Below are 56,452 nucleotides of genomic sequence, written 5' to 3' on the forward strand. Positions count from 1 at the left end.
CGGCGCATGACCAAGCCCGTCGGGTACTGGTGCCTCTTCTTCGGCGAGACCAACCTGACGCTGCAACCGGCCTCCCGGATCGTCGCCACCCGGGTCTTCGCCCGGGCCGCGGTCACCGCCAAGGCCTCGCGCCGGGCGGTGGACGCCGGGACGAACGTGGCGGTGAGCGGCCGGGCGATCGGGGCCTCGACGGTGCGCCTGCAGCGCCGCACGGGCCGGACGTGGGTCACCGTCGGCAGCACCGGCACGGGCGGCAGCAACACCGCGGGCAGCTACACCTACCTGCTGCGCGCCACCCCGCCGCGCCCCGGCACCTGGTCCTACCGCGTCGTGGGCACGGGGCCGGGCGTCGTGATGACGGGCACCTCCCCCGTGGTGACGATCACGGCCCGCTGACCTGCAGGAGAGGGGCGCCCGCTCCGGGCGCCCCTTCCTGCGACAGCTGCTGTCAGGGAACGACGACGTCCACGGTCTCGCCCTTGGCCGCACTGGCGATCACGGCCTCGGCGACCGCGACGGTCGCCAGCCCCTGGCGCATCGTCACGATGCCGGCCGCCTCCGCGCTGCCGGCGCGCACGGCCTGCAGGAAGGCGGTGTGCTCGGTCATGAGCGGCTCGGGCTTCGGGATCGCGAAGCGCACGACGTCGCCCTCGCTGACGCCACGGAACTTGGCGATCGCGTCCCACGTCGTGGGCACCGACCCGTTGCTGTAGAAGGTCAGGTCGGCGGTGAGCGTGTCGGCGACGAACGTCCCGTTCTCCCCGGTGACCGTGGTGACCCGCTCCTTCATCGGCGAGAGCCAGTTCACCAGGTGGTTCGTCACGGTGCCGTCCTCGAGCGCGCCCACCGCGGCCACGAGGTCCTCGTGCTCGCGCCCGGACTTGTAGGCCGTGCGCGCGGCCACCGAACGGAACGCCTTGCCGGTCACCCACGCGGTGAGGTCGATGTCGTGCGTCGCGAGGTCCTTGACCACGCCGACATCGGCGATCCGGTTCGGGAACGGCCCCTGCCGGCGGGTCGCCACCTGGTAGATCGCTCCCAGCTCGCCCTGCTCGAGACGCGTCCGCAGGCTCTGCAGCGCGGGGTTGAAGCGCTCTATGTGACCGACCGCGCCGACGAGGCCGGCGTCCTCGAACGCCTGCACGATGCGGCGGGCGCCCTCGACGTCCGGCGCGAGCGGCTTCTCGACGAGGGTGTGCACGCCGCCGGCCGCCAGGGTGAGGGCGACCTCCTCGTGGAAGCGCGTCGGCACCGCGACGACCGCGAGGTCGATCTGCGCGGCGACGAGCTCCTGCGCCGACCTGAGCACCGCGAGCTCGCCGGCGACCGAGTGCGGGTCTCCTCCCGGGTCCGCCACGGCCACGAGCTCGACGCCCTCGAGGGAGCGCAGCACGCGGGCGTGGTGGCGCCCCATCATGCCCAGGCCGATCAACCCGGCACGCAGGATCGCCATCTCAGGAACCCGCCTTCGCGCAAGCGTTCACGGCCGTCACGATCTGCTCGAGGTCCGCCTGCGTCAGCGACGGGTGCACCGGCAGCGAGAGCACCTCGCGCGCGGCCCGCTCCGTCTCGGGCAGGTCGAGCGTGAGGTCGAACGACGGAAGCCGGTGGTTGGGGATCGGGTAGTAGACGCCGCTGCCCACGCCGTGCTCGTCGGCCAGGGCCTGCTGGAACCGGTCGCGGTCCCCGGTCACCCGGATCGTGTACTGGTGGTAGACGTGCACCGCGCCCTCGGCGACCGGCGGCGTGGTCACCCCCTCGAGGTTGGCGTCGAGGAATGCCGCGTTCTCCTGCCGCTTGCGCGTCCAGCCGGCGAGCTTGGTCAGCTGGACCCGGCCGACGGCGGCGTGGACGTCGCTCATGCGGTTGTTCAGGCCGACGACCTCGTTCTGGTACTGCTTCTCCATGCCCTGGTTGCGCAGCAGGCGCACCCTGCGGGCCACGTCGTCGTCGCAGGCGACCATGCCGCCCTCGATCGAGGTCATGTTCTTGGTCGGGTACAGGCTGAACATCGCCCACGTGCCGAACGTCCCGACCCGGCGTCCCTGCCACTCGGCCGCGTGCGCCTGCGCGGCGTCCTCGTAGACCTGCAGGCCGTGCTCGTCGGCCAGCTCGGCCAGCCGCGTCATGTCGGCGGGGTGGCCGTACAGGTGGACCGGCATGACGCCCTTGGTCCGTGGGGTGACCGCCGCCTCGACCGCTGCCGGGTCGATGCAGAAGGAGGCCGGGTCGATGTCGACGAAGACCGGCGTCGCGCCCGTGATGGCGACCGAGTTGGCGGTCGCGGCGAACGTGAAGGACGGGACGATGACCTCGTCGCCGGGCCCGACGCCGGCGGCGAGCAGACCGAGGTGCTGCCCGGACGTGCCGCTGTTCACCGCGACGCAGGTGCGTCCACCGACGAGCTGTTCGGCGAACTCCGCTTCGAACGCGGCGACCTCGGGGCCCTGCGCGACCTTGCCGGTCTGCAGGACGCGGTCGACGGCTGCGCGCTCCTCATCGCCGATGAGCGGCTTCGCGGCGGGGATCATCGCGCCTCCTCCGTGAGAGTGTCGTCCTGCTCGAGATAGGTCTCGCCGGTCTTGGGGCAGCGCCACCGTCCCGGCTCGCCGGCCGGCTCCAGCGGCTCGCCGCTCTTGCCGACCCAGCGGATGCGCCGCGCGGGCACGCCCGCGACGAGAGCGAAGTCGGGTACGTCCTTCGTCACGACCGCGCCCGCGGCGACCAGCGCCCACCGGCCGATCGTGACGGGGGCCACGCAGACCGCGCGCGCGCCGATCGACGCGCCGTGCCGCACCGTGACGCCGACGGCCTGCCAGTCGTCGCCGCGCTTCAGCGTGCCGTCCGGGGCGATCGACCGCGGGAAGTGGTCGTTGGTGAAGACCGCGGCGGGGCCGACGAACACGCCGTCCTCCAGCACTGCCGGCTCGTAGACGAGGGCGTAGTTCTGCAGCTTGCAGTTGTCGCCCATGCGGACCCCGGAGCCGACGTACGCCCCGCGGCCGACGATGCAGCCCTTGCCCAGCACCGCGTCCTCGCGGACCTGCGCCAGGTGCCAGACGGACGTGCCCTCGCCGAGGGTCGCGCGCTCGTCGACATCAGCGCTGGGATGAATTCGCGCCATCGCGTGCACGCCCTGCCGTCTCTGCCGTCGGAACCGATCGTGGCCCCGACGATAGCCGGGGCCCGGCCGCGCGAGGTTCCGGCGCTCCGCGCCCCTAGGCTGGGGTCGCACATTACGACGCCGGAGCGTAACAGGAGGGCCCCGAATTGCCCGGACGACCGCACGTGCTCTATGTGGTCTGGGGATTCCCGCCCTGCCGAGCCGGAGGGGTCTACCGCGCCCTCGCGACGGCGAACGCCTTCGCTCGCGGCGGCTGGGACGTGACCGTTCTCACCCCGGAGCGGGAGGCCTTCGAGCGCTACACCGGCGTCGACCCCTCCCTGGAGGAGCGCGTCGACCCCGCGGTCCGCGTCGAGCGGATCCCCTTCACCTGGCCCACGCTCGAGCCGGACCTGCGCCGGTGGCCGGCGCTGCGGGCGTACGCCCCGAGGCTCTGGGCCCGGGCGCGCAAGGAGCTGGACCAGGTGCCGTTCCCGGAGCCGGCGTACGGGCCGTGGCGGCGTGAGCTGGAGAAGGCCGTCGACCGGCTGGCCGCCTCCCGGCGGATCGACCTCTGCGTCGCCACCGCGAACCCGCACGTCACGTTCACCGCGGCCAAGCGGCTGCACGACAAGCACGGCGTGCCGTACGTCATGGACTACCGGGACGCCTGGTCCCTCGACGTGTTCTCCGGCGACCGGCTGCACCAGCCCGGCAGCCGCGTGGAGAAGTGGGAGCGCTCGCTCATGGCCGCCGCCCGCGAGGTGTGGTTCGTCAACGAGCCGATCCGCGCGTGGCACGCGACGACGTACCCGGAGACGGCGGCGAAGCTCCGCGTCGTGGCCAACGGCTACGACCCCGAGTTCGCCGCCGAGGGCACGGCCCGGGCGGCGGACCCTGAGGCCGGGCTGACGTTCGGCTACGTGGGCACCGTCAGCGGCAAGGTCCCGCTCGCCGAGCTGGTCGAGGGCTGGCGCGAGGCCCGCTCGTTGGAGCCGGTTCTCGAGCGCTCGCGGGTGGAGATCCACGGGTACCTCGGGCACTACGCCCTGCCGAACCCCGCGATGCAGCGGGTCGTCGAGTCGGGCGCGGACGTGGGGGTGTCGTACGAGGGGCCGGTGCCGAAGGCCGCCGTCCGGTCGGTCTACGAGAAGTTCGACGCGCTGCTGCTGGTCCTCGGGACCGGGCGCTACGTGACGTCGGGCAAGGTCTACGAGTACCTCGCGACCGGGCTGCCGATCGTGTCGGTCCACGACCCCGGGAACGCGGCGTCGGAGGTGCTGCGCGGGTACCCGCTGTGGTTCCCGGCCGCCTCGCTCTCCCCGGCCGACGTCGGCCGGGCGCTGGCCGACGCCGCCGCCGCGGTCGTCGCCGCCGACCCCGCCCAGCGCGCCGCCGGGGTGGAGTTCGCGGCGCGCTACCGGCGGGACCGCCAGCTCGACCCGCGCATCGCTTCGCTGAAGGACGAGGTCGCCGCATGAGGGCCCTGCTCGTGCTCGGCGGGCCGCGGCTCGCCCGGGACCCGCTGCTCCAGCAGCTGCGCGCCCTCGCCGGCGCCGGGTGGCAGGCGGACGTCGTGTCGTTCCGCGCGCTCGACGACGAGGTGCGCGCCGCGGTCCACGCCACCGGCGGCGAGATCGTGCTGCTGCTGCCCACCGGCCTGCGCCCCACCGTCCCCGCACTGGCACCGCGCTCGCGGCGGCTCGCCCGGGCGCTGCGCGGCGTGGAGCGGCGGGCCGAGCCGTACCGGGCCAAGATGCTCGGGCGGATGCCCGGGTGGGCGTACGCCCGCCGGCTGCTGCGCGACATCGACGCCGTGCGCGTGGCGCGGGCGGCCGACGTCGCCGTGGCCGTCGACCGCGACTCCGGGCTGGCGGTGTGGAAGCTGGCCCGGCGCCGGCCGGACCTGACCGCGGTCAACGGGCTGGGCGCGCTGGCGAACCTGATGACGCGATACGCGGGGCGGTAGCTCGCGGTGATCGTTTGGCTCTGGTGGCTGCCGTGACAGCCGCCGACGCCGAACGATCAATGAGGTGAGCCTGCGGACGGCGTGGAGCGCCCTCCACGGCGTGCCGCGGAACTCGTCCGGGGGGCCGCGCCGCCGCCAGCCTCGGCACGTGGACCTCGCCGGCCTTCTCGCCCACCAGCAGTCCGTCCTGCACCGCGACCAGGCGCTCGCCCGCCTGACGCGCGGCGCCGTTCGTCCGCGGGTGGCGGCCGGCAGCTGGCAGGAGCCCGCTCCTGGAGTGCTCGTCGCGCACCCAGGGCCGTTGAGCCCGGCCCAGGAGCTCTGGGTGGACGTCCTTCCAGTGCCGTCGAGGAGCGGTGCTCGCAGGGTCGACCCGCCGCCGCGGAAGCCGGTCTCGAGGGGTTCGAGGACCGGGAGCGGCGCTGGGTGCTCGTGCCGGCCGGGCGCAAGGTCGCCCGTCCCCGGCCCGGCCTGGTCGTGCACGACTCCACGATGCTCGGCCCCGACGACGTGCAGCCGGGCGCGCCGATCCCCAGGACGCGGACGCCCCGCTCGCTGGTCGACGCGGCGACGTGGACGCGAACGACCGGCACGCCCGGGCGATCCTGCTGGCAGGCGTGCAGCAGCGCCTGGTCCGCGCCTGCGACCTGGCGCTCGTGCTCGGCCGCCGGCACAACACCCGGAGGCGCCCGCTGCTGGCGGAGACCGTGGCGATGGCCGCGGGCGGCACGCACACGGTGACCGAAGGCGACGTGCTGACGCTGTGCCTGCGGGCCGGCCTGCCCGAGCCCGTGCGGCAGGCTCGGCGCAAGGACGCGGCCGGCCGGGTCAGGTGGCTCGACCTCTACTGGCGCGAGTGGCGGCTGGTGCTCGAGATCGACGGCCGCGGGCACCTCGGGCTGCTGTCCTGGTGGGACGACATGGCCCGCGACAACGCGCTGGTGGTGCAGGGCGAGCGGGTGCTGCGCTTCCCGGCCTTCGTGGTGCGCGAGCAGCCCGAGGTCGTGGCGGCCGCGATCCGGGGCGCGCTGATCGCGGCGGGTTGGCGCCCAGCCGGTGATCGTGTGGCGCCGCTGGCTGTCAGGACAGCCGGCTGGGCCAAACGATCATGCACCCCCCCTACCAGCGCACCGCCCCCGCCAGCCACGGCCGCAGGACGGCCGCGGCCAGCCGACCGTCGTGCAGCGCCCGGACGAACTCCGGCCCCTCACCGGCCAGCGCCCGCGCCGGCGCCCTGTCGGCCACGGCCGACCGCAGGACCGCCTCCAGCGTCGGGGGCGTGGCCTCCAGGACCGGCACCGGCAGCGGCACCCGGCGGCGTACGCGCTCGTGGACGTGGCCGACGACGACGCGGCCGGCGGCGAGCGCCTGGCAGGCGAGGACGCCGTAGTTGCCGACGACCACGTGGTCGACCACGACGTCGGCGTCGCGGATCAGCGCGGGCAGCTCGGCGGGGTCGACGCCGTCGAGCCGGCGGTAGTCCACCAGCCCCTGCTGGACCAGGCCCTGCAGCACCTCCTCGATGACCGCGGTGCCCTTCCACCGCGGCGACGACGGGGCGTGCAGCACGACGGGCACGTCGCGCTCGAGCACGGGAGGCCCGGGCGCGAAGTCGCTCTGCGCGACCGTCACCGGCAGCCAGACGGCATGCGGGAGCGAGTCGAGCAGGTCCGGGGTGGACACGAAGACCGGCCCGGAGAACCCCGCCAGGATGCGCGCGTTGCGGTCGGCGACCTCCTGCAGCCGCGGCACGTCGTCGTACTCCGGACCGAACGGCGAGTGCTCGTAGAGCCGGCCGTGCAGGCGCGGGTCACGGATCTCGCTGCCGTGGCAGACGACCCCGACGGAGACGCCGGCCCGCCGCAGCGCCGGCAGGTCGCCCGTGACGACCGAGCCGTTGAGCAGGCCGAGGAGCGGGCGCGCCGACTCCGACAGCGCGTGGGTCCAGGCCAGCGCCCGTGGCAGGTGGCCGAGCTGCCAGTCCAGCGACCCCCACTCCTGCGCGGTGGGGCGCAGGTCGGCGGGGAAGTTGAGCACCTCCTGCTCGACGGTCACGACCTCGGCCTGCACCGCGAGCGACGCCCGGGCCGCCTGCGCCCAGGCCCACGCCTGCCCGGCGAAGCCGGCCGGCCCGACGCCGAGGCGTACGCCCGCGAGCCCGTCGGCGTCCGGAGCCTGGACCGGCGCGAGCGACAGCGGCGCCCCCTCGACCCCCGCGGCCTGCAGCGCCGCCCCCCACACCGCGGCCGGAGAGCCGGGGTCGACCGAGGCGAGCGCCCGGGCGACCAGCGGCTCGACCCTCTCGCGGACCGCCAGCTGGGCGCCCGGGACAGTGCGCGGGCTGTAGACCACCGCCGACACCCGGGCCCGCACGCACGCCAGGAGCGCCACCGGCCCACAGGCGACCACCAGCGCGGGCGCCAGCCGGCGCAGCTCCGGCACGAGCTCGGCCGCGCTCGTCTCGAGCCGGTCGACGGCGGACACGAGGTCGCCGCCAGGGGCGCCGTACTCCTCGAGCTTCTCCCGGGCCTTCTGCAGCCCGCGGGACTCGGCGACGATGCGCAGCCGGTGCGGGTCGGCCCTGCGGGCTCCTCCGGCCTCGAGGTCGCGCAGCTGCGCCCGCAGGACCAGCAGCCGGTCGTCGACCGCCTTGAGCTGGATCGACAGCGGCTCGGGCGGGTCGGCAGGGGCGGGGACCCGGACGAAGCGCGTGCCGGAGGCGTCGACGCCCTGGGCACGCCGGCCGAACCCGGTGATCAGCACCGACGCGACGTCCCACCCGGCGTTGCGGGCCAGCGAGCGGGCGAGCGCGGCGTCGTCGTCGTAGCCGTCCCGGGAGTCCCAGACGGTCACCAGCAGGCTCATCGGCGGGCCAGCCCGGCGACGGTGGCGGCCAGCCGGTCGTACGCCGAGGCGCCGGACAGCTCGGTGCCGGCCCAGGCGAGGGCGGCGCCACGCAGCCCGTCCACGGTGGACGGGTCGGCGGCCCAGGCCTCGAGCACCTTGCCGGCGGCCTCGCCGGTGGGCACCACGACCCCGGCCCCGGCCGACTCGACCAGCTCGGCCGTACGCGGCAGCGGGGTGGCGACGACGGCGAGCCCGGCGCCGAAGTACTCGTACACCTTGGTCGGCACCGCCTCGCGGAACGCCGGCGTGTCGTCGAGCAGCGCGAGCCCGGCCCAGGCCCCCTCGGCCAGGGCCCACGCCTCGCGGGGTGGAAGCCTGCCGTGCAGCCGCAGCCGCGCCGCGGCCGGGGAGGACGCCTGCCAGGCCTCGAGCGCGGGCAGGTCGGCCACCGCCACCGGCCCCACCAGGTCCAGCGTCCAGGACGGCGCGTGCTCGAGCGCCTCGAGCATCGCGAAGAGCCCGCGGGAGCGGCGCAGGTCCCCCACGTGCAGGGCCCGTGGGGACGCCGAGCGCGCGGACGGGGAGGGCAGGTAGCCGCCGTCGGGCAGGTTGCGCACCACCTGCCGGTCGCGCGCGGTGAGCGGCGGGACGTGCGCGTCGGCGACGGCGGTCGCGTCGGCCCGACGGGCCAGCGCGGTCGAGACGCCGACGAGCGCGCGGGCCGCCCGCCCGGCCGGGCCCGACGCCCAGGCGCGGTCGCGCAGCAGCGCGGCGTAGTCCTCGTGCACGTCGACGACGAGCCGCCGGCCGGCGGCCCGACGGAGGAAGGCGGCGGGCACGGTGTCCGGGTCGACGGTCACCACCACCCGGCCCGCGGCCCGCCACGGCTCCAGGACCGCGGCGAGCGCCCGGCCGGCCAGCCCGGGGCGGGGGCGTACCGACAGCGCTGCGAGGCCGGGAGGGGCGTCGGACGCCGAGCCGAGGCCGATCAGCTCGACCGACAGCCCCGCCCGCACGAACGCCCCGACGAGCCGGTGCAGGCGCGCGTCGGCCACGTCGTGCCCGGAGGACACCAGGCTCACGTCGACCGCGGGCGCCATCGGTGGCTCAGACGTCCTCGAGCGCGGTGGCCTCGGACTCCAGGACCTTCATGAACCGCATGTACGCGGTCACGACGTGCCCGGGCTGCCCGTGCTTCATCAGCCGGCCCTCGTGGAGCCAGATCGCCTCGTTGCACATCTTCTGGATGGTCGCCAGGCCGTGGGTCACGAGCAGCACCGTGCGCGAGGTGTCCTCGACGACGAGCTCGCGCATCTTGGTCTCGGCGCGCTTCTTGAACTTCGCGTCGCCGGCCGAGAGCGCCTCGTCGACGATGAGCACGTCGGGGTCCATGTGCACCGCGACGGAGAAGGCGACGCGGGAGTACTGGCCGGAGGAGTACGTCCGCATCGGCCGCTCGAGGATGTCGATCGGCAGGTCGGTGAAGTCGGCGACCTCCTCGAACTTGCGCTCGATCTGCTTGCGGGACAAGCCGGAGGCGAGCCCGCCGAGCGTGATGTTCTCCCGGCCGGAGAGCGCGCCGTTGAAGCCGACGCCCAGCGCCAGCAGCGTCGACACACGCCCGCGGACGGTGATGCGCCCCTTCGTGGGCGGCAGGATCCCGGCCACGGCTCGCATCAACGTCGACTTGCCGGCGCCGTTGGCCCCGATGACGCCCATGACCGACCCGGGCATGACGTCGAAGCTGACGTCCTTGACCGCGTTGACCTCCTGGACCAGCCGCTGCCGGCGGCCGAGACGCTTCAGCGAGCTGCCGAGCGTCTGCTTCTTGTCGATCGAGACGCGGTACGTGATGTCCAGGCCCTCGACGTTGATCGCCGGCAGGTGCGTCGCCCGCCGGCCCTGGATCTCAGAGACGGACAGCAAACTCGCGCTCCCGGGAGACGAGGAAGAGGGCGCCTGCGACGAACAGGCCGATGGACCAGGCGGTCGCGCCCAGGAAGAGGTCGGGGCGGACGTCGCCCTCGACCAGCAGCTCGGTCCAGCCGCCGAGCAGGAAGTAGAGCGGGTTGACCGCGGAGATCGCGCCCAGCCGGTCCCACATCTCGTGCGGGAAGTAGAGGACGGGCGACAGGTAGAGCCAGAGCCGGATGAAGTACGGCAGGAACGAGGCGATGTCGCGGAAGTAGACGTGCAGCGTGGCGACCAGGAACGCGGCGCCCGACGCGAAGAGCGCGATGAGCCCGATGTACGGGACCGCCAGGAGCAGGTGCGGGCCGAGCGGGACCCCCGAGATGACGGCGACGACCAGCCAGATCACCAGCGTCGGCAGGAAGCGCACGAACGCGGTGAGCGTGGACGACAGCGGCAGGATGATCCGCGGGAACGCCGAGTTGAGGATCAGCCGGCCGCCGCTGGTCACCGAGCGCGCGCCCGCGCTCATCGCCCCGCTGATGAAGTAGTAGGCGAAGAGCCCGGCCAGCAGGTGCGGGAAGAAGTCTCCGCCCGCGTGGCTGCCGCGCACGACGTAGACCAGCAGGTAGTAGACCGCGCCGAGCAGCAGCGGGTTGAGGACCAGCCAGACCTGGCCGAGCAGCGTGTTCTGGTTCGCCGCGCGCAGGCTGGTGCGGCTCAGCTCCCAGAGGAAGCTGCGGCGGCTCTTCAGCTGGCGGAGGTACGGCCCGAGCTTCGGCATCCCGGCACGGTGCGGCTCGTAGACGTGGATCTCGCCCGTGAACTCCGCGGGGGGCGCGCTCAGGGACATCGGGTGGTGGCGCTCCTCGGTCAGTGGCACCCCGGGCTCGCTGCCGGGGCCTCAACCGCCGAAGGATACCGGGCCGGGAGCCGGCGCCCTACCGTTCGAGCGCGGCGTAGACAGCGAGCAGCGCGGCCGCGTCGACGTCCCAGGAGAGCGCGGGCTGCGCGGCCCGGACGGCGTCGACGAGCTCGGGCCACCGCTCGACCGCCTCGCGCAGCGCGCGGGCGAGCCCGGCGGCGTCGCCCGGCGCGTAGAGCGTCCCCAGGCCGTGCTCGCGGACCACCCCGGCCAGCTCGTCGACGTCGGTGGCGACGACCGGGACGCCGACGCGGACGGCCAGGAAGAGCTTGTTGGGCAGCGCGACCCGGTGGTTCACCCAGCGGGCCGAGTGCGTGACCAGCGCGATCCCGCGCTCGGCGAGGAGCCGCTCGGCCTCGGGCAGCGGCGCGGCCGGGCGTACCTCGCACGGGCCGGGCTCGAACGTCGTGAGCCACGTGGGGTCGGCCGGGCCCATCAGGGTGAGCTTCAGCCCGTCGAGGCTGCGCGCCGCCTCGGCCACCGTCTCGAGCTCGCGGTACGGCGCCATCCGCCCGGCGTAGACCGCGCCGGTCGGGGCCTCCGGCAGCTCGTACGGCGTGTCGGGCAGCGGGAAGGAGTTGCGCACGACCCGCACGTGGTCCCAGCCGAACTCGTTGCGCAGCAGCCGGGCGACGCCGGGCCCCACCGTGATGACCGCGTCGGCCCGCGCCCCCAGCGCACGCTCGGCGGCGAGGTCGCGGCGGGCGGCGTACGGGGTGGGGCGGCCGACGCGCGGGCGGCCGGACCAGAACTCGTGGGTGTCGTAGACCAGCCGGGCGCCCTTGGCCTCGGCCAGGCGGGCGGCGAGCGCGAGCGTGTTGAAGTCGTGCGCGTGCACGACGTCGGCGTCGCGGCCCGCGGCGTCGGCCGCCGCTCCGGCGGTGAAGCGGGCCAGCACCGTGGCGTTGTGCCGCGGGAGCAGTGCCCAGCGGGCCGCGCGCAGGTGCGGTGGGAGCGCACGCCGGACCGGCGCCCCCGGGGGGATCGCCCGCGGCGGGTCGCCCGGCTCCGGGGAGGGCTCGGAGGAGCCTCGGTCCCGGCGCAGCCCGGTCCCGGCGTCGATCGAGGACACGGTCACCCCGGCCGGCGGCGTCCAGGACGAGGGCACCCCGCGGCCGATGACGTGCACGGCGTGCCCGGCCTCGGCCAGCGTCGTGGCCTCGCGCACCACCCGGGAGTCGCCCGCGACGTCGGAGGTCACGAGCATGAGGACGCGCACTAGGCCTCCCGGGCCACGGGCGGGTGCGGCGGGACCGTGCCCACGCGGGCCAGCGCCGGCACCAGCCGGCGCGGGCTGGTGAGGAAGCCCGCCCCCCATGACATGTGCATGGTCGCGTAGACGACGGGAAGCGCCGCCAGCGCGCGCGGCGGGAGCCCGCGCCCGGTCAGCACCGACCCGGCGCCGATGGCGAGGGCGTAGCCCGCGGGCAGCGCGAGCGCCGCGCGGTGGACGGCCAGCCCGAGAACCGTGCCCCCGGCGACGCCCACCAGCGCGGCCGGGGCCGCGAGGTAGCGCGGGGTGACCGTGCCCGCGTGGCGCCGCATGACGACCCGGCGCCAGCGCCCGTAGTGGAAGTACTGGCGGGCCAGCGCCTCGGGGTTCGGCCGCGGCCGGTACGACACGCGCAGGTCCGGCGAGAACCACACCAGCCCGCCGGCCTCGCGGATCCGGTGGTTGAGCTCCCAGTCCTGGGCGCGCTGGAAGGACTCGTCGTAGCCGCCGAGCCGCTCGAGGGTGGAGCGGCGGAAGACCCCGAGGTAGACGGTGTCGGCCGGCCCGGGCTCTCCGCCGGTGTGGAAGCGGGCGCCGCCCACCCCGAGCCAGGTGGTCATGGCGCGGGCGACCGCCTGCTCGAACGGGGTCTCGCCCTCGGCCGCCATCACCCCGCCGACGTTGTCCGCGCCGGTCTCGTCGAGCAGCTCGACCGCGCGCTGCACGTATCCCGGGCCGAGCATCCCGTGCCCGTCGACGCGCACCACGACGTCGTGGGCCGCCGCGGCGATCGCGGCGTTCAGCCCGGCCGGCGTCCGCCCCGTGGGGTTGCGGACGGTGCGCACGCGGGGGTCGGCCGCCGCGAGCTGGGCGGCGATCGCGTCGGTCCGGTCACGGGACGGCCCGAGCGCGAGCACCAGCTCGAGCTCGCCGGGATAGCCCTGCTCCAGCACGTGGCGCACCGCCGTGCGCAGGTGCCGCTCCTCGTTGAGCACCGGCATGACCACCGAGACCGGTGGCCAGGCCCGCGGGCCCGGGCCCGGCGTCTCGGCGGCTGCGGGGGACGCGTCAGCGGGCGGAGTAGGCATGGCCCGTCAACGCTACTGGCAGCGCCCCCGGCTGCTGCCGGGCGCCACTCCCGGGGCGTGGCTGCCCGGGGCGTGGCTGCCCGGCGTGGCTGCCCGGCGTGGCTGCCCGGCCCTCCTAGGCTGGCCGAGGCCGCGCCCGAGCACCTGCCGGGCGCGCGACATCGGCCGGACGGAACGCGGCACCCCTGTCGCGCGTCTTCCTGCGGGCGTGCCCTGACCGGCCGCTCGGACCCGAGCGCGCGCACGGATGCGGAAGGAACCTGCATGACCTCGACCCCCGGCCCCGGCGGCTCTCGGCAGCCGGAGGGCCCGACGGTCATCGGTCCGGCCGAGCCGCCGCGCCCGGGTTCCGCCCGGCACGCCCAGGGGCCGGCACCGGCCGGGCGGGGGGCGCGGGCACTGCGCTGGACCGCGGCGGCCGTCGCCGCCGCCGTGGTCGGGGTGAGCGTCGTGGGCTGGGCCGCGGACAGCCGCATCGACCGCATCTCCGTCTTCGGGGACCTGGCCAGCGGCGGGCAGCCGGCGCGGACGACCGACCGGGCGCAGAACATCCTGCTCGTCGGCTCGGACAGCCGCGAGGACATGAGCCGCAAGGACCGGGCCCGGCTGCACGTCGGGTCGACCAACAGCGCTGCCGGCCGCCGCGCCGACACGATGATGCTGCTGCACGTCTCCGAGGACCAGGAGAAGGCGACGCTGGTCAGCTTCCCGCGCGACTCCTACGTCACCATCCCCGCGCACACGTACGAGGGCAAGCAGGTCCCGGCCCAGAAGAACAAGATCAACGTCGCGTACGCCGCCGGCGGCCCCGCGCTGACCATCGCGACCATCGCCCAGGCGACCGGCATCCACATCGACCACTACGTCGAGATCGACTTCCTCGGCTTCGAGAAGATGGTCAACGCCGTGGGCGGGGTCGAGATCTGCACGCCCCGGGCCCTCAAGGACGACAAGAGCGGCCTGGACATCCCGGCGGGCACCTCCGAGCTCGACGGGGAGATGGGGCTCAAGTACGTCCGGGCGCGCTACATCGACAGCGACTTCGGCCGCATCGACCGCCAGCAGAAGTTCCTCGGCGCCATCGTGCGCAAGGCCACCAGTGCCGGCACGCTCACCAACCCGGTCAAGGTCACCAAGCTGGTCAACGCCCTGCTGAGCTCGGTCACCGTCGACGAGGGGCTCAGCCGCGGCGACATGCTCGACCTGGCCCGCGAGCTCGGGGGCCTGTCCCCGTCCGCCCTCACGTTCGCGACCATCCCGATCGCCGACGACGACTTCAACCCGCCGGGCCCGCTCGCCGCGGCGGTCGTGTGGGACGAGGCCAAGGCCGACGACCTGTTCGGCAAGATCCGCGACGACCTCCCCCTGACGTCCCCGACCCCCGAGGCCACCGCTTCGACGCCGGCCAAGGCCCGGGTCGAGGTACCGCCGTCCCAGGTCCGGGTCGAGGTGCTCAACGGCGCGGGCGTGACCGGGCTCGCCGGGCGGGCCGCCGCCGACCTCAAGGCCGTCGGGTTCGCGGTCACCGGCACCGGCAACGCCGACTCGAGCGGGGCGACCGAGACCGTGGTCCGCTACGACAGCCGCTACACCGAGTCGATCAAGACCGTGCAGGCCGCGCTCCCGGCGGCGCGGGCCGAGGCCGTGGAGGGGCTGGGGGCGACGCTGCAGGTCGTCGTCGGGTCGGGCTACACCAAGGCTCAGGACGTCACCGTGGCGAAGGCCGACCCCGAGCCGTCGGCGTCGCCGTCCGAGGCGGTGCCGGGCAAGACCTCGACCGCTGCGGACGCCTCGTGCACGTGACGGCCACCTGCGGAGCACGCGCGTGACCCGCTGGCCGGAGGGCTGGGACCGGCCCGCGGGCGAGCCCGACGACCGGCCGGCGCAGGGCGGGCAGCCACGGCAGGGCGGGCAGCAGCAGGGCGGGGCCGCCGGTCGCCGGGGCCTGCCGCCCGAGCTCGACCCGCGGCGCCGCGACCTGCCACCCGAGCTCGACCCGCGGGGCGGGCGGCCGCGCCGCGCAGCGGCGGACGAGGCCGCGGGGGCGTACGCCGCGGGGACCGGCTCGCGCCCGCCGTCGGCGTACGCCTCGGCCTCCGGCGCCTCCAGGCCCGCCGGCCCCGGCGGTCCCGTCACTCGTGTCGCGCCGCGTGAGGAGTGGGGCGGGGAGCCGCCGCAGCGTGGCTCGAGCACGCTGCCGCGGCCGTCCCGGCCCCGCTTCCGCCCGCTCCGGCTGCTGCTCCTGCCCTTCCGCACGTTCCGCCGGGCCCGCCGGCTGGCGCTGCTGCTGGTCGTGCTGCTCCTGGCGCACGTCGTGGGGCTGGCCGTGTTCACCGTGAGCCGGCTGCAGGGCACCGACGCGCTCGCGGACTACCCCGGCCGCCCGGCCGACAGCGCGGGGACCACGTGGCTGCTCGTGGGCTCGGACACCCGCAGCGGGCTGACCCGCGCCGAGCGTGCCGAGCTGCACACCGGGTCCGCGGAGGGCCAGCGCACCGACACGATCATCCTGCTGCACGCCCCGCGCAGCGGGCCGCCCACGCTCGTGAGCCTGCCCCGGGACTCCTACGTCGAGATCCCGGGCGGTGGCCGGAACAAGCTCAACAGCGCGTACGCGACGGGTGGGGCGCAGCGCCTGGTCCGCACCGTCGAGCAGGCGACGGGGCTGCGGGTCGACTCCTACGTGGAGATCGGGTTCGGCGGGGTCGTCGACATCACGGACGCGGTCGGCGGGGTGGACGTCTGCGTGCAGCGGGCGATGAAGGACGAGAAGGCCGGGCTCGACGTGCAGGCGGGCTGCCAGGAGCTCGACGGGGCGACCGCGCTGGCGTACGTGCGGGCCCGCTACAGCGACCCCAAGGGCGACCTCGGGCGCATCGAGCGCCAGCAGCAGTACCTCGCGGCGCTGATGTCCCGGCTCACCTCCAAGGGCGTCCTGCTCAACCCGGTCCGCCAGTGGCGGCTCTCGGCCGCGGGCACCGGCGCGCTCGCGACCGACGGGGCGGGGCCGCTCACGCTGGCCGGCCTGGCCCGCGCGATGCGGTCGGTGAGCGGCGGGGACGGCCTGGTCACGACCGTGCCGGTGGCGGACACCGACTACCGCACGGCCGCCGGCTCGACGGTGCGGTGGGACGAGCGCGCCGCGGCCGCCTTCTTCGACGACCTGCGGGCCGGACGGCGTCCGAGTGCGGGCTGAGCTCTGGTTGACGCAGGGTGACGATCCCGTCACATGCCCTGCTCCGCCCGGCTGACCGAGCGCGCCGTGCCCCTCGGATCGGCCACACCCCTCTGCCCCGTGCTTTAGCCTCCTATGCCATGAGCGCACCCCGCATCACGGTGCTCGGCACCGGCTACCTCGGAGCGACCCACGCCGTCTGCATGGCGGCCCTCGGGTTCGAGGTCCTCGGCATGGACGTCGACAAGGACAAGGTCGAGGCCCTCGCCGCAGGGACGGTGCCGTTCTACGAGCCGGGGCTCGACGCGATCCTCCAGGAGCAGATCGCGGCCGGCCGGCTGCGGTTCACGACGTCGTACGCCGAGGTCGCCCAGTTCGGCGACGTGCACTTCGTCGCCGTCGGCACCCCGCAGAAGCCCGGCGAGTACGCCGCGGACATGCGCTACATCGACGCGGTGATCGACGGCCTGGCGCCGTACCTCACCCGACCCTGCCTGGTCGTCGGCAAGTCGACCGTCCCGGTCGGCACCGCCGAGCGGCTCGCCGAGCGCGTCACCGAGCTCGCTCCGGCAGGGGCCGCCGCGGAGCTGTGCTGGAACCCGGAGTTCCTGCGCGAGGGCTTCGCCGTGGAGGACACGCTGCACCCGGACCGGCTCGTGTTCGGCGTGCGCAGCGAGCGCGCCGAGCAGGTCCTGCGCGAGGTCTACGCGACGCCGATCGCCGAGGGCACGCCCGTCGTGGTCACCGACTTCGCGACAGCGCAGCTGGTCAAGGTCGCCGCCAACTCCTTCCTCGCGACCAAGATCTCCTTCATCAACGCGATGGCCGAGATCTGCGAGGCCGCCGGCGGTGACGTCACGACGCTCGCCGACGCGATCGGCTACGACGCCCGCATCGGGCGCCGCTTCCTCAACGCCGGCCTCGGCTTCGGCGGCGGCTGCCTGCCCAAGGACATCCGCGCGTTCATGGCCCGCGCGGGCGAGCTGGGCGCGGGCGAGACGCTGACCTTCCTCAAGGAGGTCGACGCGATCAACATGCGCCGCCGCCAGCGCACCGTCGACCTCGCTCGCGAGCTCGTGGGCGGCTCGTTCCTCGGCGCCTGCGTCGCGGTCCTCGGCGCGGCCTTCAAGCCCGACAGCGACGACGTCCGTGACTCCCCCGCGCTCAACGTCGCGGCGTCCCTGCAGCTGCAGGGCGCGCAGGTCGCGGTCTACGACCCCAAGGCCAACGCCAACGCGCGGCGCACCTTCCCGACGCTGCGCTACGTCGACTCGGTCACCGAGGCGGCCCGCGGCGCGGACGTCGTCCTCCACCTGACCGAGTGGCGGGAGTTCCGTGAGCTCGACCCGGCCGAGCTCGGCAAGATCGTGGAGCAGCGCAACATCGTCGACGGCCGCAACGCCCTCGACGTGACGGCCTGGCGCGCCGCCGGCTGGCACTACCGCGCCCTCGGCCGTCCCTGACCGGCCCTCGCGCGGCGCACGCCGCGTGCGCCCCGGGAGCCGGTCGGCTCCCGGGCTTCGGCTCAGGTTGCCCCGGCCCCTCCCGATGAGAAGAACGTGGACAGCGCACTCGTCTTCAGCGGGATGGCTCTCGCGCTCGTCGGCGCCGTGCTGTCCTCCCGCCCCAAGCGCACCCTGCGCCGGTGGGGCGCGCTCTCGCTGTGCGCGTCGACGGCTCTGATCGCGTCCTCGGTCGTGGTACTCGCGAACGGCTGACCGGGCGGGCCTAGCCTGGGGCCATGCCCTACGGCGACGACGAGACCGTCCAGCGGATCCTTTCCGACACCACCACCTGGGCGGTGGTCGGGCTCTCGACCGACCAGAGCCGCGCGGCGTACGGCGTGGCCCGCTTCCTCCAGCAGCACGGCAAGCGCATCGTCCCCGTGCACCCGCGGGCGGAGACCGTCCACGGGGAGCAGGGGTACAGGGCCCTTGCCGACATCCCGTTCCCCGTCGACGTCGTCGACGTCTTCGTCCGCAGCGACAAGGCGGGCGAGGTCGCCGACGACGCCGTGCGCATCGGCGCCAAGGCGGTCTGGATGCAGCTCGGGGTCGTGGACGAGGCGGCGTACGACCGGACCCGCGCCGTGGGAGTGGCCATGGTCATGGACCGCTGCCCGGTCATCGAGTGGCCGCTGCTCGGGCCGGCCCGCGCCTGACCGCCGCTCTCCCCCTACCCCACGCCCGTCGGACGTCCTACCTGTTCCGACAGGTAGGACGCGCTACCGGGCGGTCGGAGGTGACCGCGCCGACCGCGTCCCTCCGCTCGGCCGCAGGCCCTAGCCGGCGGGCTGCGCGCCCCCGACGGGCTCCAGCTCGCCGCGGACGAACGTCTGCCCGGACCGCCCCTCGAGCCGGGCGCGGACCGTGTCGGCGAGCTGGCCGAGGGTCTGCGGGGACCAGGCCAGCCGGGAGCGCACGGGTGCCTCGCCGTCCTCGGCGATCTCGACGTACGCGAGCAGGCGCTCGTGCCGGACGATCCCCAGCCACCGGCCGGCGTTCCCCGGCAGCCCCGGCACCCAGACGAAGGCCGCGTCCTCGACGAGGTAGCGGACCCTGCCCGCGTCCGTGGCCGCGGCCTCGACCTGCAGGCCGTAGCGGGCTCTCTCGAAGGCCGCCTCCGCGGTGCCGTCGGCGTAGAGGACGACCGCCTGCGTCACGGCCCAGCCGCGGGCGACCGATCGGGCCCCGCCGACGACGCTGCCGGCCCAGGCCTCGAGCTGGTCGTCCGGGCGGGTCAACAGGTTGCCGAACTCCACCGGGGCAGGGACGGGCGAGATCGGCCGGTCACCCCACACCCCGACCCCGAAGTCGGCCGCCCTCAGCAGCGGCCCGTCGGACGAGCCGGCGCTCGGCGAGCACCAGCCCGGTGCCGGGTCGAGGCTGCAGAACGCCTGCGGTGCCTGGCCGGGCCCCGGCGCCCCTGCGGTCGGGGGGATCGGGCCCGCGGCCTGGTAGGAGGAGCCCCCGCCCCCGCCCTGGACGGCGGGGAGCACCGCCACCGCCGCGCCGCTCGCCGTGGCCACGACGGCCAGCGCGGCGTACTGGCGGCGGCGGCGGGCCCGCGCCCGCACGCGGGGGCCGGAGGCGAGGTTGTCCTGCAGCTCGCCGGCCAGGTCGCGGACCCCGCGGGCCAGCCAGTCCTCGTCGTTGCGGAAGTCGAGTCCGGACGTCATTGCGATCCTCCGAGCGCGGTCGGGCGGACGGGGTCGGGCAGGGGGTGGTCGGCGAGGACCGTGCGCAGCCGGGCGGCCCCCTTGCTGGCGTAGCTGCGGACGGCGGACACGCTGCAGCCGAGCACGTCGGCGATCGCCTCGTCGTCGTAGCCCTCGAGGTGGCGCAGCACGAGCACCGCCCGCTGCCGGGGCGGCAGCCCGGCGAGCCCGCGGCGCAACGAGTCGCGCTCCGCCACCCGGTCGGCCGGGTCGTCCAGCGGGCCGTCGGTGGGGCGGTCCGGCAGCTCGGCCACCGAGTGCTCGCGGTGCCACAGCCGCCGCGCCCACGAGGTGTGCGTGGTCACGAGAATCCGCCGGACGTAGGCGTCCGGATGGTCGGCCCGCGAGACCTTGTCCCAGTGGCGGTAGGTCTTGAGCAGGGCGGCCTGCAGCAGGTCCTCGGCCTTGTGCGGGTCGCCGGCCAGCACGTACGCGAACCGCGACAGCGCCAACCCGCGCGCCGCCACGTACTCGTCGAAGCTCACGCGCACCCCGGTCGTCCCCTCACGCTTGTCCTAGAGCGGTCGGGCCCCCTGGCGATTTCCCCGCCCCCGGCAGTGCACCCGGACGATTCTCGATCCGGCCGCGCTCCCGCGTAACCCTGCCCTTCCTCCCGCAACCGGGACTTAACGCCGCCCGAACCCCCGCGAGACACCCCTGCATTGAAGTCGGACCGGCACCCGGGGGCGAGGGCCGCCGCGCGGCGCCGTCGACGGGTGACTCCTCCGCTCCCCCCGGGAAGGGACCGCATGAGACCCACCGTCCGTCGTCGTACGACCCTGCTGGCGGCCGCCGCGCTGCTCGCCGTCGCGGTGCCCGCGTCCGCCGCACCGGCCGAGGACCCCGACGTCTTCGTCCTCGAGGAGGCGACGATCGCGCAGATCAGCGCCGCCTTCGCCAGCGGCTCGCTCAGCTGCGTGGACCTCGCCGAGCTCTACCTCGCCCGCATCGCCGCCTTCGACGACGGCGGGCCGCGGATCAACTCCGTCGCCACGGTCAACCCCGACGTCCTCGAGACGGCCGCCGCGCTCGACGAGGAGATGGATCGCTTCGGCCCGCGCAGCCGGCTGCACTGCATCCCCGTCCTGCTCAAGGACAACGTCGACACCTACGACATGCCGACCACCAACGGCTCGGTGATCCTCAAGGACGCGGTGCCGCCGGACGACGCGTACATCACCGCCAAGCTGCGCGCCCAGGGGGCGCTGATCCTGGGCAAGGCCGAGATGGGCGAGTTCGCCGGCGGCAGCTACAACACGATCGACGGCCAGGTCGTGAACCCGTACAACCTCAAGCGGCAGACCGGCGGGTCGAGCGCAGGGTCGGGCGCGGCGATCGCCGCCAACCTGGCCGTCCTCGCGGTCGGGACCGACACCAGCACCTCGGTACGCGGCCCGGCGGCGTACAACGGCATCGTCGGCCTGCGCCCGACGACCGGCCTCATCAGCCGTGACGGCATCGCGCCGAAGAACCTCACCTTCGACAGTGCGGGGCCGATGGCACGCACCGTCACCGACACCGCGCTGATGATGGGCGCCCTGACCGGCAGGGACGCGGCGGACCCGCTGAGCGTCGAGGTCTACGACAACTACCCGGGTGCGGGGTCGTACGACCTGGGCATCGACTACACCGGCTTCCTGCGCGACAACGCGCTGCAGGGCAAGCGGCTCGGCGTCGTGCGCGACTTCTTCGGCGGCGACCCCACGATCGACGCGCTCGCCGAGAAGGCGCTCGACACGATGCAGGAGCAGGGCGCGACCCTCGTCGACATCACCCTGGACGCCGCGTTCCTCGACTTCTACGTCACCCGCGGCGGCTCGACGATCCGCACGATCGCGGACTACCGGTTCAAGGAGGAGTTCGAGGCCTACCTCGCGACCTTCGGGCCAGAGGTCCCGAAGACGGTCGAGGAGTTCATCAAGATCTACGAGACCGAGGTCGCCAGGTCCCCGCTGCCGGTCGAGGCGAGCGTGCTCAACCTGCTCAAGCGCTCGCTGACGACCACCAAGGACGACCCGGCCTTCAAGGACCTCGTCGACCGGGTGCTGCCGGCCGCCACGGACTACAAGCTCTCGCTCTTCGAGGACAACGACCTCGACGCCCTGGTCTTCCCGTACCAGACGAGCTATGCAGCCCCGATCAGCAATCCGGCCTTCTCCATCCCGGACCCGACCCACGTGCCGTCGAGCCGGCCGCAGCCCTCGATCTTCGCGGCCTACAGCTCGGTCGGCTTCCCCGGCATCGTCGTCCCGATGGGCTTCGGGCCGCAGGGCCTGCCCATGGACATCTCCCTCATGGGCAAGCCCTACGCAGAGGGCGAGATCCTCGGCATGGCGTACGACTACGAGCAGGCCTCGAAGCTGCGGGCGCCCTCGCCGCTCGTCCCCGGGCTGCCCGGCGAGGTCATCGGGGCGGCCGCCCCGACCGCGACGCTCGACCGCGACAGGATCGACCTGCGCTTCGGCAAGGAGTTCGGCGGCCTCACCGCCACCGTCGCGGTGGCCACCACCGCGGGCTGGACGACCGTGGGCTCCGACCGCATCACCAACGGCGGCAAGGCATCGGCCCGCGTCCCACGGGCGTACCTGGCTTCCCTGGAGCCCGGCACGCTCATCAGGGTCTCGGCCGGCAGCACGGCGCTGGAGGTCGCGCTGCGCTGACCCGGCGTGAGGGCGGGCCGGGCGGGCCGTGGCCCCGGCCCGCCCGGGCGTCGTTCCCGAGCCCCGGCCCCTCGGCCGACCGGGTGGCTCGGCGCCCGGCAACCCACCGTCACAGGCGGGAGCGGGACAATCGGGGGTGCACACGAGCGACGACGGCGACGGGACGACGACCGGGACCGGAGCCCACGGCACCGGCAGCGACGGGGCCGTCGGCTCGCCGGCCGCGGCCTGGCGAGCCGGGCAGCAGGGCGCGCCCGACCGTCGGCCCGCGCTCGACGCCGCGGTCAGCCGCCTCCCGCGCAGCTGGCCGTCGTCGCCCGCGGTCATCGCGCCGGTGGCGGGCCTCGTCGCGACGTCGCAGGCGATGTCCCTGCTCCCGCTGCCGGCGCCGGCGCTGCTGGCCCTCTCGCTCCTCGTGCTCTGCGGCGGAACGGCACTCGTCGTCCGCGCGGCCGCGCGCCGCGCCGGCGGGACGGCTTCGGCGATCGGGCTGGACCGCCCGCGGTGGCGGGACCTGCCGCGGGCCGTCGGCTGGCTGGCGGCCGCCTACGCCGTCTCCGTCGTGCTCGTCCTCACGGTCTACGCCCTGGGCGGGGCGCCCGGGCGCAACGTGGGGGACCTGGCGGACAGCCCCGCCTGGGCGCTCGTCGCCTTCGTGGTGCTCAGCGTCGTCGTCGCGCCGCTCGTGGAGGAGACGCTCTTCCGCGGCCTGCTGCTCCGCGGGCTGATGACCCGGCTGGGGTTCTGGCCCGCCGCCCTGGCCACCAGCGGCCTGTTCGGGGTGATGCACGCCCCCACCGCGCTGGGCGGCGCGCCGGCGGTCGTCCTGCAGACCGCAGGGCTCGGGCTCGTCCTCTGCCTGGCCACCCGCCACGCCGGGCGGCTCTGGCCCGCCGTCCTGACCCACGCCCTGTTCAACGGGGTCGCCGTCACCGGCACCCTGCTGCTCGCGGGCTGACCGGGCAGCCTCACTCCCCGCGCGCTGCCCACGTCTCGCGCAGCGCCTGCCCCTTGACCCGCGCGACGGCCTCCAGCGACGCCTGGAACTCCTCCATCCGGTCGCGCAGCACCGGGTCCCCGGCCGCCAGGACCCGGACGGCGAGCAGCCCGGCGTTGCGCGCGCCGCCGATGGAGACCGTGGCGACCGGGACGCCCGCGGGCATCTGCACGATCGAGAGCAGCGAGTCCATCCCGTCCAGGGTCGCCAGCGGCACCGGCACGCCGATGACCGGCAGCGGCGTCACCGCGGCGACCATGCCGGGCAGGTGCGCGGCTCCCCCGGCCCCGGCGATGATCACCTTCAGCCCGCGGCCGGCGGCGGCCGCCGCGTACTCGACCATCGCCCGCGGCATCCGGTGGGCGGACACGACGTCGACCTCGTGCGCCACGCCGAACTCGTCCAGCGCCTCGGACGCGGCCGACATCACCCGCCAGTCCGAGTCCGAGCCCATGATGACCCCGACCAGGGGCGTGCTCATTCGGTCACCTCCCCGATGAGGTACGCGGCGGCGTGCCGCGCGCGCTCGGTCAGCTCGTCGAGCGGCCCGTCGCCGACGACGGTCACGTGCCCGACCTTGCGGCCGGGGCGTACCTCCTTGCCGTACATGTGGACCTTGACGCCGGGGTCGCGGGCCAGGATGTGCCGGTACGCGGGGTACATGTCCGGGTAGTCGCCGCCGAGCACGTTGGCCATGACGGCGTGCGGCCCCAGGGCGGCGGGCGAGCCGAGCGGGAGGTCGAGGACGGCGCGCAGGTGCTGTTCGAACTGCGAGGTGACCGCCCCCTCGATGGTCCAGTGGCCGGAGTTGTGCGGCCGCATCGCCAGCTCGTTGACGAGCACCCGGCCGTCGGCCGTCTCGAAGAGCTCGACGGCCATGATCCCGACCATGTCGAGCAGGCCGGCGATGCGCAGCGCGACCTCCTGGGCGGCGACGGCGGCGTCGGTCGGCAGGCCGGGGGCGGGCGCGAAGACCTCGCGGCAGATGCCCTGCCGCTGGACGGTCTCGACGACCGGGTACGCCACCGCCTGCCCGTGCGGGCTGCGCGCCACCTGCGCGGACAGCTCGCGGACGAAGCCGACCTTCTCCTCGGCGAGCACCCGCACCCCGCGCGCGGCTGCCGCCTCGAGCACCTCGGCCGCCTCCACGGCGGACCCGACGACCCACACGCCGCGGCCGTCGTAGCCCCCGCGCGCGGTCTTCAGCACGACCGGCCAGCCGGCCTCGGCGGCGAAGCCGGCGACCTCGTCCACCGACGCGACCACCTGCCAGCGGGGGCACGGGACGCCCGCGGCCGTGAGCCGTTCGCGCATCACGGCCTTGTCCTGGGCGTGCACGAGGGCCGCGGGGCCGGGCCGGACCGGGACGCCGTCGGCGATGAGCGCCTCGAGGTGGGCCGGCGGCACGTGCTCGTGCTCGAACGTGACGACGTCGCAGCCGTCCGCGAGCCGGCGGAGCGCGTCGAGGTCGTCCGGCGAGCCCAGCACGACATCCGGCACGACCTGGGCGGCGCTCTCGTCCGGCGAGCCCGCGAGGACCCGCAGACGGACGCCGAGGGCGGCGGCGGCGGGGGCGGTCATGCGGGCGAGCTGCCCGGCTCCGACGATGCCGACAGTGGGGAAGGGCACGGGGCGGAGCGTATCGGCGCCAGTACCCTCGACCCGTGACCCAGGTCGACTCCCGCCGCTCCGGGGCCGTGCTCCGGCTGTACTACGGGCTCGGCCACCTCGTCCACGAGCTGCTGAAGTTCGGCGTGGTCGGCGGGCTCGCCTTCATCGTCGACATCGCCGTGTTCAACCTGCTGCGCATCGGATTCGAGATGGGCCCGCTCACGTCCAAGACCATCGCGGTGGTCGTGGCCGGCACGGTCGCCTACATCGGCAACCGGCAGTGGACGTTCCGCCACCGCGCCCGCTCCCAGTCCCAGATGCACCGCGAGTACGTCCTCTTCCTGACGCTGAACGGCGTCGGCCTGGCGATCTCGCTGGCCTTCCTCGTGGTGTCGCACTACGTCCTCGGCTTCACGAGCCCGCTGGCGGACAACATCTCAGCCAACGGGCTCGGCCTGGTGTGCGCGACGACGTTCCGGTTCTGGTCCTACCGCAAGTTCGTCTTCCCCGCGATGGTGGACGAGGCGGTCGAGCTGGCCGAGGAGGAGGCGGAGGCCGTCGAGGGCGCCCCCGACGACCGCCGCCCCACCCGCTAGCCGAACGTCGCCAGCGCCCGCGCAGCCGTCCGAAGCTGCGTCACCCGGCGCTCGTACGACGCGCCGACCACCAGCAGCGCCACCCCGAGCAGCCCCAGCACCGCCCAGCGCGGCACAGCGGGGGCGTACGGCGCCAGCTGCGCGACCGCGTCGACCGCCAGCACGCCGGCCCCCACCAGCAGCGGCGCCTGCAGCCGCCGGTGCAGCCCGACCAGCACCGCGGCGAAGGCGGCGAGCGCCAGCAGCACCGGGCGGGCCACCCCCGGCCCGCCGATCAGCGCCAGGCTCGGCACGAGCCCCAGCAGGAGCCCGGGGCCGTACGCCGTCCACGAGCCGGGGGCGTCGTCACCGCGGGCGCGGTGCCGGGCCAGCGCCCCCGCGCCCAGCAGCGCGACGGCCGCGGGAAGGCTGTACATCTCGACCGCCTCGACCCCGACGTACGCGAGCCGGCTCTCGACCGCGAGCAGCAGCACCCCGAGCGCAGGCCAGCCGAGGGACCGCCGGTCCGGGCGCGCCGCCACGGCGGCCAGCCCGGCGCCGGCGAGGGCGAGCGCGGGCGAGAGGTACGCGGGCTCGCGCCCGGCGACGGCGAGGCCGACCAGCGCAGCGGCCACGGCGACCGCCTCGACGACGGCCCGCTCGCGCGCGGGGGCGTGCACCCCGGCGAGGACCGCGCAGACGCCGGCTGCGAGCAGGCCGCACAGCCCGCCCACCGGCCACCCGGCCCCGAGCGCGGGCGGCACGACGAGCGCGAGCCCCAGGGCGGCGGCTGCGGCGACACCGACCGCCTGGGGGCGCAGCCGCTCGTCCGCACCCCGCGCGACGGCGCCGGCCGCGGCCAGGACGACGGCGAGGCCGGCGACGGTGGTCACGGGGGCCAGCAGCGAGCCGGTGAGGGTCGCGAGGAGCACGGCGCCGGCGGCCGACGCCGCAGCAGGCGACGGGCGCCCCGTGAGGGCGACGGCGAGCACGGCGGCCGCCACGGCCCCGACGGCCGGCAGCCCGCCGACCGGCACCGGCCAGGCGACGAGGCCGAGGACCGCGGCGAGCGCGGCACCGGCGGCGAGCGGCCATGCGGCGTGGCGCGGCCGGGCGTAGCGCGCCGCCAGCGCGAGCACGACGCCGGCGAGCAGCGCCTCGAGCGGGCGGGACCAGGGCAGGGCGGCGTCGATGCGCGCGCCGACGACGTCGCCGTAGCGCTCCCCCGGCGCCATGGACCACTCGGCGGCGCCCAGTGGCGCGAGGAGGACGGAGAGCGCCCCCACGACCGACGGCAGCGCGGCCAGGCCCGCCGTCGAGCCCCCGACGGCGAGCAGCGCGCGGCGGGCCGCCTCCGGGAGGAAGCCGGCCAGCACGACCGGCAGCGCGGAGGCGGCGAGCACGACCGGCAGGAGCAGGTCGAGCCCGCCCTGCGCGTCCGCCGCGACGGCGACGGCGAGCAGTCCCGCGCCGGACGCGGCACCGGCGGCGAGCGCACCCGGGACGGAGGAGGCGCGGGCCGCGACCGTCACGCCGGCAGCGGCGACGGCCGCGGCGAGCAGGGCGCCGGCCTGGCCCGGGGTGCCGTCCAGGAAGCCAGCGCCGGCGGCGAGGAGCACGCCCCATGCCCAGGCGAGCACGCCCGCACCGCCGGTGCAGGCCCGGGCGACGGCCGAGCGCAGCAGCACCGGCCGGGCCGCGGCCGCGACGAGGGCCGCGCCGCCCAGGGCCAGGACCAGCGCGCTGCCCGCGACGCCGCCCCCGGCGTACGTGTCGACGGAGGCGCATGCGACCGCGGCGGCGCTCAGCAGGCCGGCGGCCGCCTCGGGGACGGCCCCGCTCCGGAGCCGGGCCCAGCCGCCGCACAGCAGTGCGAGCAGCAGGCAGGCGACCGCGCCGTACCGCGCGCCGGGCACGGCGTCGACACCGAGCAGGCCGACCCGGTACGCCGCCCATGCGTCGAGCACGGCCATGACCACGGCGACCGCGCCGAGCGCCTCGGCGGTGGCGGGCAGGCGCCGCGCGCGGGCCAGCTCCGCGACCGCGACCGCCGCGGCGGTCGTGCCGGCCAGGATCAGCCCGCGCCCGCCGACCCCGACGAGGTCCCAGGAGACGACCGCGAAGATCACCGCGGCCACGGCCAGCAGCAGCGCGCCGAGCCCGACGAGCAGCTGCTGCACGCCGCGGCCGGACGGCTCGCGCACCGGGCGCGGCGGCGCCCCGGGTGGCGAGCCGAGCCCGGGGCCGGCCCACTCGGCGACGGGCGCGGGCACGTGGGCGGGCGTGGCGGGAGCGGGCGGGCTGGTGACGGGCGTGCTGGTGGCGGGCGCCGGCAGCCCGACGTGGCGCAGCTCCGCGATCGCGTCGCGACGGGCCGTCAGCACGGCGGCCGCGCGCAGCGACAGCTCCCAGACGCGGACGGCGGCGTCGCCGGCGAGCGGCAGCCCGCAGCGGGGGCACCGGGAGAGCCCGGCGGGAAGGCCGGCCGCGCACTCCGGGCAGCGGCCGCGGTCGGTCAGGGCCTCGAGGAGGGTCGCATCGATCATGTCCAGCAGCGTGCGCCCGACAGGTGGGGTCGGGCCTGAGCACGCGTACTCAACCCGCAGCCTCGACGTACCCAGCCACCACCCCATCTCGCCGTGATCAGGCACTTGTGGCGAGTTCTCCACAGGTGCTCGACCGGGTCGGGACGGTCAGCGGACGTGCACCACGTCCCCCGCGCTGACCGCCCGGCCGTCGACGACCAGCCGGCCCTCGTCGTCCACCGCGTCGGCCCGACCGGCCAGCACCTCGCCGCCCGGCAGCTCGACGCGCACGTCCCGGCCGATGGTCGCGCAGAGCGCGGTGTACGCCGCGGCGAGCCCGGACGCCTCGGCGTCCCCGCTGGCCGCGGCCCAGGCGACGTAGCGCTCGGCGAGCTCGCTCAGCACCGCGACCAGGACCCTGGTGCGGTCGGTCTCCGTGGCCCCCTCGAGCAGCAGGGAGGTCGCCGTGGGCACCGGCCGCTCCTGCGCGGTCAGGGTGGTGTTGAGCCCCATGCCGAGGACGAGCGCGGGCCCGGCCGGGGTGTCGACCCGCTCGGCCAGCAGCCCGGCCAGCTTCCGGTCGCCGACCACCACGTCGTTGGGCCACTTGAGCGCGGCTCCCTCGACGCCAGCGACCCGGCGGACGACGTCGACGACGGCCACGCCCGCCATCAGCGGCAGCCAGCCCCAGCGCTCGGCGGCCACGTCGACCGGCCGGAGCAGGACGGACACCGCGAGGCTGGACCCGGCGGGTGCGGACCACGAGCGCCCGGCCCGGCCGCGGCCGGCGGTCTGCAGGTCGGCCACGAGCACCGTGCCCATGGGTGCGCCATCGCGGGCGCGGGCCGCCAGGTCGGCGTTGGTGGAGCCGGTCTCGCGCACCACCTCGAGGTCCCAGAGGCCCCCGGCGAGCCTGACGTTGAGCTCGGACGCGCGCAGCGCGGGGCGGAAGTCCGACACGCGGATAGGGTAGGGGCCCATGGCAGCCGAGCCCTCCGCCCTCCCCGTGTCGCCACCTCCTTCCGCGGGAGACGCGCCGCATCCCAAGACGACGGCGGGGCGGCGCGCCGAGCTCGAGCGCCGCCAGGCCGAGGTTCGCGCCGCCGCCGCGCGCGCCCAGGAGATGCAGCACAAGCGGGGCAAGCTCAGCGCCCGCGAGCGCATCGACCTGCTCCTCGACGAGGGGTCGTTCGTCGAGATCGACGAGCTGGCCCGGCACCGGTCCACCGACTTCGGCATGGAGCGCAACCGGCCGCACGGCGACGGCGCGATCACCGGCTACGGCACGGTGGACGGGCGCCAGGTCTTCATCTACAGCCAGGACTTCACCGCGTTCGGCGGCAGCCTCGGTGAGCGCCACGGGCAGAAGATCGTGAAGCTGCTCGACATGGCGCTCAAGACCGGGTGCCCGGTGATCGGGCTCAACGACGGCGGCGGGGCCCGCATCCAGGAGGGCGTCAATGCGCTCGCCCTCTTCGGCGACATCTTCACGCGCAACGTCGCCGCGTCCGGCGTCGTGCCGCAGATCTCGGTGATCCTCGGCCCCTGCGCCGGCGGCGCGGTCTACTCCCCCGCCCTGACCGACTTCACGATCATGGTCGAGGGCACCTCGCACATGTTCATCACGGGGCCGGACGTCATCAAGACGGTCACCGGTGAGGAGGTCGGGTTCGAGGAGCTCGGCGGCGCGCGGACGCACAACACCACCTCCGGCAACGCGCACTACATGGCGCACGGCGAGGAGGACGCGCTCGACTACGTCCGGGCCCTGCTCTCCTTCCTGCCGAGCAACAACCTCGAGGACGCCCCCGACTGGCACACGGAGGTCGACCTCGAGCCGACCGACGTCGACCTGTCGTTGGATTCGCTGATCCCGGATTCGCCGAACCAGCCGTACGACATCCGCAAGGTCATCGAGGCGGTCGTCGACGAGGGCGAGTTCCTCGAGGTGCAGCCGCTGTTCGCGCCCAACATCTGCGTCGGCTTCGGCCGGGTCGAGGGCCGGACCGTCGGCGTGGTGGCCAACCAGCCCATGCACTTCGCCGGCACGCTGGACATCGACGCCTCGGAGAAGGCCGCGCGCTTCGTGCGCACGTGCGACGCGTTCAACATCCCCGTCGTGACGTTCGTCGACGTGCCGGGCTTCCTCCCCGGCACCGCCCAGGAGTGGGACGGCATCATCCGGCGCGGCGCCAAGCTGATCTACGCCTACGCCGAGGCCACGGTCCCGAAGCTCACCGTCATCACGCGCAAGGCCTACGGCGGCGCCTACCTCGTCATGGGCTCCAAGCACCTGGGGGCCGACGTCAACCTCGCCTGGCCGACGGGCCAGATCGCGGTGATGGGCGCGCAGGGCGCGGTCAACATCCTGCACCGCAAGACCCTCGCGGCCAGCGAGGACCCGGACGGCGACCGCACGCAGCTCATCGAGGAGTACGAGCAGACGCTCGCCAACCCCTACGTCGCCGCCGAGCGGGGCCACATCGACGGGGTCATCCCGCCGTCGCAGACCCGCGCCTCGATCACCCGCGCACTGCGCCTGCTGCGGACCAAGCGCGAGTCGATGCCGCCCAAGAAGCACGGGAACATCCCGCTGTGAGCATCCCGCAGGAGCCCGGCGACGAGGTCTCGGTCGTCCACGGCAGCGCCGCCCCCGAGGACATCGCCGCCCTGCTCGCCGTGCTGATCTCGCACGCGGCTGCCCAGCCCCCCGCGGAGCCGCCGCACCGGTCCGCGTGGGGCAATCGGGCGTACGCGCACCGGCGCATGCTGCATCCCGGGCCGGGTGCGTGGCAGGCGGCGGTGCGGGGGCTCTGAGGGCGCCGGCCGGCGCTACAGCCCTGCAGCGACGCAACCGCCGCTGACCGGCAGCGACGCGCTGAGCCGCTACAGCTCGAGACGGTCGCCGCGGACGGGACCCGCACGGTCGTACCGGGCAGCGACGGGATGCTCGCCGGCGCCTTCGACCCCGCCACTACGGGCCGACTGCTCGTCTCCAGCCCGTCGATGGGGTGGGGGTGGCTCCAGAACGGCAGCTACGACGTCCTGCCGAACGGCGGGCAGTGCGCGTCACCGCGGCAGTGGGTACGTGTCGCGCCGGTGACGGGCTTCCTGGCCCTCGCCTGCGAAGGCGCGCTGGCTGTCGGGCGCTTGGACTCGGGCTTCTCGACGAAGTACCCGTTCTTCTTTCCCTTGAAGAACCTGGAGGGCCTGGCTCCCGACGCGACGGGAACCTGGTCACCCGACGGCGACACGCTCTGGTTCTCCGCCCCAAAGTCCCTGTCCCACACCGAGTACCCGGGAACGGTGGCCATAGCCGGCTGCCCCGGCTCGGCCGTCTGCGAAGCCGAGCCGCCCATGGACACGCAACTCGACGTCCGGCGGCTCGCCGTGGCCGCGGGCACGCCCCCGCTGCCGGTGACGCGCTCGCTGCACGCTTCGGAGGGGGTGCCTGCGATCGTCACCGGCCCTGTCCCGGACGTCTCGACGCCTACAGGTGCGGTCGGCCAGTGGCAACCGGACGGCGCGCTGGTCCTCAGCTGGTCGAACCCCGCCCGCCTGCTCACGGGCGTCCGGGTGACCCGCACCGACGGGCCCGGTCGACCTGCCGTGCTCGTCTACGAGGGCAAGGGCGACAGCTTCCGCGACATCGGGGTCCAGGCCGGCACCACGTACTCCTACGCGATCACCGGACTCGGCATCGACGGCGCGGAGCACGGTCCGCTGAACCTGGTCGTGCCCGGGCTACAAGTCAAGGTGAGCGCGACCGTGCGCGCCGCGGGGACGCCATCGGTCGTGCTCGGCCTGCCCGCGCCGCGGTCCTACGTGTCGTACGAGGTCCTGCAGGCCCGCTCCGGCGCCCCGCTGCGCCCGGTGGCGCACGTGCCCGCCAAGACGCGCCGGACCACCCTCGCGGCACCTGCTCTCGGAGGCTCCCCAGGGGTCGTCCTGCGGCTGGCGGTCCGTGGCATCGACCGGGCCGGCGGTTCAGGCCCGCTCACCTCGGTGCAGGTGCAGATGCCGTACGACGACCGGCAGGCACGCCGGAGCAGCGGATGGGCCCGGGTCCGGGACCCCGCGAGCTACCGCGGGACGCTGTCGGTCTCCCGCGCGCCGGGCGCGCGGCTCACGTGGTCGGTGACCGCCAAGCGGCTGGAGCTCAAGGGCCTGGTCGGGCCGCGGCAGGGTGTGCTCCTCGTCAGCGTTGACGGCCGCGACGTCGCGCGGGTGAGCCTCCGGGCGCGCACCCGTCGAGCAGACACCGTCCTGTGGCGCTCGTCCACGCTGCCACACGGTCGCCGTACGCGTCGTCGGTGGCTCCGGTCCCGTAGCCGTCGACGCGCTGACGTCACATCCGTAGCGAGCGGCGGCGACGATCAGGGCTCCGCCCAGGGTGGCGGCACGGCTTCTCTCTTCGTGCTGCCGCCCTGGGCGCCTCCCGGACGTCCCATCGGGTAGCGGTCACCCGGCCGGTCAGCTCCGAGCTGGTAGGGGCGTCGCCCTCGACGCATCGCGATCACGAGCCCGCCACGTGCCGGACCGGCGGGACGAGAGGGAGCAGACGGCTGCGAGGACGGGTCACGACCGGCGGCGGCGCGACCCCCGCCGCGCGGCCCCGTCCACGGCCGGCGAACCGCCCGGCACCCGAGGCCCCACGTACCGCCGGTCGGGCGCGCGGGCTCGGCCCCACGACCATGCAGCCGCGCGAGACGGCAGACCGCGCACGCGCCCGCGCAGCTACCCCGCCGCCGCGTCGATCCGCGGCAGCCGCCGTACGGCCAGCACCCCGAGCGCCGCAGCAGCGACCGCCAGCACGACACCCCCGACGACGACCCCGACGTCGGCGATGTTGAACGGCACCAGGTCCTCGGCCCAGGGCGCGCCGAGCACCCGGCGCCCGTAGGCGGCGACGGAGAGGTTGCGCAGCGCGGTGACCGGGCCGGCCAGCGAGATCTCCCAGATGACGACGTAGGCCAGGCCGATGAAGAGGCCCCGCCCGGACACCAGCGACAGCAGGACGAAGAGGGCGGTGTACGCCGCCGCGGTCAGCAGGGTCGCCGCGAGCAGGGACGACCACACCTTGCCGGTGTCCAGCTCCTCCCCGGTGCCCAGCACGCCGATGCCGACGACCGCCGGCAGGCTGACGAGCACGGTGGTGATCCAGGCCGCCGCCAGCTTGGCCCCGACGATGCGCCAGCGCGGGGTCGACGTGGACATGAGCAACGGCAGGGTGCCGCCCTCGCGCTCGTCGTCGAACGCGTTGACCCCGATGACGAGGGAGACCAGCGACAGCACGACGCCGATCAGCAGGTTGCCGCCGAGGGTCGCGTACGCGCTGTCGAAGTCGACCGGGTCGGCGGCGAGCCGGATGATCACGGCGACGATGCCGATGGCCAGCGGCAGGAACGCGATCGCCAGCGTGCGCCCGCGCACGAGCAGTGCCCGCAGCGCGAGCCCGAACATCGTCATCGGCCGACTCCCCGGGCGGCGCTGGTGAGCGCCGCGAAGACGCTCTCGAGATCCTCGCCGACCGGCTCGACCCGGCGCAGCCAGAGCCCGGCCTCGCGCGCGAGCACGGGCAGCCGGGTCGCCAGCGCGACGGCCTGCGCGGTCTCCACCGTGAGCTCCTCTCCCTCGAGCTCGACCGCGTGCACGAGGCCGTCGGCGAGCAGCAGGCCGCCGAGGCGGCGCGGGTCGTCGGTGGAGATGCGCACGGTGCGCGGCCGGTCGGTCATGAGGTCGCGGATGCCCTCGGCCGTGCCCTCGGCCACGAGCCTGCCGTTGACGACGACGAGCAGCCGGCTGGCCATGCGCTCGACCTCGGTGAGGATGTGCGAGGACACGAGCACGGTGCGGCCCTCGGCGCCGAGCCGGCGGATGAGCTCGACGTCCGCGCGCCGCTGCGCCGGGTCCAGCCCGTTGAGCGGCTCGTCCAGCAGGAGCACCGCGGGGTCGTGGGCGAGCGCCTGGGCGAGCTTGACCCGCTGCCGCATGCCCTTGGAGAAGCCGGCCACCTTGCGGTCGGCCGCCTCGGTCAGCCCCACCCGCTCGAGGGCGGCGGTGGCCGCGGCCCCGGCCGACGCGACGCCGCGCTGCGACGCGAGCAGCTCGACCGTCTGCCGGGCGGTGAGGAAGGGCCAGAGCCCTTCCGAGTCGGGGACCACGCCGAGCCCCTCGTGGACCGTCGGCTCGGCCCGCGGGTCGCGCCCGAGCACGCGCACGGTGCCCTGGCTGGGCGCGGTCCAGCCGGCCATCAGCGACAGGGTGGTCGACTTGCCGGCGCCGTTGTGGCCGAGCAGGCCGGTGACGCCGGGGTAGAGCTCGTAGGACACGTCGGACAGCGCCACCGTGTCGCCGAACCACTTGGAGACGTTGTCCAGGACGACGGGCGCGGTCGACACCGGGGCCACGGGAGCAGCGGTCACGACTCCCGCCCTCCCCGGTAGCGCCGCCAGAGCACGGCCGCGGCACCGAGCACGACGACGAGCCACACCGTCCACAGCAGGCCCTGCGGAGCGGTGACGTTGCCCTCCGGGGTGTCGAGGAACGACGCGGTCATGTCGATCGGCACGATCGGGAGCACGAAGGCGAGGAAGGCGTCGGAGTTGCTGATGGAAGCCACCGCGCCGCCGAGCGTCGAGGCCACCAGCATCACCCCGAGATACCCGCCGACCGCGAACACCCGCCGCGGCGTGAGCGACCCGATCGCGAGCCCCCAGCCGGCGTGGAAGAGGGCGAGCAGCATGCCCGCCAGCACGACCTTCGGCAGGTCCCCCGCGTGGTCGCCCACGTAGTCGATCGGCGAGTCCGAGACCAGGGCGCCGCCGACCAGCAGCACGAGCAGCGGGCCGAGGGTGACGAGCAGGATCAGCAGCAGCGCCGCGATGACCTTGCCCAGGACGTACTCCCAGGCGGACAGCGCGGTGGAGAAGTAGAGCGTGAGGACACGGTCCCGGCGGTCACGGGTGAGCAGCGACGGGATCGTGGTCGCGACGTAGGCGAGCAGCGGCGTCGCGATGAGCGCGAGCAGCTCGTAATAGCTCACGAAGTCCAGCGGCTCGGTGAACTCGTCGTTGTCCGGGACGAGCAGCGGGATGCCCACCGCAACCACGGCCGGGGCGTACGCCACCACCACGAGCAGGAACGGCCAGATCTTCGCGCCGGTCGAGCGCCGCACGCCCAGTGCCCCGAGCGCCGACGACCGGGCGAGCGCCAGCACGGCGTACACCCGCGGGCGCAGCTGCCCGGTGAACCGGGAGTAGCGGATGTCGTAGAGGACGGCGGGCGGCCGGGTCGGGGCGGTCACGAGCGCCCCCCGCCGGCGGGACGGTCCGATGACATCGCGTCGATGACGGCCTCCTCCAGCCGGTCCCCCTCGTCGGCGAGGCGCAGGATCCCGACGCCCTGCTCGGCGGCGAGGTCCCGCACGAGGGTCAGTGTGGTCTGGTCGCCGACCGCGATCCCGATGTCGCCCTGCTGGGTCGGGTACGTCGGCACCCCGCGGGAGTTGAGCATCCCCGCGAACGCGCCGAGGTCCCCGGTCACGCGCAGCGCGACCGGCCCGACGCGGGCGGCCGGCTCCACCGCCTGCTGGGCCGCGAGCCTGCCGGACCGGAGCACCACCACCTCGTCGCACGTCTGCTCGATGTCCTCGAGCACGTGGGAGGAGACGAGCACCCGGATGCCGAGCTCGCGGGAGAGCCGGCGCACGATCGAGAGCATCTCGCGCCGCCCGGCGGGGTCCAGCCCGCTCGTCGGCTCGTCGAGCACCACGAGGTCGGGCCCGTGCACGAGCGCCTGGGCCAGCTTGGCCCGCTGCCGCATGCCGAGCGAGTACGTCCCGATGGCCCGGCGGCGCTCCTCCTCGAGCCCGACCGCGAAGAGCACCTCGGAGGTACGCCGCCGCGCGTCGCGGCGGTTCAGCCCGCGCAGCTGGGCGATGTGCACGCACATGTCCTGCGCGGACATCTCGGTGGGCAGGCAGTTGTGCTCGGGCATGTAGCCCACGCGGCGGCGCACCGCGTCGCGGTCGGCGGCGGCGTCGATGCCAAGCACGCGGACCGTGCCCGAGTCGGGCGGGGTGAGCCCCAGCGCGACCTTCATGAGCGTGGACTTGCCGGCACCGTTGGCCCCGAGCAGGCCGGTCGCCGCGGCGCGCACCGTCACCGTCACGTCGGACAGCGCCTGCACCCCGCCGCGCGACCCGGCCCGGCCGAAGCTCTTGCTGACCCCGACGCACTCCAGCGCGGGGGTCTCGTTGGCGGCCACATCGGCACCATAGCGGGGCCGGTGGCCCGGACGGGTGACGCGATCTTGGGCGTGTCAGCGGCCGGCCGGTGGGCGGCCGCGCACGTCGACGGCCGGGGCCGCGAGGACCACGCCCACGAGCAGCAGGGCCGGGACGGCGAGCGCGGGGCCGAGCCCCACGACCTCGGCGATCCCGCCGATGACCGGAGGCCCGACGAGGAAGCCGAGGTAGCCCAGCGTGCTGACCCGGGCGATCCCGGCCCCGGCGGCCGCGCCGGGGATGCCGCCCGCCGCGCTGAACAGCACGGGGACCAGCACCGAGAGGCCGGCGCCGAGCAGCGCGAACCCGGCGATCGCCGAGACGCTGCCGGGCAGCAGCAGCCCGGCCAGCAGCCCGGCGCCGGCCAGGGCCGCGCCGCGCCGGACGGTGCGCACGGGGCCCCACGAGCCGGTCGCCCGGTCCCCCACGAGCCGCCCGAGCGTCATGCACAGGCTGAAGGCCGCGTACGCGGCGGTGGCCAGGCCGGGGCCGGCGTCCCGCTCGTCGCGCACGTAGACGGCGCCCCAGTCCGCGGCCGCACCCTCACCGAGCAGGCAGACGAAGGCCAGCACGCCGAGCAGCAGGACGCGGCGGCGGGCGTCGCGCGGCATGGCGCGCTTGCCGGCTCCCGGCTCCTCGGCCGCCGTGGCGTACCCGTCGGGCAGCAGGCGGGTGCTCGCGGCCAGCATGACCGGCGTGAGCACGACAGCGGTGGCCGTCAGGCTGGCGCGCGGGCCGATGTCGAGCTGGGCGGCGAGGCCGGCCAGCGCCACGCCGAGGAAGCCGCCCATGCTGAACCACGCGTGGAAGCTGCTCATGATCGGCCGCGCGTAGGCCCGCTCCACCCGCACCGCCTGCGCGTTCATCGACACGTCGAGCAGCCCGTTGGCGGCCCCGAGCGCGACGAGCGCCGCGGCGAGCGCCACCGGGCCGCCCGCCACGGCGACCGGGAGCAGGACGAGCGGCATCAGCAGCGCCGCCACGGTCAGGGTGCGGCGCTCGCCGAAGCGCGCGATCGCGGGCGGCACGAGCTGCATGCCGAGCACGGCGCCCACCGCCGGCCCGAGCAGGATCAGCCCGAGCTCGCCGTTCTGCAGCTCGAGTGCCCGCTTCACGTCGGGGATGCGCCCGACCCACGACCCGAAGGCCGTGCCGTTGACCAGGAAGACGACCGCGGTGGCGAACCGGGCCGCCACGGCGGGAGCGGGCGCGCGGCCCGAGGCGGCCGGTGCGGGGGCGACCGGGGTCTGCTCGTTCATGCGGGTCTCCGTCGAACGGTTTGATTAACCGTTTAACCATAGCCCGCCTAGACTGCTCCTCGCGAGCGGCCGGCAGGGCCGGCGGGACGGGGGGCGGCCGGGGTGGCGACGCTGCGCGACGTGGCCGCGGCCGCGGGCGTCTCGACCGCGACGGTCTCCAACGTCTTCAACGGCACCGGCCGGGTGTCCGAGGCGGTGCGCGCGCGCGTCACGGAGACCGCCGCGGCGCTCGGTTTCGCCGGCCCCAACCCCGCCGCGGCCTCGCTGCGGCGTGGCCGCGTGGGCATCATCGGCATCGTGCTCGCGGAGAACCTCGGGTACGCCCTCGGCGACCCGGCGGCGGGGGCGTTCCTCACCGGGGTGGCTGCGGTGGGCGACGCCGAGGACGTCGGGCTGACCCTGCTGCCCGCGCCGCCGGCGTCCCCCGGGGCGCCCGGCCCCGCGGCCCGCGGCCTGCCCACGCTCGAGCGCGCGGTGGTCGACGGCGCCATCGTCTACAGCATCGAGGAGGACTCCCCGGCGCTTCCCGCGCTCGTGGCCCGCGGCCTGCCCTTGGTCGCGGTGGACAGCCCGCGCGACGCCACCGGGGCGCCGTGGGTCGCGGTGGTCCGCGTGCAGGACAGGGGCGGGGCGCAGGCCGCGGCGCAGCACCTGCTCTCCCTCGGGCACCGCCGGGTGGCGGTGCTCGTGGACCGGCTGGCCACGGCACCGGCGCGCGGGCGCGCCACCTGGGCGGACGCCCGGCGCGCGGCCAGCAGCGTGATCCGCGAGCGGCTGGCGGGCTACGCCGACGCGTGGCGCGCGGCCGGCCTGCCGCTCTCGTCGCTCGAGGTGCACCAGGCCGGGGCCAACTCGGCGGAGGCGGGGGCGGGGGCGACGGCGGCCCTGCTCGCCGCCCCCTCTCCCGTGACGGGCGTCCTCTGTGTCAGCGACGTGCTCGCGCTCGGCGTCGTCCGCGCCGCGCAGGCCCGGTCCGCCGAGGTGCCCGGCGCCCTCTCCGTCGTCGGGTTCGACGACAGCCCGCTCGCCGCCGAGGCGGGGCTCACCACCGTCGCGCAGCCCTTGCGCGAGAAGGGCGAGGTCGCGGCCCGTGCACTGCTCGCGGCCCTGGCCGGGCGGCCCGTCGACGCGGCGCCCGTGCTGCCCGCGCGGCTGGTGGTGCGGGCCTCCACGGGCCCGCCGCGCGTCAACCGCTGCTGAGCACCACCAGCTGCCGCGTCGCGCGGGTCATGGCGACGTAGCGGTCCACCGCCCCCTCGACCCCGGCGCCGAGCCGCTGCGGGTCCACGAGCACGACGAGGTCGAACTCCAGCCCCTTGGCCAGCACCGGCGTCAGCGCGCGGACACGGCCCGAGGCCACGGGCGACGCGGCGGCGACGACGCAGGCCGTCCCCTCGGCGTTGTCCGCGAGCCAACGCTCGAGCACCTCGCTCAGCTGCGACGTCGTGCCGTGCAGGACCGGGATGCCGCTGCGGCGTACCGAGACCGGGACGTTGGCGTCGGGCAGCGCGGCCCGGATGACGGGCTCGGCCTCCACCATGACCTCCTCCGGGGTGCGGTAGTTGAGCCGCAGGGACGCGACCTGCACGCGGTCCAGCCCGACCCGCCCGAGGCGCTCGGCCCACGACCCGGCGAAGCCGTGCCGGGCCTGGGCGCGGTCGCCCACGACCGTGAAGCTGCGCGACGGGCAGCGGCTCAGCAGCATCTGCCACTCGGCGTCGGTCAGCTCCTGCGCCTCGTCCACGACGACGTGCGCGAACGGCCCGGCCAGCAGGTCCGGGTCTGCGGCCGGCAGCGCGGCCGCGTCGACCAGGGCCTCCTGCAGGTCCTCCCCGCGCAGCATCGACATCACGAGCATGTCCGAGTCGTCGGTGGCGATGAGGTTGTCGACGACGAGCTCCATGCGCTCGCGCTCGGCGGCGGCGGCCGCCTCCTGCCGGCGCCTGCGCCGGGCGGCCGCCGGGTCGCCGAGCCGCTGCCGCGCCGCGTCGAGCAGCGGCAGGTCCGACACCGTCCAGGCGTCCGGGCGCGGGCGTTGCAGCGCGCGCACCTGCTCCGCGGACAGCCAGGGGGCACACCGGCGCAGGTACGCCGGCACCGACCACAGGTCCCCGACCAGGTCGCTGGCCTCCAGCAGCGGCCACGCCCGGCCCAGCGCCGTGCGGAGCTCGGAGTTGCGCAGGAGCGAGCGGCGCAGGAGCTCGGGCGGGGCCTCGCCGTCGTCCTTGTCGACCAGGATCGCGACGAGCTCCTCCCAGACCTGGTCCCGCGCGTCGTTGTGCGGCGTGCCCGGCTCGGCCGCCGCGAACGCCTCGGCCCAGTCCTCGGCCTCCAACCGGAGCTCGGACCACTCGGTCCGGACGACGAGGGCCTGCGTGGGCGGCTCCTCGTACAGCCGGACGGCCGGCTCGATCGCCGTGACCAGCCGCCCCGAGGCCTTGAGCCGCGCGACCTGCGGGTCGGCCTCGACCGTGGCCGCCGCGCCCTCGGCGACAAGGTCGCGAAGGGTGCAGGTCCGCACGCCCTCCTCCCCGAGGCTCGGGAGCACGTCCGCCACGTAGGACAGGTACGGCTGATGCGGGCCGACGAAGAGCACGCCCCCGCGGTGGTGGCCCAGGCGCGGGTCGGTGTAGAGCAGGTACGCCGACCGGTGCAGCGCGACCACGGTCTTGCCGGTGCCGGGGCCGCCGTCGACGACCAGCGTGCCGGCCGACCCGGCCCGGATGACCGCGTCCTGGTCGGCCTGGATCGTGCCCAGGACGTCCCGCATGCGCGGGGACCGGCTGGCGCCGAGCGTGGCGAGAAAGGCGGACTGGTCGTCGAGGGCGGCGGCCTGCCCCGTGCTCCCGCCGACCTCGTCCAGCCCGTCGAGGGCGAACACCTCGTCCCAGTAGTCGCTCACCCGCCCCCGCGTCCAGCGGTACCTGCGCCGGCTGGCCAGCCCCATCGGGTCGGCGTGCGTGGCGCCGAAGAACGGCTCGGCCGCAGGGGACCGCCAGTCGACCAGCAGCCGCCGGCCGGCGCGGTCGGCGAGCCCGAGCCGGCCCACGTACACCGGCTCGGAGCCGTCCGCGGGCACCATGCGCCCCAGGCACAGGTCGATCCCGAAGCGGCGCAGGGCCCGCAGCCGCGCGGTCAGCCGGTGGACCTCCTGGTCCCGGTCGAGCGCCTCCTGCCCGGGCCCGCCCGGGCCACGGCGCGCGGAGGCCAGCCGCGCGGACAGGTCGACGACCGTCTCCTCGAGGCTCTGCGCGATCGCGGCGAAGTGCCGCTCGTCGCTGTCGATCAGATCGGGCACCGCCTTCGCCGCGAGCCGCCCGGGCAGGTCGAACGCACCGGTGGCCGCCGGGCTCACGCGGGCACCCCCGGCCGATGGAACACAAGCATTTCGCGACTCCGAGTTCGGCAATCGGTGCTTCCGACCGGCGATTCTGCGGCACCACAGGGGTCTTGCCACAAGCCCCCGGGCCCGCTATAGGTTGACAGTGGCGGGGAGCTGGCGCTTCCCGCCTTCGTCGTCCCCGGGCCATGGCGGCAGCCGTCGACGACGCAGCCGTTCCGGTATCACCAGCCCTGCCCGGCCCTCCTCCTCCTCGTGCTACGACGACTAGCCCTCGCCCTCGCGTGCGCCGGCGCGGCGCTCGCGCTCCCCGCTCCCGCCGCCCAGGCTGACGACATGGTCTGGTTCCAGACGCCGTCCGGGAACGTCCAGTGCGCCGTCTACAGCGACGGCGGCTGGCAGCTGCGCTGCGACATGCTCGAGACGACGAACACCCCGCCGCGCCGGCCGCGGGCGTGCGACTTCGACTACGGGCACGCCTTCGGCCTCGATGCCACGGGCAAGGGGCGCTACCTCTGCGTCAGCGACTTCATCGGCAACCCCGAGCAGGCCCGGACGGTGCGGTACGGCCGCTCGATCAAGGTCGGGCCCTTCACCTGCGTGTCCCGGGAGAGCGGGCTCACCTGCACCAACAAGCGCGCGCACGGCTTCACCCTGAGCAAGGCGCGGCAGCGGGTCTTCTGAGCGGCGGCCGGGGCACGCCGTAGCCTTCGCCCGTGCCCCGGCTCGTCCTCGCCTCCCAGTCCCCCGCCCGGCTGAAGACCCTGCGCGCGGCGGGCCTCGACCCCGAGGTGCTCGTCAGCGGCGTGGACGAGTCCGACGTGGCCGGGGAGCCGGCGTACGTCGCGCTCGAGCTCGCCGTCCGGAAGGCGCGGGCGGTCGCGGGCCGGGTCGAGGGCACGGCGCTCGTGGTCGGCTGCGACTCGGTGCTGGAGCTCGACGGCGAGGTGCACGGCAAGCCCGCGAACGCGGACGAGGCGCGGCAGCGCTGGCGGCGGATGCGCGGGCGGACGGGCACGCTGCACACCGGCCACTGCGTCATCGACACGGCCGACAGCCGCGAGGTCGCGCGGGGCGCAGGGACGCTGGTCCGCTTCGCCGACGTCACCGACGCCGAGATCGAGGCCTACGTCGCCACCGGGGAGCCGCTCGTGGTCGCGGGGGCGTTCACCGTCGACGGCCTCGGCGGCGCGTTCGTCGACGGCCTGGTGGGCGACCCGCACAACGTGGTGGGGATCAGCCTGCCGCTGCTGCGGCGGATGGTCGGCGAGCTCGGTGTCGCCTGGCCCGCGCTGTGGGCGCCCCGCTGAGGGGTCACCCCGAGGCGCGCCCGCGCCGCCAGTAGCCCATGAGGGCGACCCGTCGCCGGTCCAGCGCGTGCTCGGCCAGCAGGCACCGGCGCAGGTCGCGCACCATGCCGGCCTCACCGGCCACCCAGGCGTAGGGGCCGCTGCCGCGGTCGACGTCCTGGGGGGCGTCCCAGACGAGCGCCTCCGCGCCGGCGTCCGGGCCCGCGTCGGGATCGGGGACGGGAACCGCCTCCGGCCCGCACCCGGCCGAGCGCAGCGCGAGCGCCTCCCGGACCGCAGGCAGCAGCAGGCTCCCGTGCGCCGCCCCCTCCCGGCCCAGCCAGCGCAGCCGGACGCCGGGCGGGGCGTCGATCGCCAAGACGTCGGCGGCGTACGGGACCTCCAGCAGCGCCGTGCCGTGCGCGGTGCGCGGCAGCCGCTCGAGGATGGCCGCCACCGCGGGCACCGCCGTCTCGTCGGCGGCGAGCAGGACGTCGGGGTCGTCGGCCGGCAGATGGAACTCGTAGCCGCCGTAGGGGCCGGGGTGCCGGGCGTCCGGGGCGACGAAGCCGACCGGGCTGCCCGGGACCGCCGCGGCGGCCCAGCGCCCGGCCGGGCCGTTCGGCTCGTGGAGCACCAGGTCGACGTCGACCTCGCCGAGCTCGGGGCGCACGGCGCGCACGGTGTAGGTGCGCATCGGCAGCCGGGCCTCGTCGGGCAGGGCGCGCCAGCCGGCGTACCAGTCCGGGCCGCCGGGCAGCACGTCGAGCCCGGCGCCCGGCACCGGCAGCAGCAGCTTGCAGCGGGTGTCCCAGCCCTGGTCCGCGACGTGATGCAGGTCGTGCCCGGCCAGGGTCACCCGCACGAAGCTCGGGCTCAGCCGCTGCACCCGGCGGGCAGCGGTGAGGAAGAGCCCCCACGGCGCGACGGGGGCGGCGACCGGCGCGGCGGTCATGCCGGCCGCCCCGTCGTCGCCAGGACGTGATGACGGCCGATCGGCAGCATCAGCGGCCTCCCCGAGACCGGGTCGACGATCACCGTGCTGTCCAGGCCGAAGACCGCGCGCACCGTGTCCTCGGTCAGCACGTCCTCGGGCGTGCCGAGCGCGTGGATCCGGCCCGCCACCATGGCGACGAGGTGGTCGGCGTAACGGGCGGCGAGGTTCAGGTCGTGCAGGACCATGACCACCGTGGTGCCGCGCGAGCGGTTGAGGTCGGTGAGCAGGTCGAGGACCTCGACCTGGTGGCTGACGTCGAGGAAGGTCGTCGGCTCGTCGAGGAGGAGCACGTCGGTCTGCTGCGCGAGCGCCATCGCGATCCACACCCGCTGACGCTGGCCGCCGGACAGCTCGTCGACCGGCCGGTCCGCCAGCTCGGCCGTGTCGGTCGCCTCCAGCGCGGCGGCGACGGCGGCGTCGTCCTCCTTGCTCCAGCGCGTGAGCACGCCCTGGTGCGGATGGCGCCCGCGCCCCACCAGGTCCGAGACGACGATGCCCTCGGGCGCGATCGGCGACTGCGGGAGCAGGCCGAGCGTCCGGGCCAGCGCCTTGGCCGGGGTCCGGTGGACCTGCTTGCCGTCGAGCAGGACGTGACCGCCCTTGGGCGAGAGCAGCCGCGACATCGAGCGCAGCAGCGTCGTCTTGCCGCAGGCGTTGGCACCGACGATCGCGGTCACCTTGCCCGGCGGCACCGTCAGGTCCAGCCCGGACACGACGACCCGGTCGCGGTAGCCGAGGGTGAGCCCCTCCGCCCGCAGGGTGTGGGCTGTGGTCACAGCGAGCCCCCGGCTCTGTTGGAGCGGACGATGAGGTAGACGAGGTACGGCGCGCCCAGCACACCGGTCACGACACCGACCGGCAGGCGGGTGTCGAAGGCGTACTGGCCGCAGTAGTCCGCGAGCAGCACGAGCAGCGCGCCGACGAGGGCGGCGGGCAGCAGGAGCGAGCCGCCGGGACCGACGATGCGGGCGGCGATCGGCCCGGACAGGAACGCCACGAACGCGATGGGGCCGGTGGCCGCCGTGGCGAAGGCGATCAGCCCGACGGCGGCCAGGATCACCAGGACCCGGGTGCGCTCGACGTCGACCCCCAGCGCGGACGCCGCGTCGTCGCCGAGCTGCAGCAGCCCCAGGTTGCGCGACTGCGCCAGCAGGACCGGGGCGAGGACGACGAGCGCGCCCATCGTCGGCAGCACCTCGGCCCACGAGACGCCGTTGAGGCTGCCGGAGAGCCAGCGCAGCGTCTCCTGCAGGTCCCACTGGCTGGCCCGGGTGAGGACGTAGTCGGTGATGCTGACGCACATCGCGGCGATGCCGATGCCGATGAGGACCAGCCGCGTCCCGTGCACCCCGTCCCGGAAGGACAGGACGTAGATCAGCAGTGCGACGCCCAGGCTGGCGACGATCGCGACGAGCGAGACGTCGGTCCCGCTGAGCCCCAGCGTCACGATCGCGAACGCGGCGGCCGCGCTGGCACCGGCCGTGATCCCGATGAGGTCCGGGCTGGCGAGCGGGTTGCGCAGCATGGTCTGGAAGGTGACGCCGCCCAGGCCGAAGCAGGCACCGGCGAGCACGGCGAGCACTGCCCGCGGCAGCCGCAGCCGGCCCACCGCGAAGGAGGCGCCGGGCACGTCCTCGCCGAGGGCGACGCGGACGACGTCGGGGAAGGCGTAGAACGTGCGGCCGAGCATCACGTTGGCGAGGAACGCCGCGACGATGAGCACCGCGAGCACGGCGGCGACGACGAGGCGGCGGCGGCCGCGCCGGGCGCGGCCCGCGGCCACCGCCTCGGCGGTCAGCCCGGGGCGAGCGGTCGCGGCCGCGGGGAGCAGGGCCGTCACAGTGCACGCACCTTCTGCCGGCGGACGATCCAGATGAACACCGGCGCCCCGACGAAGGCGGTCACTATGCCCACGTCGAGCTCGCTCGGCCGGGCGACCACGCGGCCGACCACGTCGGCCGCGGTCAGCAGGCACGCGCCGAGGACGGTGGAGAACGGCAGCACCCACCGGTGGTCGACCCCGACCAGCAGCCGGGCCAGGTGTGGCACCGCGAGCCCGACGAACCAGATCGGGCCGGCCACCGCCACCGCCGCGCCGCAGAGCAGCACGGCGCCGAGCGCGGCGGTGGCCCGGGCGACCGCGACCCGCTCGCCGAGCCCGGCCGCGAGCTCGTCGCCCAGCGCTAGGGAGTTGAGGCCGCGGGCGCACAGGACGCTGACGACGAAGCCGACGAGGAGGAAGGGCGCGACCAGGCCGATGGTGTCGTATGTCGCGCCGCCGACTCCCCCGACCCGCCAGGACTGGATGTTCGCGGAGATGTCCCCGCGCGGCAGCGCGATGGCGGTGATGAACGAGACGAACGCGGCCGAGGTGGCAGTTCCCGCCAGGGCCAGCTTGAGCGGGGTCGCGCCGCCGCGGCCCAGCGAGCCCACGGCGTAGACGAACACCGCGCTGACCCCCGCGCCGGCGATCGCGACCCAGACGTAGTCGCTCGCGACGGAGAGCCCGAACCAGGCGATGCCGATGACGACCGCGAGCGCGGCGCCCATGCTCACGCCGAGGATGCCCGGGTCGGCCAGCGGGTTGCGGGTGACGCCCTGCATGACGGCGCCGGCCAGGCCGAGGGCGGCGCCGACGACCACCGCGAGCAGCGTGCGGGGCACGCGCTTCGCGACCGCCGCCTCGGCGATGGTCTCGTCACCGCCGGTCAGCCCGGCCCAGATGTCCGAGAGCGTGACGCCCCGGGATCCGATGGCCACCGACAGGGCGACGAGCACGACGAGCAGGGCGAGCGCGAGCAGGGCCCACAGGGCCCGCCGCGGGCGCCGTACGGGGACGGCGCTCACGGCGGACACCGCGGGAGGGGGAGCGACAGCCGTCACGCGGAGGCGTCAGCGGCCTTGGCGAGCATGCCGACGTAGTCCTCGAGGACGTACGAGATGGCCAGCGGCGTCGGGTTGGCCGCCGTGCCCAGCGGGGTCGAGGGCAGCAGCACGATGGCGTCGTTGGCCACGGCGGGCATCTTCGACAGCAGCGGGTCGGCCTTCAGCGTCTTCACGAGCTCGTCGTCGCCGTAGGTCACGATGATGTCCACGTCGTCGAACTGGTCGACCTGCTCGGCGCTGATGGTGCCGGAGAACTGGTCGTTCGACGCGGACGCGTCCTCGATGCTCTTCGGGGTGCCCAGCCCGAGGTCGCCGAAGAACTTCGCCCGGGTGTCGTGGGTGGTGTAGAAGCTGACCTCGCTGAGGTCGGTCGGGTCGACGTGCGTGAGGAACATCGTCTTCTTGCCCGCGATCTGCGGGCTCGCGGCCGCGGCCTGCTGGATCTCGCTCTCGAGGTCGGTGATCAGCTGCTCGCCCTCGGCGGCCATGCCGATGCCCTGGCTGTTGAGCCGGATCATGTCCTTCCAGTCGGTCCCCCAGGCGACCTCCGGGTAGGCGACGACCGGGGCGATCTCGCTCAGCGTGTCGTAGTCCTCCTGGGTGAGCCCTGAGTAGGAGGCGAGGATGACGTCGGGGTCGGTGTCGGCGACCGCCTCGAAGTCGATGCCGTCGGTCTCGTCGAAGAGCACCGGCGTCGTCGCGCCGAGCTCGTCGAGGCGGGCCTTCACCCACGGCAGCAGGCCGTCGGAGTCGTCGTCGCCGAAGTTCGCAGCGGCCATGCCGACCGGCACCACGCCGAGGGCCAGCGGCACCTCGTGGTTGGCCCACTGGACGGTGGCGACACGCTCGGGCTTCGCTTCGATCGTCGTCGTGCCCAGCGCGTGCTCGATCGTGATCGGGAACTGCTGGGCGGGCGCGGACGCCGACGCCTCGGGCGTCGACGGCGCGGCGGTCGTCGCCTCGTCGTCGTCGGAGCCCCCGCAGCCGGTGAGCAGCAGGGCGGCGACGGCGGTCAGGGCACCGACCACCGTACGAGAAGAGCGGAGCAAAGCGGTTCCTTCCGTCAAGCGTCGATTCCCCCGAGGGCAAGGTTAAGGTAAGCCTCACCTACCTGGGAGAAGAACTCATGCACGGCCTGGTCGTCCGCAAGCAGCAGCTCACTCCGTCGATGGTGCGGATCGTGCTCGGCGGAGGGGGTCTGGACGGTTTCGTCATGACCGAGGCGACCGACGCGTACGTCAACCTCGCCTTCGCCCCCGAGGGAGCCGGCTACTCCGGCGCCTTCGACTGCGCCCAGGTCCGCGAGACCCGTCCGCGTGAGGAGTGGCCGGCCCGCCGCCGCTTCACCGTCCGGCGCTGGGACGAGGCCGAGCGCGAGCTGACGATCGACTTCGTCGTGCACGGCGACGTGGGCGTGGCGGGGCGCTGGGCGGCGGCGGCCCAGCCCGGCGACGTGCTCGTGCTGGAGGGCCCGGCCGGCGGCTACCGTCCCGACCCCGCAGCCGGCTGGCACCTGCACGTGGGCGACGAGTCCGCGCTGCCGGCCATCGCCGCCTCGCTCGAGGCCCTGCCGGCCGGCGCCCGCGCGGTCGTCCGGCTGGTCTGCGACGGGCCCGGCCACGAGGTCGAGCTGCCTGCGGCCCCCGGCCTGGACGTCGCGTGGCTGCACCGCACCGGCGCGGCCTCCGACGTCGACCTGCTGCTCGAGGCACTGCGCGGCCTGGACTTCCCGGCCGGCTCGACGGACGCGGTGCACGCGTTCGTCCACGGGGAGGCGGAGGAGATCCGGGCCGTACGCCGCCACCTGCTGCAGCGCGGGGTCCCGCGGACGGCGATGTCCTGCTCGCCCTACTGGCGGCGCACCATGACCGACGAGGCCTGGCGCCGTGTCAAGGGCGACTTCGTCGCGGCCATGGAGGCCGAGGCGTCCTGACGCCCTCGGCCGGGTGGCTCAGGCGTGCGCCCGCCGCCCGCGCACCCGCCGACGGAACGTGGAGCGGGCCCGCTCCATCATCCCGGGCGTCCGCGGCTGCGCGGCAGGGGCGGGCGCCTTGGCCGGCTTCGCCCCGGGCGGGGGCGCGACCGCGGCGGCCACCACGGCTGCGGCGGCGGCGGCACGGATGTCCTCGAGCACCGAGTAGCCCACGTCCTCGGCGTCCTTGGGCACGCGCGGCTCGAGGTCCGCGAGGTCCCCGACGACGCGTACGCCGGTCTCGCGCAGCCCGCTGATGTCGGCCTGCGCCCACTCCTCCACCGCGGCCCGCCACTGCGCCGGGATCACGATCTTGGGCCCGCGCTCCTCGCGCGGGACCAGGCCGTCGCGGATGATAGTGCGGCGCAGCTCGTTGGCCCGGTGCAGCGGCCAGTCCTTCTCGCGCAGCACCGCGTTGACCGACGCCATGAGCTCGGCCTCGGGCCAGGTGAGCCCCACGTGCGCCTCGGCCGCGCTGAGCTTGGGCTGCGGCAGGCTCGTGAGGCCGGGAACCTCGAGGGCGTGCAGGAAGCGGTCCCACAGCAGCCGCGGGGGCGAGCCCGCGTTGGTGACGACCCGGACGTTGTCGATGCCGACGACCGCGCCCCACCGGCGCACGAGGTCGGCGAGGGCGTACGCCCGCCACGGCGCGCGCACCACGTCCTCGTCGTCGCGCCGGGCGGCGGCGTCGCGGTCGGCCGCGCGGGCGGCCAGGAAGGCCTCGAACGAGTGGCTCTGGCTGGCCCGGACGTTCTGCTGCCACGCCGAGCTCAGGGTGCGGGCCAGGTCGCGGGCGGTGACGAGCACGGTCACGTCGTCGACGCCGAGCGCCTCGACGGTGCGGCGGACCGCGCTGGGGCGCAGGAAGGCCAGCCCCTCCGCCGAGAGCAGCACCGCGCCGGGCGCCTGCTCGATCTCGGCACGCAGCCACTCCCAGGTGGGGGCGGCCTGCTCGGCGTGGGCGTCGCTCACGTACGAGATCTCGCCGCGCAGCAGCCCGTAGAACGCCCGCTGGTGGTTGGGCACGTCGAACTCGTCGCCGCGCCGTACCGGGTAGGTGACACCGGCAGCGGCGAGCGCGTCGACGTTCTCCGACAGGCCGTGCTGCAGATAGGTGGTCCCGGACTTCTGCAGCCCGACGTGTAGCAGGACTCGCGAGGCCATGGCCCCGACCTTAGCGTCCGGGCCGGCCCCGGCCCGCCACTCCGACGCAGCGCGGGGCGTCGCGGGGCCGACGGCTAGGGTGACTTGTTCGTCCAAGCCGGGAGGGCGTCAGTTGCACAAGGTCCTCATCGCCAACCGTGGCGAGATCGCCGTCCGCATCGCGCGCGCCTGCCGCGACAGCGGCCTGCAGAGCGTCGCCGTCTACGCGGACCCCGACCGCAACGCGCTGCACGCCCGCATCGCCGACGAGGCGTACTCCCTCGGCGGCACGACGCCGGCCGACAGCTACCTCGTCATCGACAAGATCCTCGGGGCCGCCCGGCAGAGCGGCGCCGACGCCGTGCACCCCGGCTACGGCTTCCTGGCGGAGAACGCCGACTTCGCCGAGGCGGTCCTCGCCAACGACATGGTGTGGGTCGGCCCGCCGCCCGCCGCCATCCGGGCGCTCGGGGACAAGGTGACCGCGCGCCACATCGCCCAGAAGGTCGGCGCCCCGCTGGTGCCCGGCACCCCGGACCCGGTCCCCGGGGCTGACGCGGTCGTGGACTTCGCCCGCGAGCACGGCCTGCCGGTCGCGATCAAGGCCGCGTTCGGCGGCGGCGGGCGCGGGCTCAAGGTCGCACGCACGCTCGAGGAGATCCCCGAGCTCTACGACTCGGCGGTGCGCGAGGCGGTCACCGCGTTCGGCCGCGGTGAGTGCTTCGTCGAGCGCTACCTCGACCGCCCGCGCCACGTCGAGACCCAGTGCCTGGCGGACACGCAGGGCAACGTCGTCGTGGTCAGCACGCGCGACTGCTCGCTGCAGCGCCGCCACCAGAAGGTCGTCGAGGAGGCCCCGGCGCCGTTCCTCACCGATGCCCAGATCGACCGGCTCTACGAGTCCTCCAAGGCGATCCTGCGCGAGGCGGGCTACGTCGGGGCCGGCACGTGCGAGTTCCTCGTCGCCGAGGACGGAACGATCTCCTTCCTCGAGGTCAACACGCGGCTGCAGGTCGAGCACCCGGTCTCCGAGGAGGTCACCGGCATCGACCTCGTCCGCGAGCAGCTGCGCGTGGCCGCCGGCGAGCCGCTCGGCTACGACGACCCGCCGGTCCGCGGGCACGCGATGGAGTTCCGCATCAACGGCGAGGACCCGTCGAACAACTGGATGCCGGCTCCCGGCCGGGTCACCCGCTGGCGCCCGCCGGGCGGCATCGGCGTCCGGCTGGACGCCGGCGTCGAGGAGGGCTCGGAGGTCGGCGGCGCCTTCGACTCGCTGCTGGCCAAGCTCGTCGTCACCGGCTTCTCCCGCGAGCAGGTCATCGAGCGCGCCCGCCGCGCCCTCGCCGAGTTCGAGGTGGAGGGGATGCCGACCGCGCTTCCCTTCCACCGCGCCGTGCTCGAGGACCCCGCCTTCACCGACAACCCCTTCCGGGTGCACACCCGTTGGATCGAGACCGAGGCGCGCCTCGACCTCGACGCCTACGCCGGCCCGCACGTCCACCCCGAGGGCGAGGGCGACCGCGAGCGGGTCGTCGTCGAGGTCGGCGGCAAGCGGCTCGAGGTCGTGCTCCCGGGCTGGGTCACCGCCGGCGCCGCCTCGGTCGCCTCGGCCAGCCGGGGCGTACGCCGCCCGGCCCGCCGCGGCGCGCGCACCGAGGCCTCCCTCGCGGCCCCCAGCGGCGACGCGGTGACGAGCCCGATGCAGGGCACGATCGTCAAGGTCGCGGTCACCGAGGGCCAGGAGGTCGCCGCCGGCGACCTGCTCGTCGTCCTCGAGGCGATGAAGATGGAGCAGCCGCTCAACGCGCACAAGGCCGGCACGGTGACCAACCTCGCGGCCATGGTGGGCGCGACGCTCGCCAGCGGCGCCGTCATCTGCGAGATCGCCGGCTGACGCGGACCAGTGCTGACCGGAGGCCGGTCCCGTGCCCGGCGCCGAGGCGGTCGTCCTCGCCGTGCTGCTCGCGCTGCTCGGCGCTGCCGTGCCGGCGCTCGTCGTCGCGTTCGGCAGTGCCGAGCGCCGGCGACGGGACGAGCGGAGGCGCGGGCGCTGACGCGGCCCGTGCTCGCCGCTAGGGTTCGGGACCGTCGCCCCCGCCATCCGAGGAGCCGGACATGACCACTGCCGTGGACCACCTGGAGTCGGTGCTCGACAAGACCGCGGCGCTGATCGCCGAGGTGCGCGCCGAGCAGGGCGCGCTGCCGACGCCGTGCCCGGGCTACGACGTCTCCGCGCTGGTCGGCCACCAGGTGGAGTGGGTGAGCCGCTTCGCCGACGCGCTGGCGGGGGGACCGGCCACGCCACAGCCGGGGCTGCTGGCCGGCGACCAGTTCCGTGCCGCCGCCGAGCGGGCGGTCGCCGCGCTCCGCGCGGGGGCGTCGGACCGTGAGGTCTCGCTCGGCGGCGACCCGCTGCCGGGCGCCGCCGTCGCCGGCATGATGCTGATGGAGTACATCACCCACGGGTGGGACCTGGCCGAGGCGACGGGGCAGCCGATCCCCTTCAGCGAGGACGAGGCAGAGGCCGCCCTGGCCACCGGGCGCTCGATGCTCACCCCGGAGCTGCGCGGCGACGCCTTCGCCTTTGAGGTGCCGGTGCCGGACGACGCGAGCGCGGTCGACCGGCTGGTGGGCTTCCTCGGCCGCGAGCCCCGAGCCTGATTTCGGCCGATCGACACTTCCTGCATCGCCCTTCGCTGAAGTCCAGGTCAGCTGCGGGGCGTCGGCCGCAGCAGGGCCGTGACGACGTCGTGCAGCGGGCTTACGAGCTCCTGCTCGGTCGCCGTGGCCAGCGGCCCCGCCTCGGGAGCCGCCCGCAGCACGGCGAGCCCGAGCGAGAGCGCGAGCACGAACTGCGCGCGCAGCTCCACGTCGTCCGGTGGCACGCCGCCGTCCCCGGCCGCGAGCGCCGCGATCTTCTCGCCGTACGTCCGTAGCGTGCGTGCCCGCACCTGCTCGGCCTGCTCGTCGCCGGACGAGCGGACCGAGAGCAGCAGGGCCTCGAGCAGGCCGCCGTTGGCCGGCACGTCGACCATGCGGCGCGCCACCGAGCCGGCCAGCTGGGAGAGGTCGAACGCCTCCCGCTCGGACTCGGCCATCTCGTCCCCGGCCGCCGTCAGGCACGCCTCGAAGAGCCCCTCCTTGGACCCGAAGTAGCGGCTGATGAGCGCGACGTTCGCCCCCGCGTCGTCGGCGATCTCCCGCACGGTGGTGGCGGCGTACCCGTGCCGGGCGAAGCGCTTGCGGGCCGCTCCGAGCAGCAGGTCGCGGGTACGTGCGGCGTCCCGGCGTCGCGGCGCCCCGGCGCCGGGGCCGGCCCCGCCGGGGCCGGCCGCGCCTGCGGCCGTCTCGCCGGCGCCCGCTTCGGCGACCGGGGCAGGGGCAGCGGAAGGAGCAGCGGCAGGGCCCTCGGACATCGCTCCTCCACCTTGCGCACGGCCCTCCATGAAAGCACAGGTTGACTCAGGCACCTACCTGCTCTACGTTTGTAAGCAACCGTTTACACGTTCGAAGGGACAGACCTGTGCCGACTCCGTCGAGCGCGCGCGCAGCCAACCCGGCCCTCGCCGTCGTCGCCCTCTGCCTCGGCGGGCTGACCGCCGCGCTGACGCAGACCCTCGTCATCCCGATCCAGAGCGAGCTTCCCCGGCTGCTCGGCACGTCCGCGGCGAACGCCGCCTGGGTCGTCACCATCACGCTGCTCTCCGCCGCGGTCGCGATGCCGATCGCCGGCCGGCTCGCCGACCTGTTCGGCAAGCAGCGCGTGCTCATGGTCTCCGATGGGATCCTCGTCGTCGGCTCGCTGGTCTGCGCGCTGTCCGACACGCTGACGCCGATGCTCGTCGGCCGCGCCCTGCAGGGCCTGGCGATGGGCTTCATCCCGGTCGGCATCTCGCTGCTGCGCGAGATCACCCCGCCGCACATGGCCGGCAGCGCCGTCGCGGCGATGAGCGCGACGCTCGGCGTGGGCGGCGCGATCGGCCTGCCGCTGTCGGCGTGGATCGCTGACGTCGCCGACTGGCACGCGCTGTTCTGGGTTGCCACCGGCCTGTCCGTCGTGATCCTGGCGCTCGTCCGGCTCGGCGTGCCGCACGTGCACGACGCGCAGCCCGGGCGCTTCGACGTCCTCGGCGGCATCGGCCTGGCGATCGGCCTGGTCTCGCTGCTCGTCGGCATCTCCAAGGCGACGACGTGGGGCTGGGGCGACGCCCGCACCCTGGGCTCGATCGCGGCCGGCGTCCTCGTGCTCCTCGCGTGGGGCTTCTTCGAGCTGCGCCAGGCCGATCCGCTGGTCGACCTGCGGGCGACCGCCCAGCGACCGGTCCTCCTGACGAACCTCGCTGCGGTCGCCATCGGCTTCGGCATGATGGCGCAGTCGATCGTCGTCCCGCAGCTGCTGCAACTGCCGGAGGCGACCGGCTACGGGCTCGGCCAGTCGATCCTCGCCGCGGGGCTGTGGATGGCCCCCGCCGGCCTGATGATGATGGTCTTCGCGCCGGTGTCCAGCCGGCTCATGGGGACGCTCGGCGCGAAGGTCACGCTCATGATCGGGGCCGGGGTCCTCGGCGTGGGCTACCTCGTCGCCGTCTTCCTCATGGGCGCGCCGTGGCAGCTCCTGCTCGCCTCCTGCGTCTCCTCGGCCGGTGTAGGCATCGGGTACGCCGCGATGCCGACGCTCATCATGGACGCCGTCCCGGCCCGCGAGGCCGCCTCCGCCGTCGGGCTCAACGCCCTCACCCGCTCGGTCGGCACCACCCTGGCTGCGGCGGTGATGGGCACGCTGCTGACGAGCAACACCCAGGCATTCGGCGGCTTGGAGCTGCCGACCGAGACCGCGTTCACGCTCTGCTTCGTGGCCGGCGCGGCCGCGGCGTTCGTGGGCGTGGCCATCACCGCCGCCATCCCGCGGCGCCGGGCCGAGCTCGTACGCGTCGGCTCGCTGCGGCCGGAGGCCGCCGACGCGCGGTGAGCGTCACGCTCCCGTGACGCGCTCCGCCGCCGAGAGCAGCCGTGCCCGCAGCGCGGCCGCTTCGGCGGCGAAGCCGCGCTGCCGGGCCGCGTAGTCGGCCCGGCCGGCGGGCGTCTCGATGGGCACCGGCTCGTGACCCAGCCCGGACAGGTCGTACGGCGAGGCCCGCATGTCCAGCTCGCGCACCCGGCGGGCGAGCTCGAAGCAGTCGGCGACGAGCTCGGCCGGCACCCAGGGGAAGAGCTTGTACGCCCACTTGTAGAGGTCCATGTTGGCGTGCAGGCAGCCGCCCTGCTCCAGGTCCGGCTGGGTCTGCCGGGTCGGCTGCAGCTGGTTCAGCGGGCGGGCGGCCGGGGTGAAGAAGCGGAACGCGTCGAAGTGCGAGCACCGGATCGGGAGCGCCTCGACGACGTCCGAGGTGCCCTCCGCGCCCAGTCGCAGCGGCCACTGCGCGTGGCGCACCTGCTCGGCGGGCTGGCGGTGCACCATCGCCCACTCGTGCAGCCCGAAGCAGCCGAACTGGGCCGGCCGTCCGGCCGTGCGCTCCAGCAGCCCGGCCACCCAGCCCGCGGTGCGGGCAACCGCCTGCGGGGGCGCCGGGAGCCGGTAGCCGCCGGGCGCCGCCTGCCACTCCGCCACGTCCGGGAGCGCGGCCGGGTCGGCGGCCGCCAGCACGACCCCTGCCCCCGGGCTCCAGCGGCGCAGCCGGGCCGGCCGCTGGGAGTAGTAGGTGAAGAGGAAGTCCTCCACGGGGTGCGCCTCCCCGCGCCGCCTCCGTTCGAGGACCGGCTCCACCCAGGGGTCGACGCGCTCGGCGTGGGCAGCTGCCCGCAGCCGCCACTCCGGCTCCGGGACGGCGGCCGGGGGGACGTCGGGGGGCAGCTCGGTCATCGCCGTCCCAGACTAGGGCGGGCCCACCATCCGATCGGCCCTGCACGGCCTGCGAACGGCCGCCGATAGACCGCCGTGAAGTCTCGCCACGCACGCACGCGCGCCGCTGCGGCTCTCGTCGCGACGGCCGCCGGCCTCGCCCTGCACGCCGAGCCCGCCCTGGCGGCGCCGCTGCGGCAGGCCGGCGCGGCCGGCCTCGCCCCCGTGGTCCTCGCCGAGCTCACCCCGGGCGAGGCCCGGGCGTTCCTCGCCACGCTGCCCGAGCGGGGCGAGCCCACGGCGCGCCTGACCTACGCGGTGCCGGCCGGCGACTCGCTGACCGTCGAGTCGGTGCTGGTCGCCGCCGACGAGGTCGACGGCGCCGCGCGCGTGCTCGAGGCCCAGTCCCCGGTCCTCGTCGCGGGCGCCGACACCCCCCGCACGCGCGTCGCCACGGCACCGGACCCGTACCGCAGCCTGCAGTGGGCGCTGCCCCGGCTGGCCGCCGACGCGGCCGTGGCGCTGCCGCACGGCACGGCGCCCGTCGTCGCCGTGATCGACACCGGTGCCGACGCCGCCCACCCCGACCTCGTCGGCGCCCTCGTGGCGGGCGCGGACATCGTCAACGGCGGGACGGTCACCAAGGACCCTGACGGGCACGGCACGCACGTGGCCGGGATCATCGGCGCGCGCGTGGACAACGGCACCGGCGTCGCCGGGCTGGTGCCGGACGCCCGGGTGATGCCGGTCAACGTCTTCGGCCCGGACGGGCTGGCCTGGTCCTCCGACATCGCCACGGGCATCGTGTGGGCGGTCGACCACGGGGCGAAGGTGCTCAACCTCTCGCTGGGCAGCGACTCCTCCGCGCCCGTCGAGGAGGCCGCCGTCCGCTGGGCGCTGGAACAGGGCGCGGTCGTCGTCGCAGCCATGGGCAACGACGGCGAGAGCGGCAGCCCGACGTCCTACCCGGCCGCGTACCCCGGTGTCCTCGCGGTGGGCGCCACCGCGCCGGACGACAGCCGGGCCTCCTTCTCCTCGACGGGCGCCCACATCGGCGTCGCCGCGCCCGGGGACGACGTGCTGTCGACCTACCCGGGCAACCGCTACGCCTACCTGAGCGGGACGTCGATGGCGACGCCGTACGCCGCGGCGGCCGCCGCGCTCGTCCTGGGCGCCTGGCCCGCGCTCCGCCCGGGCCAGGTCGTCGCGCACCTGAGGTCGACGGCCGAGGACCTCGGGGCACCCGGGCACGACCCGGAGTACGGCTACGGCCTGATCGACCCGGTCCGCGCGCTGAGCACGCAGCCGGCCGGGGTGACCGCCGCGCCGCTGCCGACCGGGACCGCGGCCGCCGCCCCGGAGCCCGCTGCCACCGGATCCCCCTCCACCGAGCCGGCCCCCGCCCCGGCCACGACCCCCGACCCGGCGCCGCAGCCCTCGACGGCTCCCGCCCCCGTGCCCACGGCCGCCCCGGCGCCTGCTCCCGTGCCGGCCCCGCAGCCGTCCCTCCCCGCGGTGTCCCCGACGACGCCCGCCGTGACGTCACCGGCGCCCTCGCCGACCGCGACGCAGCCCGGCCGCACGTCCGGTCTCGTGCTGTCGGTCACGGCCCGGCCCGCGG

At 75.4% G+C, this 56,452-nt stretch carries 52 protein-coding genes and 1 pseudogene (2 of these 53 cut by a window edge); 24 read left to right on the plus strand and 29 right to left on the minus strand.

The features are described 5' to 3' along the window. Positions 1–396, plus strand: partial view of a hypothetical protein gene (locus G9H72_RS01015; protein ID WP_166166276.1) — the 3' end only. 714 nt of this gene lie to the left of the window's left edge; only the last 396 of its 1,110 coding nucleotides appear in the window; its start codon lies beyond the left edge, outside the window; the stop codon is at positions 394–396. Positions 397–448: 52 nt separating this feature from the next. On the opposite strand, the gene G9H72_RS01020 is transcribed toward G9H72_RS01015, so the two are convergent. From G9H72_RS01020 to G9H72_RS01030, 3 genes are read right to left on the minus strand one after another with little or no spacing between them, the layout of a single operon-like run. Then, positions 449–1,453, minus strand: a complete 1,005-nt coding sequence (locus tag G9H72_RS01020) for a Gfo/Idh/MocA family protein (RefSeq protein WP_166166278.1) — start codon at positions 1,451–1,453, stop codon at positions 449–451. A 1-nt stretch (position 1,454) separates the two neighbouring features. After that, positions 1,455–2,531 carry a DegT/DnrJ/EryC1/StrS family aminotransferase gene (locus tag G9H72_RS01025; RefSeq protein WP_166166280.1) on the minus strand — a complete coding sequence of 359 codons (1,077 nt, stop codon included), beginning with the start codon at positions 2,529–2,531 and terminating at the stop codon, positions 1,455–1,457. Then, on the minus strand, positions 2,528–3,124 hold the full coding sequence (locus G9H72_RS01030) for an acyltransferase (RefSeq protein WP_166166282.1): 597 nt from the start codon (positions 3,122–3,124) through the stop codon (positions 2,528–2,530). Before G9H72_RS01030 ends, G9H72_RS01025 begins: the two co-directional genes overlap by 4 nt. A 164-nt stretch (positions 3,125–3,288) precedes the next feature. On the opposite strand from G9H72_RS01030, the gene G9H72_RS01035 reads away from it, so the two are divergent. The 3 genes and pseudogenes from G9H72_RS01035 to G9H72_RS23300 form a co-directional block, all read left to right on the plus strand. After that, positions 3,289–4,584, plus strand: a complete 1,296-nt coding sequence (locus tag G9H72_RS01035; protein WP_166166284.1) for a glycosyltransferase — start codon at positions 3,289–3,291, stop codon at positions 4,582–4,584. After that, positions 4,581–5,072: a hypothetical protein gene (locus G9H72_RS01040; RefSeq protein ID WP_166166286.1), complete on the plus strand. Its 492-nt coding sequence runs from the start codon at positions 4,581–4,583 to the stop codon at positions 5,070–5,072. Before G9H72_RS01035 ends, G9H72_RS01040 begins: the two co-directional genes overlap by 4 nt. A 713-nt stretch (positions 5,073–5,785) precedes the next feature. Continuing rightward, positions 5,786–6,085: pseudogene (locus G9H72_RS23300) on the plus strand (DUF559 domain-containing protein); the annotation flags it as partial. Between the two features lie 106 nt (positions 6,086–6,191). Here G9H72_RS23300 and G9H72_RS22155 read toward each other — a convergent pair. Genes G9H72_RS22155 through G9H72_RS01075 form a run of 6 tightly spaced genes read right to left on the minus strand, consistent with a single transcriptional unit; the run spans position 6,192 to position 13,056 of the window. Continuing rightward, a complete protein-coding gene (locus tag G9H72_RS22155; protein ID WP_166166288.1) occupies positions 6,192–7,937 on the minus strand; it encodes a hypothetical protein in 1,746 nt (581 codons plus the stop codon). After that, positions 7,934–9,019: a glycosyltransferase gene (locus G9H72_RS01055; protein WP_166166290.1), complete on the minus strand. Its 1,086-nt coding sequence runs from the start codon at positions 9,017–9,019 to the stop codon at positions 7,934–7,936. Before G9H72_RS01055 ends, G9H72_RS22155 begins: the two co-directional genes overlap by 4 nt. 7 nt (positions 9,020–9,026) lie before the next feature. Next, positions 9,027–9,845 (minus strand): ABC transporter ATP-binding protein, encoded by an 819-nt coding sequence (locus G9H72_RS01060; RefSeq protein ID WP_231126164.1) that lies wholly within the window; start codon positions 9,843–9,845, stop codon positions 9,027–9,029. After that, positions 9,829–10,713, minus strand: coding sequence for an ABC transporter permease (locus tag G9H72_RS01065; RefSeq protein ID WP_331271866.1), 885 nt, complete (start codon positions 10,711–10,713; stop codon positions 9,829–9,831). Before G9H72_RS01065 ends, G9H72_RS01060 begins: the two co-directional genes overlap by 17 nt. A 58-nt stretch (positions 10,714–10,771) precedes the next feature. Further along, positions 10,772–11,974, minus strand: coding sequence for a glycosyltransferase family 4 protein (locus G9H72_RS01070; protein WP_166166292.1), 1,203 nt, complete (start codon positions 11,972–11,974; stop codon positions 10,772–10,774). After that, positions 11,974–13,056 carry a glycosyltransferase family 2 protein gene (locus tag G9H72_RS01075; RefSeq protein ID WP_166166294.1) on the minus strand — a complete coding sequence of 361 codons (1,083 nt, stop codon included), beginning with the start codon at positions 13,054–13,056 and terminating at the stop codon, positions 11,974–11,976. The genes G9H72_RS01070 and G9H72_RS01075 overlap by 1 nt, the downstream gene beginning before the upstream one ends. Before the next feature lie 264 nt (positions 13,057–13,320). On the opposite strand from G9H72_RS01075, the gene G9H72_RS01080 reads away from it, so the two are divergent. The 5 genes from G9H72_RS01080 (at position 13,321) to G9H72_RS01100 (ending at position 18,392) form a co-directional block, all read left to right on the plus strand. Further along, a complete protein-coding gene (locus tag G9H72_RS01080; protein ID WP_166166296.1) occupies positions 13,321–14,859 on the plus strand; it encodes an LCP family protein in 1,539 nt (512 codons plus the stop codon). 22 nt (positions 14,860–14,881) lie between these two features. After that, the gene (locus tag G9H72_RS22725; protein ID WP_331271867.1) at positions 14,882–16,252 is read left to right on the plus strand and encodes an LCP family protein; all 1,371 of its coding nucleotides are present in this window, start codon (positions 14,882–14,884) and stop codon (positions 16,250–16,252) included. A gap of 119 nt (positions 16,253–16,371) precedes the next feature. Further along, on the plus strand, positions 16,372–17,694 hold the full coding sequence (locus tag G9H72_RS01090) for a UDP-glucose dehydrogenase family protein (RefSeq protein WP_166166298.1): 1,323 nt from the start codon (positions 16,372–16,374) through the stop codon (positions 17,692–17,694). 96 nt (positions 17,695–17,790) lie between these two features. Continuing rightward, the gene (locus G9H72_RS01095; protein ID WP_166166300.1) at positions 17,791–17,949 is read left to right on the plus strand and encodes a hypothetical protein; all 159 of its coding nucleotides are present in this window, start codon (positions 17,791–17,793) and stop codon (positions 17,947–17,949) included. Positions 17,950–17,972: 23 nt separating this feature from the next. Continuing rightward, positions 17,973–18,392, plus strand: coding sequence for a CoA-binding protein (locus G9H72_RS01100; RefSeq protein WP_166166302.1), 420 nt, complete (start codon positions 17,973–17,975; stop codon positions 18,390–18,392). A 120-nt stretch (positions 18,393–18,512) separates the two neighbouring features. Here G9H72_RS01100 and G9H72_RS01105 read toward each other — a convergent pair whose 3' ends face one another. Both G9H72_RS01105 and G9H72_RS01110 read right to left on the minus strand, forming a co-directional pair. Beyond that, positions 18,513–19,409 (minus strand): hypothetical protein, encoded by an 897-nt coding sequence (locus G9H72_RS01105; RefSeq protein WP_166166304.1) that lies wholly within the window; start codon positions 19,407–19,409, stop codon positions 18,513–18,515. After that, on the minus strand, positions 19,406–19,933 hold the full coding sequence (locus G9H72_RS01110; RefSeq protein WP_166166306.1) for a SigE family RNA polymerase sigma factor: 528 nt from the start codon (positions 19,931–19,933) through the stop codon (positions 19,406–19,408). The genes G9H72_RS01105 and G9H72_RS01110 overlap by 4 nt, the downstream gene beginning before the upstream one ends. 264 nt (positions 19,934–20,197) lie before the next feature. Between G9H72_RS01110 and G9H72_RS01115 the strand changes: the two genes are divergently transcribed. Further along, positions 20,198–22,108, plus strand: coding sequence for an amidase family protein (locus G9H72_RS01115; RefSeq protein WP_166166308.1), 1,911 nt, complete (start codon positions 20,198–20,200; stop codon positions 22,106–22,108). 136 nt (positions 22,109–22,244) lie between these two features. Continuing rightward, entirely contained in the window at positions 22,245–23,066 is an 822-nt protein-coding gene (locus G9H72_RS01120) for a CPBP family intramembrane glutamic endopeptidase (RefSeq protein WP_166166309.1), read from the plus strand. Between the two features lie 10 nt (positions 23,067–23,076). Here G9H72_RS01120 and purE read toward each other — a convergent pair whose 3' ends face one another. Together purE and G9H72_RS01130 are read right to left on the minus strand one after the other, a co-directional pair. Further along, complete coding sequence (gene purE, locus G9H72_RS01125; protein ID WP_166166311.1) at positions 23,077–23,586, minus strand: 5-(carboxyamino)imidazole ribonucleotide mutase; 510 nt, start codon at positions 23,584–23,586, stop codon at positions 23,077–23,079. Beyond that, complete coding sequence (locus G9H72_RS01130) at positions 23,583–24,734, minus strand: 5-(carboxyamino)imidazole ribonucleotide synthase (protein WP_331271868.1); 1,152 nt, start codon at positions 24,732–24,734, stop codon at positions 23,583–23,585. Before G9H72_RS01130 ends, purE begins: the two co-directional genes overlap by 4 nt. Before the next feature lie 35 nt (positions 24,735–24,769). Here G9H72_RS01130 and G9H72_RS01135 point away from each other — a divergent pair, with 35 nt between their 5' ends. Continuing rightward, positions 24,770–25,312, plus strand: coding sequence for a GtrA family protein (locus tag G9H72_RS01135; protein WP_331271869.1), 543 nt, complete (start codon positions 24,770–24,772; stop codon positions 25,310–25,312). Here the strand turns inward: G9H72_RS01135 and G9H72_RS01140 are convergent. Both G9H72_RS01140 and G9H72_RS01145 read right to left on the minus strand, forming a co-directional pair. Further along, positions 25,309–27,837 carry an SCO7613 C-terminal domain-containing membrane protein gene (locus G9H72_RS01140; protein WP_166166313.1) on the minus strand — a complete coding sequence of 843 codons (2,529 nt, stop codon included), beginning with the start codon at positions 27,835–27,837 and terminating at the stop codon, positions 25,309–25,311. The genes G9H72_RS01135 and G9H72_RS01140 overlap by 4 nt on opposite strands. 147 nt (positions 27,838–27,984) lie before the next feature. Then, positions 27,985–28,797, minus strand: a complete 813-nt coding sequence (locus G9H72_RS01145) for a biotin--[acetyl-CoA-carboxylase] ligase (RefSeq protein WP_166166315.1) — start codon at positions 28,795–28,797, stop codon at positions 27,985–27,987. On the opposite strand from G9H72_RS01145, the gene G9H72_RS01150 reads away from it, so the two are divergent. From G9H72_RS01150 to G9H72_RS01160, 3 genes are all read left to right on the plus strand, one after another. After that, entirely contained in the window at positions 28,796–30,415 is a 1,620-nt protein-coding gene (locus tag G9H72_RS01150) for an acyl-CoA carboxylase subunit beta (protein ID WP_166166317.1), read from the plus strand. The two genes, G9H72_RS01145 and G9H72_RS01150, sit on opposite strands and share 2 nt — an antisense overlap. Beyond that, positions 30,412–30,633, plus strand: a complete 222-nt coding sequence (locus tag G9H72_RS01155) for an acyl-CoA carboxylase subunit epsilon (RefSeq protein ID WP_166166319.1) — start codon at positions 30,412–30,414, stop codon at positions 30,631–30,633. The genes G9H72_RS01150 and G9H72_RS01155 overlap by 4 nt, the downstream gene beginning before the upstream one ends. A 129-nt stretch (positions 30,634–30,762) precedes the next feature. Beyond that, positions 30,763–32,274: a hypothetical protein gene (locus G9H72_RS01160; RefSeq protein ID WP_166166323.1), complete on the plus strand. Its 1,512-nt coding sequence runs from the start codon at positions 30,763–30,765 to the stop codon at positions 32,272–32,274. Between the two features lie 279 nt (positions 32,275–32,553). On the opposite strand, the gene G9H72_RS01165 is transcribed toward G9H72_RS01160, so the two are convergent. From G9H72_RS01165 to G9H72_RS01185, 5 genes are read right to left on the minus strand one after another with little or no spacing between them, the layout of a single operon-like run. Further along, complete coding sequence (locus tag G9H72_RS01165; RefSeq protein ID WP_166166325.1) at positions 32,554–33,285, minus strand: ABC transporter permease subunit; 732 nt, start codon at positions 33,283–33,285, stop codon at positions 32,554–32,556. Next, positions 33,282–34,241, minus strand: a complete 960-nt coding sequence (locus G9H72_RS01170; protein WP_331271871.1) for an ABC transporter ATP-binding protein — start codon at positions 34,239–34,241, stop codon at positions 33,282–33,284. Before G9H72_RS01170 ends, G9H72_RS01165 begins: the two co-directional genes overlap by 4 nt. Then, positions 34,238–35,122 carry an ABC transporter permease gene (locus G9H72_RS01175; RefSeq protein WP_166166327.1) on the minus strand — a complete coding sequence of 295 codons (885 nt, stop codon included), beginning with the start codon at positions 35,120–35,122 and terminating at the stop codon, positions 34,238–34,240. Before G9H72_RS01175 ends, G9H72_RS01170 begins: the two co-directional genes overlap by 4 nt. Continuing rightward, positions 35,119–36,084, minus strand: coding sequence for an ABC transporter ATP-binding protein (locus tag G9H72_RS01180; protein WP_331271872.1), 966 nt, complete (start codon positions 36,082–36,084; stop codon positions 35,119–35,121). The genes G9H72_RS01175 and G9H72_RS01180 overlap by 4 nt, the downstream gene beginning before the upstream one ends. Before the next feature lie 54 nt (positions 36,085–36,138). Continuing rightward, on the minus strand, positions 36,139–37,362 hold the full coding sequence (locus G9H72_RS01185) for an MFS transporter (RefSeq protein ID WP_166166330.1): 1,224 nt from the start codon (positions 37,360–37,362) through the stop codon (positions 36,139–36,141). A gap of 102 nt (positions 37,363–37,464) precedes the next feature. On the opposite strand from G9H72_RS01185, the gene G9H72_RS01190 reads away from it, so the two are divergent. Continuing rightward, entirely contained in the window at positions 37,465–38,562 is a 1,098-nt protein-coding gene (locus G9H72_RS01190; RefSeq protein ID WP_166166332.1) for a LacI family DNA-binding transcriptional regulator, read from the plus strand. Here the strand turns inward: G9H72_RS01190 and helR are convergent. Next, positions 38,549–40,717, minus strand: a complete 2,169-nt coding sequence (gene helR / locus G9H72_RS01195) for an RNA polymerase recycling motor ATPase HelR (protein ID WP_166166334.1) — start codon at positions 40,715–40,717, stop codon at positions 38,549–38,551. The two genes, G9H72_RS01190 and helR, sit on opposite strands and share 14 nt — an antisense overlap. Before the next feature lie 240 nt (positions 40,718–40,957). Here helR and G9H72_RS01200 point away from each other — a divergent pair, with 240 nt between their 5' ends. After that, positions 40,958–41,386, plus strand: coding sequence for a DUF6636 domain-containing protein (locus G9H72_RS01200; protein WP_331271873.1), 429 nt, complete (start codon positions 40,958–40,960; stop codon positions 41,384–41,386). Positions 41,387–41,418: 32 nt separating this feature from the next. Next, positions 41,419–42,012 carry a Maf family protein gene (locus tag G9H72_RS01205; RefSeq protein ID WP_166166338.1) on the plus strand — a complete coding sequence of 198 codons (594 nt, stop codon included), beginning with the start codon at positions 41,419–41,421 and terminating at the stop codon, positions 42,010–42,012. A gap of 4 nt (positions 42,013–42,016) precedes the next feature. Here G9H72_RS01205 and G9H72_RS01210 read toward each other — a convergent pair whose 3' ends face one another. Genes G9H72_RS01210 through G9H72_RS01230 form a run of 5 tightly spaced genes read right to left on the minus strand, consistent with a single transcriptional unit; the run spans position 42,017 to position 46,923 of the window. Then, entirely contained in the window at positions 42,017–42,946 is a 930-nt protein-coding gene (locus G9H72_RS01210) for a siderophore-interacting protein (protein WP_166166340.1), read from the minus strand. Further along, positions 42,943–43,764, minus strand: coding sequence for an ABC transporter ATP-binding protein (locus G9H72_RS01215; protein WP_166166342.1), 822 nt, complete (start codon positions 43,762–43,764; stop codon positions 42,943–42,945). The genes G9H72_RS01210 and G9H72_RS01215 overlap by 4 nt, the downstream gene beginning before the upstream one ends. After that, complete coding sequence (locus G9H72_RS01220) at positions 43,761–44,819, minus strand: FecCD family ABC transporter permease (RefSeq protein WP_231126264.1); 1,059 nt, start codon at positions 44,817–44,819, stop codon at positions 43,761–43,763. Before G9H72_RS01220 ends, G9H72_RS01215 begins: the two co-directional genes overlap by 4 nt. A 5-nt stretch (positions 44,820–44,824) precedes the next feature. Then, complete coding sequence (locus G9H72_RS01225) at positions 44,825–45,871, minus strand: FecCD family ABC transporter permease (RefSeq protein ID WP_407939513.1); 1,047 nt, start codon at positions 45,869–45,871, stop codon at positions 44,825–44,827. Continuing rightward, the gene (locus G9H72_RS01230; RefSeq protein WP_231126165.1) at positions 45,868–46,923 is read right to left on the minus strand and encodes an iron-siderophore ABC transporter substrate-binding protein; all 1,056 of its coding nucleotides are present in this window, start codon (positions 46,921–46,923) and stop codon (positions 45,868–45,870) included. The genes G9H72_RS01225 and G9H72_RS01230 overlap by 4 nt, the downstream gene beginning before the upstream one ends. 77 nt (positions 46,924–47,000) lie before the next feature. Here G9H72_RS01230 and G9H72_RS01235 point away from each other — a divergent pair, with 77 nt between their 5' ends. Continuing rightward, positions 47,001–47,807: a siderophore-interacting protein gene (locus G9H72_RS01235; RefSeq protein WP_166166346.1), complete on the plus strand. Its 807-nt coding sequence runs from the start codon at positions 47,001–47,003 to the stop codon at positions 47,805–47,807. A gap of 18 nt (positions 47,808–47,825) precedes the next feature. Here G9H72_RS01235 and G9H72_RS01240 read toward each other — a convergent pair whose 3' ends face one another. Further along, positions 47,826–49,010 carry a hypothetical protein gene (locus G9H72_RS01240; protein ID WP_166166348.1) on the minus strand — a complete coding sequence of 395 codons (1,185 nt, stop codon included), beginning with the start codon at positions 49,008–49,010 and terminating at the stop codon, positions 47,826–47,828. Positions 49,011–49,122: 112 nt separating this feature from the next. Here G9H72_RS01240 and G9H72_RS01245 point away from each other — a divergent pair, with 112 nt between their 5' ends. From G9H72_RS01245 to G9H72_RS01250, 3 genes are all read left to right on the plus strand, one after another. Further along, the gene (locus G9H72_RS01245; RefSeq protein WP_166166350.1) at positions 49,123–50,886 is read left to right on the plus strand and encodes an ATP-binding protein; all 1,764 of its coding nucleotides are present in this window, start codon (positions 49,123–49,125) and stop codon (positions 50,884–50,886) included. 31 nt (positions 50,887–50,917) lie between these two features. Further along, positions 50,918–51,046, plus strand: a complete 129-nt coding sequence (locus G9H72_RS22160) for a hypothetical protein (RefSeq protein ID WP_269204967.1) — start codon at positions 50,918–50,920, stop codon at positions 51,044–51,046. Between the two features lie 61 nt (positions 51,047–51,107). Next, positions 51,108–51,653, plus strand: a complete 546-nt coding sequence (locus tag G9H72_RS01250) for a TIGR03086 family metal-binding protein (protein WP_166166351.1) — start codon at positions 51,108–51,110, stop codon at positions 51,651–51,653. Positions 51,654–51,700: 47 nt separating this feature from the next. Here G9H72_RS01250 and G9H72_RS01255 read toward each other — a convergent pair whose 3' ends face one another. Continuing rightward, on the minus strand, positions 51,701–52,408 hold the full coding sequence (locus tag G9H72_RS01255; RefSeq protein WP_231126166.1) for a TetR family transcriptional regulator: 708 nt from the start codon (positions 52,406–52,408) through the stop codon (positions 51,701–51,703). A 107-nt stretch (positions 52,409–52,515) separates the two neighbouring features. On the opposite strand from G9H72_RS01255, the gene G9H72_RS01260 reads away from it, so the two are divergent. Then, positions 52,516–53,961, plus strand: coding sequence for an MFS transporter (locus tag G9H72_RS01260; RefSeq protein ID WP_166166352.1), 1,446 nt, complete (start codon positions 52,516–52,518; stop codon positions 53,959–53,961). 3 nt (positions 53,962–53,964) lie between these two features. On the opposite strand, the gene G9H72_RS01265 is transcribed toward G9H72_RS01260, so the two are convergent. After that, positions 53,965–54,852 carry a 3-methyladenine DNA glycosylase gene (locus G9H72_RS01265; RefSeq protein ID WP_166166353.1) on the minus strand — a complete coding sequence of 296 codons (888 nt, stop codon included), beginning with the start codon at positions 54,850–54,852 and terminating at the stop codon, positions 53,965–53,967. Positions 54,853–54,927: 75 nt separating this feature from the next. On the opposite strand from G9H72_RS01265, the gene G9H72_RS22165 reads away from it, so the two are divergent. Beyond that, positions 54,928–56,452: the 5' portion of a S8 family serine peptidase gene (locus G9H72_RS22165; RefSeq protein WP_166166354.1), read on the plus strand. The gene runs 512 nt beyond the window's last position; only the first 1,525 of its 2,037 coding nucleotides appear in the window; its start codon is at positions 54,928–54,930; its stop codon lies off the right edge, out of view.

Source organism: Motilibacter aurantiacus, assembly GCF_011250645.1.
Classification (GTDB): Bacteria; Actinomycetota; Actinomycetes; order Motilibacterales; family Motilibacteraceae; genus Motilibacter_A; species Motilibacter_A aurantiacus.

What these genes read in the sequence shown, in the direction of transcription:
- G9H72_RS01020 (WP_166166278.1), bottom strand. Translation starts at nt 1,453, where the DNA reads ATGGCGATCCTGCGTGCCGGGTTGATCGGCCTGGGCATGATGGGGCGC.
- G9H72_RS01025 (WP_166166280.1), bottom strand. Translation starts at nt 2,531, where the DNA reads ATGATCCCCGCCGCGAAGCCGCTCATCGGCGATGAGGAGCGCGCAGCC.
- G9H72_RS01030 (WP_166166282.1), bottom strand. Translation starts at nt 3,124, where the DNA reads ATGGCGCGAATTCATCCCAGCGCTGATGTCGACGAGCGCGCGACCCTC.
- G9H72_RS01040 (WP_166166286.1), top strand. Translation starts at nt 4,581, where the DNA reads ATGAGGGCCCTGCTCGTGCTCGGCGGGCCGCGGCTCGCCCGGGACCCG.
- G9H72_RS22155 (WP_166166288.1), bottom strand. Translation starts at nt 7,937, where the DNA reads ATGAGCCTGCTGGTGACCGTCTGGGACTCCCGGGACGGCTACGACGAC.
- G9H72_RS01055 (WP_166166290.1), bottom strand. Translation starts at nt 9,019, where the DNA reads ATGGCGCCCGCGGTCGACGTGAGCCTGGTGTCCTCCGGGCACGACGTG.
- G9H72_RS01075 (WP_166166294.1), bottom strand. Translation starts at nt 13,056, where the DNA reads ATGCCTACTCCGCCCGCTGACGCGTCCCCCGCAGCCGCCGAGACGCCG.
- G9H72_RS01080 (WP_166166296.1), top strand. Translation starts at nt 13,321, where the DNA reads ATGACCTCGACCCCCGGCCCCGGCGGCTCTCGGCAGCCGGAGGGCCCG.
- G9H72_RS01090 (WP_166166298.1), top strand. Translation starts at nt 16,372, where the DNA reads ATGAGCGCACCCCGCATCACGGTGCTCGGCACCGGCTACCTCGGAGCG.
- G9H72_RS01100 (WP_166166302.1), top strand. Translation starts at nt 17,973, where the DNA reads ATGCCCTACGGCGACGACGAGACCGTCCAGCGGATCCTTTCCGACACC.
- G9H72_RS01105 (WP_166166304.1), bottom strand. Translation starts at nt 19,409, where the DNA reads ATGACGTCCGGACTCGACTTCCGCAACGACGAGGACTGGCTGGCCCGC.
- G9H72_RS01115 (WP_166166308.1), top strand. Translation starts at nt 20,198, where the DNA reads ATGAGACCCACCGTCCGTCGTCGTACGACCCTGCTGGCGGCCGCCGCG.
- purE (WP_166166311.1), bottom strand. Translation starts at nt 23,586, where the DNA reads ATGAGCACGCCCCTGGTCGGGGTCATCATGGGCTCGGACTCGGACTGG.
- G9H72_RS01140 (WP_166166313.1), bottom strand. Translation starts at nt 27,837, where the DNA reads ATGATCGATGCGACCCTCCTCGAGGCCCTGACCGACCGCGGCCGCTGC.
- G9H72_RS01150 (WP_166166317.1), top strand. Translation starts at nt 28,796, where the DNA reads ATGGCAGCCGAGCCCTCCGCCCTCCCCGTGTCGCCACCTCCTTCCGCG.
- G9H72_RS01145 (WP_166166315.1), bottom strand. Translation starts at nt 28,797, where the DNA reads ATGGGCCCCTACCCTATCCGCGTGTCGGACTTCCGCCCCGCGCTGCGC.
- G9H72_RS01160 (WP_166166323.1), top strand. Translation starts at nt 30,763, where the DNA reads ATGCTCGCCGGCGCCTTCGACCCCGCCACTACGGGCCGACTGCTCGTC.
- G9H72_RS01165 (WP_166166325.1), bottom strand. Translation starts at nt 33,285, where the DNA reads ATGACGATGTTCGGGCTCGCGCTGCGGGCACTGCTCGTGCGCGGGCGC.
- G9H72_RS01185 (WP_166166330.1), bottom strand. Translation starts at nt 37,362, where the DNA reads ATGAACGAGCAGACCCCGGTCGCCCCCGCACCGGCCGCCTCGGGCCGC.
- G9H72_RS01210 (WP_166166340.1), bottom strand. Translation starts at nt 42,946, where the DNA reads ATGACCGCCGCGCCGGTCGCCGCCCCCGTCGCGCCGTGGGGGCTCTTC.
- G9H72_RS01235 (WP_166166346.1), top strand. Translation starts at nt 47,001, where the DNA reads ATGCACGGCCTGGTCGTCCGCAAGCAGCAGCTCACTCCGTCGATGGTG.
- G9H72_RS01240 (WP_166166348.1), bottom strand. Translation starts at nt 49,010, where the DNA reads ATGGCCTCGCGAGTCCTGCTACACGTCGGGCTGCAGAAGTCCGGGACC.
- G9H72_RS01250 (WP_166166351.1), top strand. Translation starts at nt 51,108, where the DNA reads ATGACCACTGCCGTGGACCACCTGGAGTCGGTGCTCGACAAGACCGCG.
- G9H72_RS01255 (WP_231126166.1), bottom strand. Translation starts at nt 52,408, where the DNA reads ATGTCCGAGGGCCCTGCCGCTGCTCCTTCCGCTGCCCCTGCCCCGGTC.
- G9H72_RS01265 (WP_166166353.1), bottom strand. Translation starts at nt 54,852, where the DNA reads ATGACCGAGCTGCCCCCCGACGTCCCCCCGGCCGCCGTCCCGGAGCCG.